This window comes from Peribacillus sp. CSMR9 (genome assembly GCF_033141925.1).
Classification (GTDB): Bacteria; Bacillota; Bacilli; order Bacillales; family DSM-1321; genus Peribacillus; species Peribacillus simplex_A.
In genome coordinates this window covers 1-57,671 of record NZ_JAOPHO010000014.1, presented here as the reverse complement: position 1 = coordinate 57,671, position 57,671 = coordinate 1, and the positions used below count along the sequence as shown (strand labels likewise).

At 40.3% G+C, this 57,671-nt stretch carries 57 protein-coding genes, 2 pseudogenes and 3 riboswitches; of the genes and pseudogenes, 15 read left to right on the top strand and 44 right to left on the bottom strand.

The features are described from left to right. Positions 1–130: 130 nt before the first annotated feature. The 14 genes and pseudogenes from lpdA to N9I19_RS09535 form a co-directional block, all read right to left on the bottom strand. Entirely contained in the window at positions 131–1,543 is a 1,413-nt protein-coding gene (gene lpdA, locus N9I19_RS09600) for a dihydrolipoyl dehydrogenase (RefSeq protein WP_317777643.1), read from the bottom strand. 42 nt (positions 1,544–1,585) lie between these two features. Next, positions 1,586–1,829 (bottom strand): annotated as a pseudogene (locus tag N9I19_RS09595) (2-oxo acid dehydrogenase subunit E2); the annotation flags it as partial. A 1,195-nt stretch (positions 1,830–3,024) separates the two neighbouring features. Further along, positions 3,025–4,386 carry an MFS transporter gene (locus N9I19_RS09590; RefSeq protein ID WP_317777642.1) on the bottom strand — a complete coding sequence of 454 codons (1,362 nt, stop codon included), beginning with the start codon at positions 4,384–4,386 and terminating at the stop codon, positions 3,025–3,027. A gap of 19 nt (positions 4,387–4,405) precedes the next feature. Continuing rightward, positions 4,406–5,179 carry a 2-keto-4-pentenoate hydratase gene (locus N9I19_RS09585; protein ID WP_089363071.1) on the bottom strand — a complete coding sequence of 258 codons (774 nt, stop codon included), beginning with the start codon at positions 5,177–5,179 and terminating at the stop codon, positions 4,406–4,408. Beyond that, positions 5,176–6,195, bottom strand: a complete 1,020-nt coding sequence (gene dmpG / locus N9I19_RS09580) for a 4-hydroxy-2-oxovalerate aldolase (RefSeq protein WP_411730423.1) — start codon at positions 6,193–6,195, stop codon at positions 5,176–5,178. The genes N9I19_RS09585 and dmpG overlap by 4 nt, the downstream gene beginning before the upstream one ends. Before the next feature lie 34 nt (positions 6,196–6,229). Continuing rightward, on the bottom strand, positions 6,230–7,111 hold the full coding sequence (locus N9I19_RS09575) for an acetaldehyde dehydrogenase (acetylating) (RefSeq protein ID WP_317777640.1): 882 nt from the start codon (positions 7,109–7,111) through the stop codon (positions 6,230–6,232). Positions 7,112–7,127: 16 nt separating this feature from the next. Then, positions 7,128–7,910, bottom strand: a complete 783-nt coding sequence (locus N9I19_RS09570; protein ID WP_317777639.1) for a 2-keto-4-pentenoate hydratase — start codon at positions 7,908–7,910, stop codon at positions 7,128–7,130. A 17-nt stretch (positions 7,911–7,927) separates the two neighbouring features. After that, a complete protein-coding gene (locus N9I19_RS09565) occupies positions 7,928–9,403 on the bottom strand; it encodes an aldehyde dehydrogenase (protein WP_125163039.1) in 1,476 nt (491 codons plus the stop codon). A gap of 41 nt (positions 9,404–9,444) precedes the next feature. Further along, positions 9,445–9,906, bottom strand: a complete 462-nt coding sequence (locus N9I19_RS09560) for a RidA family protein (protein ID WP_089363075.1) — start codon at positions 9,904–9,906, stop codon at positions 9,445–9,447. A 10-nt stretch (positions 9,907–9,916) separates the two neighbouring features. Then, positions 9,917–10,915 (bottom strand): amidohydrolase family protein, encoded by a 999-nt coding sequence (locus tag N9I19_RS09555; protein ID WP_317777637.1) that lies wholly within the window; start codon positions 10,913–10,915, stop codon positions 9,917–9,919. Continuing rightward, positions 10,900–11,460 carry a 3-hydroxyanthranilate 3,4-dioxygenase gene (locus N9I19_RS09550; protein WP_061462956.1) on the bottom strand — a complete coding sequence of 187 codons (561 nt, stop codon included), beginning with the start codon at positions 11,458–11,460 and terminating at the stop codon, positions 10,900–10,902. The genes N9I19_RS09555 and N9I19_RS09550 overlap by 16 nt, the downstream gene beginning before the upstream one ends. A gap of 45 nt (positions 11,461–11,505) precedes the next feature. Beyond that, entirely contained in the window at positions 11,506–12,255 is a 750-nt protein-coding gene (locus N9I19_RS09545; RefSeq protein ID WP_317777636.1) for an IclR family transcriptional regulator, read from the bottom strand. A gap of 31 nt (positions 12,256–12,286) precedes the next feature. Further along, entirely contained in the window at positions 12,287–13,768 is a 1,482-nt protein-coding gene (locus N9I19_RS09540) for a 4-hydroxyphenylacetate 3-hydroxylase family protein (protein ID WP_061462954.1), read from the bottom strand. Positions 13,769–13,779: 11 nt separating this feature from the next. Beyond that, on the bottom strand, positions 13,780–14,247 hold the full coding sequence (locus tag N9I19_RS09535; RefSeq protein WP_317777635.1) for a flavin reductase family protein: 468 nt from the start codon (positions 14,245–14,247) through the stop codon (positions 13,780–13,782). Between the two features lie 342 nt (positions 14,248–14,589). On the opposite strand from N9I19_RS09535, the gene N9I19_RS09530 reads away from it, so the two are divergent. Next, the gene (locus N9I19_RS09530) at positions 14,590–15,378 is read left to right on the top strand and encodes a protein kinase domain-containing protein (protein ID WP_317777634.1); all 789 of its coding nucleotides are present in this window, start codon (positions 14,590–14,592) and stop codon (positions 15,376–15,378) included. Here the strand turns inward: N9I19_RS09530 and N9I19_RS09525 are convergent. The 17 genes from N9I19_RS09525 to N9I19_RS09445 all read right to left on the bottom strand — a co-directional run bounded on the left by N9I19_RS09525 (position 15,375) and on the right by N9I19_RS09445 (position 30,563). Next, entirely contained in the window at positions 15,375–15,542 is a 168-nt protein-coding gene (locus N9I19_RS09525) for a hypothetical protein (protein WP_176431933.1), read from the bottom strand. The two genes, N9I19_RS09530 and N9I19_RS09525, sit on opposite strands and share 4 nt — an antisense overlap. Positions 15,543–15,917: 375 nt before the next feature. Continuing rightward, a complete protein-coding gene (locus N9I19_RS09520) occupies positions 15,918–16,190 on the bottom strand; it encodes an HU family DNA-binding protein (RefSeq protein WP_061462953.1) in 273 nt (90 codons plus the stop codon). A 190-nt stretch (positions 16,191–16,380) separates the two neighbouring features. Further along, positions 16,381–17,901, bottom strand: coding sequence for a cobyric acid synthase (locus N9I19_RS09515; protein ID WP_061462952.1), 1,521 nt, complete (start codon positions 17,899–17,901; stop codon positions 16,381–16,383). 12 nt (positions 17,902–17,913) lie between these two features. Continuing rightward, entirely contained in the window at positions 17,914–18,450 is a 537-nt protein-coding gene (locus tag N9I19_RS09510; RefSeq protein ID WP_125162129.1) for a cob(I)yrinic acid a,c-diamide adenosyltransferase, read from the bottom strand. A gap of 14 nt (positions 18,451–18,464) precedes the next feature. After that, the gene (locus N9I19_RS09505) at positions 18,465–19,028 is read right to left on the bottom strand and encodes a nitroreductase family protein (protein ID WP_061462950.1); all 564 of its coding nucleotides are present in this window, start codon (positions 19,026–19,028) and stop codon (positions 18,465–18,467) included. Beyond that, positions 19,007–19,816 (bottom strand): uroporphyrinogen-III C-methyltransferase, encoded by an 810-nt coding sequence (cobA, locus tag N9I19_RS09500; RefSeq protein ID WP_284470938.1) that lies wholly within the window; start codon positions 19,814–19,816, stop codon positions 19,007–19,009. The genes N9I19_RS09505 and cobA overlap by 22 nt, the downstream gene beginning before the upstream one ends. A 35-nt stretch (positions 19,817–19,851) precedes the next feature. After that, positions 19,852–21,246 carry a cobyrinic acid a,c-diamide synthase CobB gene (locus N9I19_RS09495; RefSeq protein ID WP_317777633.1) on the bottom strand — a complete coding sequence of 465 codons (1,395 nt, stop codon included), beginning with the start codon at positions 21,244–21,246 and terminating at the stop codon, positions 19,852–19,854. 13 nt (positions 21,247–21,259) lie between these two features. Continuing rightward, the gene (locus N9I19_RS09490; RefSeq protein ID WP_317777632.1) at positions 21,260–22,384 is read right to left on the bottom strand and encodes a cobalt-precorrin 5A hydrolase; all 1,125 of its coding nucleotides are present in this window, start codon (positions 22,382–22,384) and stop codon (positions 21,260–21,262) included. Further along, positions 22,381–23,157 carry a precorrin-4 C(11)-methyltransferase gene (cobM, locus tag N9I19_RS09485; protein ID WP_089363086.1) on the bottom strand — a complete coding sequence of 259 codons (777 nt, stop codon included), beginning with the start codon at positions 23,155–23,157 and terminating at the stop codon, positions 22,381–22,383. The genes N9I19_RS09490 and cobM overlap by 4 nt, the downstream gene beginning before the upstream one ends. Continuing rightward, positions 23,154–23,861, bottom strand: coding sequence for a precorrin-2 C(20)-methyltransferase (gene cobI / locus N9I19_RS09480; protein ID WP_284470942.1), 708 nt, complete (start codon positions 23,859–23,861; stop codon positions 23,154–23,156). Before cobI ends, cobM begins: the two co-directional genes overlap by 4 nt. After that, complete coding sequence (cbiE, locus tag N9I19_RS09475; protein ID WP_375166299.1) at positions 23,854–25,056, bottom strand: precorrin-6y C5,15-methyltransferase (decarboxylating) subunit CbiE; 1,203 nt, start codon at positions 25,054–25,056, stop codon at positions 23,854–23,856. Before cbiE ends, cobI begins: the two co-directional genes overlap by 8 nt. Continuing rightward, positions 25,031–26,164, bottom strand: a complete 1,134-nt coding sequence (locus tag N9I19_RS09470; protein WP_284470943.1) for a cobalt-precorrin-5B (C(1))-methyltransferase — start codon at positions 26,162–26,164, stop codon at positions 25,031–25,033. Before N9I19_RS09470 ends, cbiE begins: the two co-directional genes overlap by 26 nt. Before the next feature lie 3 nt (positions 26,165–26,167). Further along, on the bottom strand, positions 26,168–26,815 hold the full coding sequence (locus N9I19_RS09465; protein WP_317777631.1) for a precorrin-8X methylmutase: 648 nt from the start codon (positions 26,813–26,815) through the stop codon (positions 26,168–26,170). 12 nt (positions 26,816–26,827) lie between these two features. Next, positions 26,828–27,598 carry a precorrin-6A reductase gene (gene cobK / locus N9I19_RS09460; protein ID WP_317777630.1) on the bottom strand — a complete coding sequence of 257 codons (771 nt, stop codon included), beginning with the start codon at positions 27,596–27,598 and terminating at the stop codon, positions 26,828–26,830. Then, positions 27,595–28,506: a sirohydrochlorin chelatase gene (locus N9I19_RS09455; protein ID WP_317777629.1), complete on the bottom strand. Its 912-nt coding sequence runs from the start codon at positions 28,504–28,506 to the stop codon at positions 27,595–27,597. Before N9I19_RS09455 ends, cobK begins: the two co-directional genes overlap by 4 nt. Positions 28,507–28,524: 18 nt before the next feature. Continuing rightward, positions 28,525–30,180 (bottom strand): precorrin-3B C(17)-methyltransferase, encoded by a 1,656-nt coding sequence (cobJ, locus tag N9I19_RS09450; protein WP_317777628.1) that lies wholly within the window; start codon positions 30,178–30,180, stop codon positions 28,525–28,527. Positions 30,181–30,194: 14 nt separating this feature from the next. Then, positions 30,195–30,563: a (2Fe-2S) ferredoxin domain-containing protein gene (locus tag N9I19_RS09445; protein ID WP_317777627.1), complete on the bottom strand. Its 369-nt coding sequence runs from the start codon at positions 30,561–30,563 to the stop codon at positions 30,195–30,197. 151 nt (positions 30,564–30,714) lie between these two features. Then, positions 30,715–30,904, bottom strand: a riboswitch (cobalamin riboswitch). 202 nt (positions 30,905–31,106) lie between these two features. Continuing rightward, positions 31,107–31,304, top strand: a riboswitch (cobalamin riboswitch). A 179-nt stretch (positions 31,305–31,483) separates the two neighbouring features. Between N9I19_RS09445 and N9I19_RS09440 the strand changes: the two genes are divergently transcribed. Genes N9I19_RS09440 through N9I19_RS09425 form a run of 4 tightly spaced genes read left to right on the top strand, consistent with a single transcriptional unit; the run spans position 31,484 to position 34,167 of the window. Continuing rightward, complete coding sequence (locus N9I19_RS09440; RefSeq protein ID WP_061462939.1) at positions 31,484–32,227, top strand: energy-coupling factor ABC transporter permease; 744 nt, start codon at positions 31,484–31,486, stop codon at positions 32,225–32,227. Between the two features lies 1 nt (position 32,228). Next, entirely contained in the window at positions 32,229–32,540 is a 312-nt protein-coding gene (locus N9I19_RS09435) for an energy-coupling factor ABC transporter substrate-binding protein (RefSeq protein ID WP_317777626.1), read from the top strand. Positions 32,541–32,580: 40 nt separating this feature from the next. Further along, entirely contained in the window at positions 32,581–33,303 is a 723-nt protein-coding gene (gene cbiQ / locus N9I19_RS09430) for a cobalt ECF transporter T component CbiQ (RefSeq protein ID WP_317777625.1), read from the top strand. 18 nt (positions 33,304–33,321) lie between these two features. Beyond that, complete coding sequence (locus N9I19_RS09425) at positions 33,322–34,167, top strand: energy-coupling factor ABC transporter ATP-binding protein (protein WP_317777624.1); 846 nt, start codon at positions 33,322–33,324, stop codon at positions 34,165–34,167. A 96-nt stretch (positions 34,168–34,263) separates the two neighbouring features. On the opposite strand, the gene N9I19_RS09420 is transcribed toward N9I19_RS09425, so the two are convergent. The 3 genes from N9I19_RS09420 to N9I19_RS09410 form a co-directional block, all read right to left on the bottom strand. After that, a complete protein-coding gene (locus tag N9I19_RS09420; protein ID WP_284470951.1) occupies positions 34,264–34,485 on the bottom strand; it encodes a YozQ family protein in 222 nt (73 codons plus the stop codon). Between the two features lie 206 nt (positions 34,486–34,691). Beyond that, positions 34,692–36,125, bottom strand: coding sequence for an alanine/glycine:cation symporter family protein (locus N9I19_RS09415; RefSeq protein ID WP_089363098.1), 1,434 nt, complete (start codon positions 36,123–36,125; stop codon positions 34,692–34,694). A gap of 1,089 nt (positions 36,126–37,214) precedes the next feature. Further along, complete coding sequence (locus tag N9I19_RS09410) at positions 37,215–38,093, bottom strand: LysR family transcriptional regulator (RefSeq protein ID WP_317777623.1); 879 nt, start codon at positions 38,091–38,093, stop codon at positions 37,215–37,217. Positions 38,094–38,334: 241 nt separating this feature from the next. Between N9I19_RS09410 and N9I19_RS09405 the strand changes: the two genes are divergently transcribed. The 3 genes from N9I19_RS09405 to N9I19_RS25215 all read left to right on the top strand — a co-directional run bounded on the left by N9I19_RS09405 (position 38,335) and on the right by N9I19_RS25215 (position 39,843). After that, complete coding sequence (locus N9I19_RS09405; RefSeq protein WP_317777622.1) at positions 38,335–38,964, top strand: chromate transporter; 630 nt, start codon at positions 38,335–38,337, stop codon at positions 38,962–38,964. Between the two features lie 71 nt (positions 38,965–39,035). Further along, positions 39,036–39,581, top strand: a complete 546-nt coding sequence (locus N9I19_RS09400; protein ID WP_317777621.1) for a chromate transporter — start codon at positions 39,036–39,038, stop codon at positions 39,579–39,581. 139 nt (positions 39,582–39,720) lie between these two features. Next, positions 39,721–39,843, top strand: coding sequence for a hypothetical protein (locus N9I19_RS25215; protein ID WP_411730422.1), 123 nt, complete (start codon positions 39,721–39,723; stop codon positions 39,841–39,843). A gap of 208 nt (positions 39,844–40,051) precedes the next feature. Here N9I19_RS25215 and N9I19_RS09390 read toward each other — a convergent pair whose 3' ends face one another. The 5 genes and pseudogenes from N9I19_RS09390 to hutG all read right to left on the bottom strand — a co-directional run bounded on the left by N9I19_RS09390 (position 40,052) and on the right by hutG (position 45,348). Further along, positions 40,052–41,368 carry a Na+/H+ antiporter NhaC family protein gene (locus N9I19_RS09390; RefSeq protein WP_089363101.1) on the bottom strand — a complete coding sequence of 439 codons (1,317 nt, stop codon included), beginning with the start codon at positions 41,366–41,368 and terminating at the stop codon, positions 40,052–40,054. A 192-nt stretch (positions 41,369–41,560) separates the two neighbouring features. Then, positions 41,561–41,668, bottom strand: a riboswitch (SAM riboswitch). Between the two features lie 323 nt (positions 41,669–41,991). Continuing rightward, the gene (locus N9I19_RS09385; protein WP_089363102.1) at positions 41,992–42,663 is read right to left on the bottom strand and encodes an SOS response-associated peptidase; all 672 of its coding nucleotides are present in this window, start codon (positions 42,661–42,663) and stop codon (positions 41,992–41,994) included. A 60-nt stretch (positions 42,664–42,723) separates the two neighbouring features. Beyond that, positions 42,724–42,879, bottom strand: a complete 156-nt coding sequence (locus N9I19_RS09380; protein WP_155727292.1) for a hypothetical protein — start codon at positions 42,877–42,879, stop codon at positions 42,724–42,726. 277 nt (positions 42,880–43,156) lie between these two features. Continuing rightward, positions 43,157–44,362 (bottom strand): annotated as a pseudogene (gene gltS, locus N9I19_RS09375) (sodium/glutamate symporter). A 29-nt stretch (positions 44,363–44,391) separates the two neighbouring features. Beyond that, entirely contained in the window at positions 44,392–45,348 is a 957-nt protein-coding gene (gene hutG, locus N9I19_RS09370) for a formimidoylglutamase (RefSeq protein ID WP_317777620.1), read from the bottom strand. Between the two features lie 123 nt (positions 45,349–45,471). On the opposite strand from hutG, the gene N9I19_RS09365 reads away from it, so the two are divergent. Continuing rightward, entirely contained in the window at positions 45,472–46,371 is a 900-nt protein-coding gene (locus N9I19_RS09365) for a LysR family transcriptional regulator (RefSeq protein WP_317777619.1), read from the top strand. Positions 46,372–46,536: 165 nt separating this feature from the next. On the opposite strand, the gene ggt is transcribed toward N9I19_RS09365, so the two are convergent. Together ggt and N9I19_RS09355 are read right to left on the bottom strand one after the other, a co-directional pair. Beyond that, positions 46,537–48,612 (bottom strand): gamma-glutamyltransferase, encoded by a 2,076-nt coding sequence (ggt, locus tag N9I19_RS09360; protein WP_317777618.1) that lies wholly within the window; start codon positions 48,610–48,612, stop codon positions 46,537–46,539. 208 nt (positions 48,613–48,820) lie between these two features. Further along, positions 48,821–48,958, bottom strand: a complete 138-nt coding sequence (locus N9I19_RS09355; protein ID WP_317777654.1) for a hypothetical protein — start codon at positions 48,956–48,958, stop codon at positions 48,821–48,823. Between the two features lie 711 nt (positions 48,959–49,669). On the opposite strand from N9I19_RS09355, the gene N9I19_RS09350 reads away from it, so the two are divergent. Next, positions 49,670–50,584, top strand: coding sequence for a LysR family transcriptional regulator (locus N9I19_RS09350; RefSeq protein WP_317777617.1), 915 nt, complete (start codon positions 49,670–49,672; stop codon positions 50,582–50,584). Between the two features lie 373 nt (positions 50,585–50,957). Here N9I19_RS09350 and N9I19_RS09345 read toward each other — a convergent pair whose 3' ends face one another. Further along, complete coding sequence (locus N9I19_RS09345; RefSeq protein WP_317777616.1) at positions 50,958–51,296, bottom strand: YmaF family protein; 339 nt, start codon at positions 51,294–51,296, stop codon at positions 50,958–50,960. A 280-nt stretch (positions 51,297–51,576) separates the two neighbouring features. Here N9I19_RS09345 and N9I19_RS09340 point away from each other — a divergent pair, with 280 nt between their 5' ends. The 3 genes from N9I19_RS09340 to N9I19_RS09330 are packed head-to-tail and all read left to right on the top strand — an operon-like array spanning position 51,577 to position 54,563. Continuing rightward, positions 51,577–52,611 carry a FecCD family ABC transporter permease gene (locus tag N9I19_RS09340; protein ID WP_061462876.1) on the top strand — a complete coding sequence of 345 codons (1,035 nt, stop codon included), beginning with the start codon at positions 51,577–51,579 and terminating at the stop codon, positions 52,609–52,611. Positions 52,612–52,623: 12 nt separating this feature from the next. Beyond that, complete coding sequence (locus N9I19_RS09335; RefSeq protein WP_411730424.1) at positions 52,624–53,628, top strand: FecCD family ABC transporter permease; 1,005 nt, start codon at positions 52,624–52,626, stop codon at positions 53,626–53,628. Between the two features lie 20 nt (positions 53,629–53,648). Beyond that, the gene (locus N9I19_RS09330; protein ID WP_317777615.1) at positions 53,649–54,563 is read left to right on the top strand and encodes an ABC transporter substrate-binding protein; all 915 of its coding nucleotides are present in this window, start codon (positions 53,649–53,651) and stop codon (positions 54,561–54,563) included. A 205-nt stretch (positions 54,564–54,768) separates the two neighbouring features. Here N9I19_RS09330 and N9I19_RS09325 read toward each other — a convergent pair whose 3' ends face one another. Then, positions 54,769–54,948 (bottom strand): hypothetical protein, encoded by a 180-nt coding sequence (locus N9I19_RS09325; protein ID WP_317777614.1) that lies wholly within the window; start codon positions 54,946–54,948, stop codon positions 54,769–54,771. 186 nt (positions 54,949–55,134) lie between these two features. Further along, a complete protein-coding gene (locus N9I19_RS09320; RefSeq protein ID WP_061462872.1) occupies positions 55,135–55,962 on the bottom strand; it encodes a TrmB family transcriptional regulator in 828 nt (275 codons plus the stop codon). A 139-nt stretch (positions 55,963–56,101) separates the two neighbouring features. Here N9I19_RS09320 and N9I19_RS09315 point away from each other — a divergent pair, with 139 nt between their 5' ends. Both N9I19_RS09315 and N9I19_RS09310 read left to right on the top strand, forming a co-directional pair. Beyond that, positions 56,102–56,731 carry a homoserine/threonine efflux transporter gene (locus N9I19_RS09315; protein WP_061462871.1) on the top strand — a complete coding sequence of 210 codons (630 nt, stop codon included), beginning with the start codon at positions 56,102–56,104 and terminating at the stop codon, positions 56,729–56,731. Positions 56,732–57,003: 272 nt separating this feature from the next. Next, the coding region (locus N9I19_RS09310; protein WP_317777613.1) for an IS110 family transposase at positions 57,004–57,671 on the top strand (668 nt) is incomplete at its 3' end.

The following is a 57,671-nucleotide window of genomic DNA, read 5'->3' as shown; positions in this document are numbered from 1 at the left end:
CCCTTCAATTCAAAAGTGATTTTACGACTGAGACCATATTTTAGTTATTCAAGAAAATGGCGCTTTTCTGGAGTACAGATTGCAAGTTTACTTTTGCTTATATTGATTAGTTCGGCACATAATCCATAAATTATTTAATGATATGAATTGGGGTTCCAAGTGCAACTTCGGCAGCTTCCATTGTCATTTCTCCAAGTGTGGGATGGGCATGGATTGTCAAAGCGATGTCTTCTGCTGTCAATCCTGTTTCAACAGCCAAAGCTAACTCCGAAATGAGATCTGAAGCATTTGCTCCGGCAACTTGCGCTCCGATAATAAGTCCATCTTCTTTACGAGTTACAAGCTTAACGAACCCTTCTGTGCTGTCAAGTGACAACGCACGTCCATTTCCCGCATATGGGAATTTTGCAGCTACTACTTCAATACCTTCATCTGTTGCTTGTTGTTCAGTATAACCTACAGTTGCAAGCTCAGGGTCTGAAAATACGACTGCTGGAATGCCTATATAATCAATTTCAGATGGATGTCCGGCAATCGCTTCAGCAGCAATTTTTGCTTCATAGAATGCCTTATGTGCTAATTGCGGACCTGGAACAACATCCCCGATTGCATAAATATTAGGAACATTCGTGCGGCATTGCTTATCGATTTCAATAAGTCCACGGCCAATCACTTTTACGCCTGTTTGTTCAAGACCTATTCCATCCGTATTCGGGCGGCGTCCAACCATTACAAACACATAATCAGCGTCTATTTTCTGTTCTTCGCCTTTTACCTCAAAGGTTACAGTGACGCCATTTTCTGTTTCTTCTACACCTTTTGCCATTGCTTTGGTATAAAATTCTACACCTTTTTTCTTCATACTCTTCGTAACAACGGCTGACATTTGTTTTTCAAAACCTACGCCTAAAATTTCATCTGCACCCTCTAAAATCGTTACTTGGGTACCAAAGTTTGCATAGGCACCGCCAAGTTCAATTCCGATAACACCGCCGCCAATAACAACGATTTTTTCAGGAATTTCATTTAAGCTGAGGGCACCAGTCGAATTTAGAACGCGTTTTGAATATTTAAATGTAGGCAACTCGATTGAACGCGATCCTGTTGCAATAATTGCATTTTTAAAGGTGTATGTTTGAGCATTTTTTTCGCCCATTACGCGTAATGAATTATTGCCTACAAAGAATGCTTCACCACGTACAATCTCAACTTTATTTCCTTTTAATAGTCCTTCGACACCGCCAGTTAACTTTTTCACTACACTAGCTTTCCACTCTTGTACTTTTGAAAAATCAACCTTTACATTCTCTGCTGTAATCCCAAATGCATCCGAATGCTTAGCTGTTTCATAGCGGTGACCAGCGGCAATTAATGCCTTTGAAGGTATACAGCCGACATTACAACATACACCGCCCAAATATTCCTTTTCAACAATTGTTACTTTTTGTCCCAGCTGGGCAGCACGAATTGCTGCTACATAACCCCCAGGACCTGCACCGATGACTATAGTATCTGTTTCAATTGGGAAATCTCCGACAACCATTACTTACGCCTCCATTAACAATAGTTTTGGGTCGTTTAATAATCACTTAATATGATTCATTGCATTCAGCGCTGTAGCTCCGTCGATCCTTCTGTGGTCAAACCTTAATGAAAGAGTAAGTACAGGCGCTATTAGTATCTAGAACAATTGGTTGCTAAGCAATACGGCCAACCCACGAATAGCTATTTCAGGATGGTGGTAATAACAGTTGTAAACCATTGTCAGTCAGCTGAACCAATGTCTGAAATCTTACTGATGCACCCCTCATTTCATTCGGTGCAAGTTTGCAAAAGCATATTCCATCGCAGCAGCTTTATCACATTAACCCACAAGTAGCATGCCCCCCCGATTTCGATATCTTCCAGAAAATCCCATTCCAATAACAACTCTGCCTTCTTCACACATCTACAACCTTAAAACCAAGCACTTTTGCAACTGGAGATTCAGGTATTTCACCCGTCATCATTTTCTTATAGAATATAACTCACTAAAAAAACCAAACGGTCTTTTTTTATCCAAAAAAAAGAATCAATAACTGAATTAGAAAAATCGCTTTTAATATGCCTTCTTTTTTTATTCCTGTCGCCTTCATTATTTCAGAGATAGAAGTGGATTATAGCCATTTGTGTTGAATAAAGACGATGATTGCTCAATAATAAATTTTTTCGTTCGTTCACCTTTATTCATCTTTTCTAAACTCCTTTTCTAAAAAAGAACAATCGGTCTTTTTTATTATTTAACATCATTAATACCGTTTATGTCAAGTATTGAACATGATAATAATTTAATGCACTTTTTGTTCTACGCTTAAATCAATTAGCGAGCCGCGTTCACCTTTTTTCATAATCTGGATAATCCGTCATTCCTTAAGGGATTCTATGTACCGAATCAAGTTGTTCTCGGCCAGAACGAATATAAGAGGTTAATCCAATTGGAGTGCTTTAATGAGAACTTCTGACTCCCACCAACCCTTTACATTCTTATCTCTTTAGTGATCTTTACGTCTAGAAAAGATAATCCTAAGGTTAAGCCTAAAGTTGTACCAAAATCATGAACGTCAATTTCTGATGTTCGAAAAATATAATTTAAAATATATGTCGCAGCACTAAAGAAAATAAGCAAAGTAATTATTTAAACGTCAAGTAGCTCCAAATACACGATAAAAACTGTGTTTTCGGGACTACTTTTTGTTGCTTCCCTTTTATCACATAATCACATAAAATAACCTCCACATATTTGTAAGGAGATTACCACATTTATTGCCCAGCAAATACTATAACAAAAGGGGTATTCATTTCGGAAAGTTTACTCATGAATTCAGTCGGTTTACTCGTGAATTTGACGATTTTACTCGTGAATTTGACGATTTTACTCGTGAATTCTTTTATTTTCTAAAAAATGGCCTATATGTCAGGGAACAGTCTGCATGACTGTCACCTGACATATAGGCAATCTACTACCAGAAGAAAGTATAATATTATTTATACATTCGATGTTGCTTTTAGTTTTATATTTTCCTCCATCTGTGGTTTATCATAGCTACCATAAATCTCTTTTACAACCAGTAACGCCAAGGCCGCCATTATGCTCGGAACTGTGAAGGCCATAAATGCATTTTGTGACGAATAGTTTGCAGCCAGCAATAAACCTATTAATGTAGGGGCAACAATCGCTCCAATTCTGCCAAACGCCAAGGCCCAACCTATCCCGGTGGTCCTTATCTCCTGTGGATAATACTCGGAAATATACGTATTGGCCAAATTCATCGTACCCACTGTACAGGCACCTCCAAAAGCGATTAAAATATATAATGCTACTACATTTGAGGTTAATCCTAATATTACAAAGCAGACCGTCCCAATGGCACAGAGGGATACAAGCACTCTTCTATGGCCCATTTTCCCAACTAAGTACCCTCCAATTATCGATCCGCCAATTTGCCCTATCCCCGATATAAGATTGAAAGATAAACTGGATGTAAGGCCGTATCCGGACTGCTGCATGATTTTTGGTAACCATGTATTGAGTCCGTATACCATAAGTAAACAATTAAAGGCAGCTACCCAAAACGCAAATGTACTAAGAGTACGCTTATCTTCAAAGAGTTTCTTGACTGGAAAGCCCTTTGCCCTTTCTTGGACTTTGGCAAACTCATAATCGTCCAAATCTTTATAGTCGCCCTCTGGATCAATGCGGTTCAGAATTCCGGCAAGCTTTACCCCTTCTTTTCGAATAGCATAATAGGAAAGGGATTCAGGAAATTGCTTCATGAAAAAAGGAAGTGCCAATAAGGGAAGCGCCCCAATCCAATACGAAACCCTCCAGCCCATTTGTTCCATCACATACATTCCAATTAGAGAGGCCAGTATGCTTCCTATGGAATATCCACAGTACATAGAGGTTACAATGAGCACCTTGTTCTTTTTGGGTGAGTATTCCGCCATTAAGGAGATAACGTTTGGCATTAATCCTCCCATTCCCAAGGCTGCTATAAATCGCATAATCGAGAAAAAGGCAGGATTTGGGGCAAAACTTGAAAGTAATGTAAAAACACTGAATATACAGATGCAAATGGCAAGCACTCTTTTTCTCCCCATTTTATCCGCCAGGGGTGCAAAAATAAGGGCTCCTACCATCATTCCGAACAATGAATAACTTGCTATTCCGCCAGCTTCCACTGGCGTCAAGTTCCATTCCTCCATCATCAAAGGCAAACCTACTCCATACATGGCTATATCAAATCCATCGAAGGTAATTGCGAACAAACACCACATAAAGACCATTAAATGAAAACGGCCAAATTTACTATTACCCACCACTTCTGAAGCATTTACTTCGCGCAATTAATTCCCTCCTCTTAGTTCACGTTATAACATGTAAAGTCAGTTTCCCTAATTCACCATAATCAGCTATAACTTCATCGTTTGCCTGTATGGGAATGGCATCTGTAATCCCGCCCACTAAAACAATCATTCCAGCCTGAATGGATAGTCCTTCACGGCTAATCATTTTTACAAGTTCCACAATCGAATGAATCGGATGATCCAGTACAGCTTCTCCAAGACCCTTCTTTTGTATTTCACCATTTTGATAAAGCCTAACTTCTGCTTGAGCCCAGTCCGTGTGATACGGTGAAAAAGCTTGATTGCTAAGCAAAATTTTAGCTGAGGATGCATTATCCGCTACTACATCTGTAAGTGTAAAGGAAAAATTTTTATAACGGCTGTCAATAACCTCTAAAGCTAGAAATACGCATTCTACAGCCGGCCAGACATCTTTCGCCGTTATATTTGCACCTTTCAGTTCTTCTTTGAATAAAAAAGCAAATTCGGGTTCCACTCTTGGATGAATGAATTCCCCTACTTTTAATACTGGTTTGGTTAGTTCCATGGCAGATGTCAACCTGCCATAGATCGCTTCTTCTACCCCTACTTGCTGTTGTTTGGCTTTGCTGGTCAAGCCCATCTTCCACCCTATGAATCTGTTATCACCAGTGATCGTCTCATTTATGCTCAACTTCTGAATTTCATATGCTTGATTTACTGTTAGTTCAGGATTGGATAATGTAAGCTTATCCATTTCACGGCCATTTTTTTGCGATTCGGCTACCCGTTTTGCTAGTTGAACTAGTTTCATTTTAAAGTCCCTTCCTTCTGCAGCGCCATTTGCTCAGCTACTTCAATTATCGTATCTTCCTGACCACCAACCACTTTTTGTCGACCCAGCTCCATCAAAATATCCCGGGCGTCCACTCCATACTTTTTCGCCGCTTTGTTTGCATGCAATAAAAAACTGGAGTAAACGCCACTATAACCCATGATTAAACTCGAGTCTGTTATTTCCTGGGGCTTTGGCATGATCGTATTTCCAACTTCCTCCGAAAGATCAAGCATTTTATATAAGTCAATATCAGTACGGATACCCAGCCTATCCAGCACGGCAACAAGCACTTCGGTCTGGGTATTACCAGCACCTGCACCGAGACAGCGAATGCTGCCATCGATCCTATTTGCCCCCTCTTCAATTGCCACAAGGGAATTTGCCACAGCAAGAGATAAATTATTGTGAGCATGAAACCCGATATCGATATTCAGTTTTGATTTTAATAACCTGATCCGCGTCTTGACTTCATTTGGCAAAAAAGATCCAGCGGAATCAACAACATACACAGCATCTGCTCCATAGGATTCCATTAAACTGGCTTGCTCAAGAAGTTTTTCCGGTGATGCCATGTGAGACATCATTAAAAACCCGATTGCTTCCATACCGAGATGTTTCGCAGCTTCCAGATGTTGCTTTGAGACATCCGCTTCCGTTACGTGCGTTGCAATCCGCGCCATTTTCGCCCCAACGTGAGCAGCTTCCCTTAATTGATCAATTGTCCCGATACCAGGAATTAAAAGCACTGAAATAACCGATTTTCCGGCAGCTTCAACAGCGGCTTCCACCAATTCAATATCATTTACTTTTGAAAATCCATATTGCAAGGATGATCCGCCTAGGCCATCTCCATGCGACACTTCAATATAAGGGACACCTGCAGCACTAAGTTTCCCAGTCATGTTCTTTACTTGATCGATTGTATATTGATGTGCCACTACATGGCTCCCATCCCGCAATGCAACTTCAGTCACCAATACATCTTTACGCAAATGAACCCCACCCTTACAGTTCCGATTTACTATTTCAAACATAATTTTCGAGTTTGCTTTTAGCGATTTCTTCCCCTACTTTTACAGCCGAGGCCGTCATTATATCCAAATTACCTGCATAAACGGGAAGAAAATCTCCTAAACCTTTCACTTCCAGGAGGACTGTTATTTGTTTTCCATCAATTATCGGCTCTGTTTTCAGACGGTAACCTGGAACATATCCAGAAACTTTTTCCGCCATCTTATTGATGGACGTTGTTATCTCTTCCACATCAAAGGAATCCGATTTAAGCAGACAATGAATGGTATCCCTCATAATGAGCGGCGGTTCGGCCGGATTCAGCAGAATGATAGCTTTTCCTTTTTTTGCTCCACCTACCTGTTCCAGGGCCCTTGCCGTCGTTTGGGTAAACTCATCAATATTAGCCCGAGTTCCGGGACCGGCACTCTTGCTGGAAATTGTCGCAATTATTTCGGCATATTCGACTTGGGCCACTTGACTGATTGCATGAACGATAGGGATTGTCGCCTGACCGCCGCATGTAATCATGTTAACAACCGCTTCATTCAAATTTTCTTTTAAATTCACGGAAGGAACGATAAACGGTCCGATCGCGGCAGGTGTCAAGTCTATCAGCTTCTTGTTCATCTTTTTCAAGGCTTCGCAGTGAAAAACATGCGCCTTCGCAGATGTGGCATCGAATAAAATGTCTGCAAGTTCAGTTTTTTCCAAAAATCCATCCATACCATTTTCAATGACATGATGTCCGTGCATCCTAGCCTTCTTCAAACCCTCTGATTCCTTGTCGATGCCAATCATTACCGACATTTCGAGAACATCCGACCGATGAATTTTCATCATTAAGTCCGTGCCGATATTCCCTGATCCAATAATGCCTACTTTTAGTTTTTTCAAGGCCGCTGGGCTCCTTTCACTCAAAATTAACCGAGACCTTTCCAAGTTTATCTCCAAAGTCAGCAGAAAAACGGTCACCTGGTTTCGCTTCGATTGCTGCGGATAATGCACCGGATAAAATGACTTCGCCCGCATTCAATGAACCTTTAAACCCATTTAGTTTATTTGCGAGCCAGGCTACGCACGTTGCTGGATTTCCAAGTACTGCATCACCTGTCCCTTGGTTCATGAATTCGCCATTTTTATATAGGCTCATTTGAATGGAAGGGAGGTCGATTTCACTCAAGTGAATTTTGCGATCTCCCAGAATATATAAGCCCGATGATGCATTATCCGCCACAGTGTCCTGGAGTTTAATCTTCCAGTCCATCACACGGCTATCAACGACTTCGATCGAAGCAACCACATAATCAGTGGCTTCGATTACATCATCAACCGTAATATTTGGACCGTGAAGATCCTTCTTTAAAATAAAAGCCACTTCTGCCTCCACTTTCGGTTGAATTAACCGGCATCTGGGAATATATCCGTTATTTTGCACTTTCATCCCATTAAGTAAATGTCCGTAATCTGGTTCATTTACTCCAAGAACCTGTTGCATAGCCTTTGAAGTCAAGCCTATTTTCTTACCTGATACTTCCAGACCGGACTGAATTTTGCTTCGAATGGTTTCAAGCTGAATTTGGTAGGCATCCTCCACATTCAAATCCGGAATTTCATTGGTGGGGGCCGAAATTCCTATTCCTGTTTTTTCCGCTTTCAAAAACCTGGCAGACCATTCTGTTAAACTAACGATCATGATGCTTCCCTCCTTCTTTATAATTTAATCGTGACGTTAGACAATTCACTGTAAAATTCGAAACTATGAGACCCACCTTCACGGCCGATGCCACTGTGCTTCATGCCCCCAAAAGGTGTGCGCAAATCACGTAAATACCAAGTATTCACCCAAATAATACCCGCTTCTATTTTAGAAGCGACACGATGCGCCCTCCTTAAATCATTGGTCCAAATCGTTGCCCCCAGTCCGTAATGAGTATCATTAGCGTGCTCTAGTACCTCTTCTTCCGTTTCGAAAGGCATGACCGTTACCACAGGACCAAAAATTTCTTCCCGTACGCAACGGGATTCACGCGTAACCCCGGCAATGATTGTCGGTTCAATGAAAAAACCTTTTTCAAACTGACCGGCTCTTCTTCCTCCAGTTAATATTTTCGCTCCTTCTTCTTTCGCCAGATCAATGTAACTCATCACTTTTTTATAATGTTCCTTTCCTATTACAGCTCCTACTTCCGTTTCGGAATCAAACGGATCCCCGACTTTCAATTTTTCTGTACGCACAACCATCTTTTTAAGGAATTCTTCATATAAACCTTGCTGAACGTAGATACGTGATCCACATAAACAAACTTCACCTTGGTTCATGAAGCTTGATTTCAATGTCGTTTCGATCACTTCATCGAGATTCGAGTCTGCAAACACAATATTCGGATTTTTCCCGCCCAGTTCAAAAGAGATTTTTTTCAACGTGGGCGCGGCAGCTTTCATGATCGCTGTTCCCGTTTTTGTTTCCCCAGTGAATGTTATCGCATCAACGTCAGGATGTTCGCTTAGAGCTGCTCCAGCTGAATTTACACCATATCCATGCACAAGGTTGACTACCCCGTCCGGAACTCCAGCTTCCTTACAAATTTCCATCAATTTTGTCGCTGTCATCGGGGTCAGTTCAGCTGGTTTCATAACCGCAGTATTGCCGGCTGCCAGACATGGTGCCAACTTCCATGTCAACAATAACAATGGTAAGTTCCAAGGATTAATCATACCTACCACCCCTACGGGTCGTCTAATCGAATAATGAAGGGCAATGTTGTTCTGATTGTAGGATTCATTACCAAGTGTGGTGATATAATCAGCAAAAAAGTGGAAATTGTGAGCTGCACGCTTGATGTCCATTTCTAGTGCAAGGCTATACGGTTTCCCTGTATCGAGGGTTTCCAACATGGTCAGTTCTTCTTTCTTTTCTAAAATGAGATCGCCGATTCGCCTTAGAACCGCAGAGCGTTCATTATCGGTAAAAGATTTCCAAGGACCTTTAAGCGCATGCCTTGCTGCAGAAACAGCTTGATTCACCTCCTCTTTTCCTCCTTCAGCAACCCATCCAAGTTTTTCTTCCGTTGCGGGATTGATATTGTCAAAAGTTTTAGATTGATTTGGATTCAGGAATTCCCCGTTAATAAAGTGCCGGCAATCTATTGATTTAACAGTATTTATACTATCTTTTGCTGCTTGCATGAAACATCCCTCTCTCTTTATTGAGATAATTGCAAAAGGTCTCAATCTTGTATTTCCACAATCATTTCAATTTCAATTGCAGTATTATTTGGAAGCTGGGCCATTCCCACCGCTGACCGAGCATGTCTTCCCCTCTCTCCAAACACGTTAACAAGCAGGTCTGATGCGCCATTCAAAACTTTAGGCTGTCCTGTGAAATTTTCAGCTGAATTAACCATGCCGAGAATTTTGACTATCTTCTTCACTCTGGATAGTTCGCCAAGCTCAGCCTTCAGCACCCGCAGAAGATTAATCATTGACTGCCTCGCTGCCTGATACCCTTCTTCTTCCGTCAGCTCTTTGCCAAGCTTGCCGTGAAAATCATCAACACCTTGTCCGGATGTGAAAATCAAATTTCCCACCCGTACGTGGCTGACGTAGTTGCCGACCGCTTCCCTTGGCATATCAAGCATGATTCCAAGTTCCTCAAGAACTTGTTCCGGTGCTTTAATCTGTTTTTCCATGCTTCTCCCCTCACGATTCCAAATTTAAAAACCTCAATGCATTTTTCCCAAGAAGATTCGCTTTCACTTCATCTGAAAGATTTAGAGCGTCATCAATTACTTTACCTGGAGGCTTTTCTCTTAATAAAAATGGATAGTCGGAACCCATCAGCACTTTCTTATAACCAAAACGTTCAACCAGATACTGAATATTCCGGATATCATAGTTCAGGGAATCGAAATAAAACTTTTGTGCATAATGGCTTGGCGGCATTGAGGTTTTTCTTAAATCAGGCCATACTTCCCATCCCTGATCAATCCGCGGTAAAATATATGGGAATGAGCCCCCGCCATGAGCAAAACATAGTTTCAGAGCCGGGAACTTTTCCATGACGCCACTCCATAAAATGCTTGCTGCCGCCAGTGCGGTTTCACTCGGCATCGCGATTGTATACATAAGGTTATGCCGTTCCGTTCGGTCTTTTGCCATTGTCTCCCAAGGGTGTATAAACAGTGGGACATTCCATTTTTCAGCCATTTGGAAGAATTCTAATAAAACAGGTGAATCTAGATTCTCTCCGTTTACGTTTGTACCAATCTCAATCCCCGCCAAACCAAGTTCAAATTTACAGCGTTCCATTTCGCCAATTGCCACTTTCAAATCCTGAAGCGGAACAGTCCCGAGACCGATGAACCTGTCAGGATGCCTGTTCACAGTCTCAGCAATAAAATCATTCTGGAATTGGGACATGTATAGCGCCTGGTCTATTGGCGCCCAGTATGAAAATGTCACTGGCACCGGTGACAGCACCTGCATATCGACTCCTTCGGCATCCATATCCTGAATGCGTTTTTCCGGGTCCCATACCTGGTCAGTCACTTTCCTGAACAGCTTCCCGCTTACCATAATATCCGCCCCGCATGAACATTTCTGCTCTAACACCGGCCAGCGTCCCTGACCAAATTTTCCGGTTAAGTCCGGCAGATCCAACGGCAGAATATGAGTATGAAAGTCTATTCGCATTTCCAAGCCTCAACGTTTTCTGACATAACATGACCACATTCATGACAAGTTCGAAGTTCCTTACTTCCGTTGAAAGCCTCAATGGCTTCTTTCACCTGAACCTCAATATTCGTCAATTGGATCGTAACTTTGTGCATCTCATGATTACATTTCCCACAGAACCAAACGAAATCTTCAAGCTCATCTATTGCACGCTTGCGCTCTATAACAATGCCGTAAGTATCCGATACCCTGTGAGGGGAATGGGGTACATCAGCTGGCAGCATGAACATTTCCCCCTCTTTCACCTCCACTACTTCACGCTCGCCGTTTTGGGTGATGCATTCTACATAGCAGGAGCCTTTTATCTGATAAAATAACTCGTCTGAAGGGTCAACATGAAAATCACGCCTGTAATTCGGGCCACCCAGAAGCATGACAATGAATTCGGAATCTTCCCAAAGTACTTTGTTATTAACCGGCGGCTTCAATAAATTTTTATTGTCTTCAATAACTTTCATTACATTTAATGATCTAGCCTGTAATTTTAAAGATTGAGCATATCCCTTCATAAATAAACTACCTCCCGTTTTCATTTTCATAATAATTGCGAGAATTCACACTAACGACATATAACCAACCTGTTTTGAAATCATTTGTGCCGATCGAATTACAGACTGAATAATATTCGTCTTCTCTCTCCCATTCATATAATTTCGATCTCCGACAAGGTTAAGTGCTGCAATAACTTGACCATTGTAGGATTTAATGGGGGCAGCAACCCCATATAACCCAAAATCATTTTCATCATCACTGATCGCAAATCCCTGTTTGCGGATGGCCTTTAATTCTTCATTCAATTGGTTAATGCAAGTAATCGTATTTGTTGAGTGCTTCAAAAGCCCTTTTGCAAGCGTAGGCTGAATAAAGGATGGGTTAAAAGCAAGTAATATTTTCCCGCTGCTCGTACAATACGCTGGTTTTCTTGCTCCTATATATGTGGTCATATGCTCAGCATGAGGGGACGACATTTTCATCACAAACCTGACTTCGCCTTCGTGAAACATTCCAATATGAGAATTCCCTCTAAATTGCAGGACAAGATTACTTAAAATAGGTCCTGCTTCATAATGAATATCCTGCTGATACATGACTTTACTGCTCCACTCAAGTAACTTCCACCCAAGCCGGTATTTTCGATCTTTGCCCTGGATCAGCATCCCTTCCTTACACATCGTTTTCACGAGATGATGTGATGAGCTTGGACTCATATTCAATTTTTCAGCAATTTCCTTATTTCCAAGTGAGGGTTCTTCATTAGTGAATAAATCAAGTATCTTTATTACCTTCTCAACGGACGAAATCATGACGCCCCCCCTCCCTATTCAACTATTAAAATTACTGGTTGATCGCATCGATGGCTACTTGTATCGGTTTGTTAAGCACTTCATCTACCATGGTGAAGTTTTTGTTTTTCTTATATTTATTATAAAAAATGGCTCTTTTCCGAACTGGATCACCCGTGTAATAGCGCTCGTATTGAAGGAGGCGCTGCCCGAATGCTTCCCCGCATAAATCCCAGGCAAGTTTAAACACCCTTACGCGTTCTTCCGCTGAAACTCCGCTTCGTCCTCCATAATATTTATCGATATCACAGCGCAATTCCGGATTATCAAAGTCCGCCCCTGTCGGTGACATCAACAGCCCGCCAGCTCCAATTGTCTGGATAACCTCTATGGCACGGGGATACATCTCTGGAAGGAAACCGCGAATCGATTCCAAGGCATCTGGATTTGGCCGGGCCTCACCGTAGTCATTAATCGTGTACTCATATTCCGCTACCCGAAGCAGTGAACGGATGACTTCGACGGATTGAACAAGTTCACCCAAATCACGTTGGACATGCAGGAATCCATCAACTCCGATAGAGTCTGCCACTTTACAAGCAACTTCAACGGCAAATGCCAGTTTAATATATCCACGGACACCTGATTGGTGTGCAGGCTGTTCAGCGATTCCTGTCATTGGATACAAGCGGTTTGCCGCCTCTACATTGTTGTATAAGAAGACGCGATTCCAAGGAACCAATACATCATTAAATACAAGCAGGGCATCCATTTCCTCATAGCGTGAGGCCAGTGGATGGTCAAACATCGAGCGTGTTCCGTCCTGCATTGGTTCCCGGCAAATTATGCGCAGTCCCGGCGTATCGATCGGCAGCGCAAATGCTACCGCATGACGCTCATCTCCTGGTGTGAATCCCGGGAAAGAATAGATAATTACTTCATCAGTAATGGGAGCCAGGGTTGCTAACATTTTTGCACCGCGGACAAGTATTCCTTCTTCTTTTTCCTCAACGGTCCCCAAGTGTGTATATGTTTCTTTTTGCTCATGAGATTCCTTACTTCGATCATTTTGAGGATTAATGATTGCATGCGTAAGGAATAAATCATTGTCACGAATATAGGTATAATAATCCTTGATGTTCTTAGACCAGTCTTTGTTGTATTTATCAAGAAACCAGGAATTATGCGCCATGGAAGTGACTACAACATTTAAAAAGTCAGGCGTTCTCCCCATAAGTCCATATGTCATCCTGGCATACACTTCAAATAACTTACTTCTTTTTTGCAGGTCATCCGAAGTCTTCGGGAATAAAAAAGCATTATTAACACGTTCTCCGGTTTCTTTACAAATGTGGGTGATTTCATCTTGATATTCCGGGTCATGTTGAATGTCATACAACTTCGCAATTTCTTGTATCGGCTGTTTAAAAATTGGTTCATTATAAATATCCTCAACCACTCTTCCACCAAGCCAGACTTCTGGCTTTCTGGATTTAATTCTATTAATATATTCTTCGCCGGTTTTAATGCCCATAAGAATCCCCCTTATTTTACGAGTTGTTTAGCAGACCCCATTTTCCCTTGATAAAAAGTAAGCGCTTCCAAATCTTCGAAATGTAATTCCTGGATTTCACCTATGAACAAAACATGATCACCCGCATCATATTCTTTCCATGGTTTGCATTCCATCCAGGCGACACTTCCTTTTATTTTTGGTGAAATCCCCTTGTTATCCCAGTCAATTTCAAGTGCTTCCCGTTTATTGCCCGCAAATTGCCATGCAATGGATTCTTGTTCATCCGACAAAATATTAATGGTAAATGCTCTATCTTTCATGCTATTGCAGGCTTTTGCTTCTTTATGAATTGACACTAAAGCAAGCGGGGGATCCAAGGAAACCGAAGTGAATGAATTCACAGTAATGCCATTTTGAACTTTCCCATCAAACCAGCTCACTATCGTAACTCCGGTTGGGAATTTACCAAAGCAATTTCTTAACTCGCGCCCATCCATCTTTTCACCTCCTACTCTTTGATTATGAATTCATTATATTAAACTTAAAAATTTAAAAAATCCAATAATTTCATAATATGAAATTACGAAAATTTTTTATTCTCAATAGTCATCTTTAATTTGTTCTTTTTTCATTGATAAGGAATTTATTTCCACAGATATATTGATCAACATTTTATTGAATATCGTGTAAAAGGACACTACCGAAGAAAAGACTTTCATTACCGCAATATCAAAAATCAATGGTACACTATCCATGATCATTCATATTCCCAGTTTAGTTATCATAATGGTCTTTTGAGTTTTCCACTCAAATATATGAAAGTGGTGAGGGAAGTTTCAATGTTGCGTACCATTCGAAAGATCTATCAATTTTTTGTGGATATACCTTTAAAAAAAGGCGTGGTTTTGAAAAACCGCTACGAAGTAACGGCTGTAATAGGAACAGGTAGCTACGGTATTATCTATCTTTGCATTGATTTAAAAACGAATGTGAATACCGTAATCAAACAGCTCCGGACAAGTAAACGCCGCAGCAAAAAAGAGCTTGAACAGTTTGAGAATGAAATTTCCATATTACGAATGTTAAACCATAAAGAAATGCCTAAATTTCACGAGAAATTTTCACAAGACGGAAATTATTATTTTGTGATGGATTTCATTGAAGGGGATAATTTGGAAGACCATATTTTTTTGAATCATATAACGTTCAATGAGAAAGAGTCTCTACTATTTCTTGGTGAGTTGGTCGAATTAGTATCTTATCTGCACAGCCATTATATTTTCCATCAAGATTTACGTATACCAAATATCTTACTTAAAGACAATCAGCCCATTTTGATAGACTTTGGTTTGTCTAAACGTGCCGTTTCGGCCGATCTCGCAAAAGAAGCCATTTTGCAGCTGAAAAGGCAGGATTTTTACGACTTGGGAGAAATACTCTTATATGTACTTTATACGACATACACTTCCAAAAATAAAATGGCTCTCCCTTGGACAGAAGAGCTTTCGTTGGAAAAAGATACCGTGCACATACTCAAAAGGTTATTAAGCATCCAAGAACCTTATTCTGATATCCAAGAAATCTCAATGGACCTGCATGCAGCATTAGAGACAAAGGAATTGAATTAGCTGCTACTGCCCCGCCCTTTTCTCTTGTAGCGGTCACTTCCACTCATGGGAGATCGTTTATACCCTCTGCTGCTGCTACTGCTGCCTCGGCGATAATGACCATGCCTTCGCTCACTGCTGCCTTGGGAAAGTTGTTTGATTTTTTTCATTATCTTCTTCAACATATTTATCACCTCTTTTATTTTGGTTTTAAAGCTTGTTATTCATTTAGCCTAACATAGCCTCAGTTTAAACCTTATTAATAAGTACTATAAATTCTTTTCATTTGTGTTACATTCCATGACTGTCTTCCTTTTTTTCATGGAGTGAGCTTATTTTCTTTCTTTGGTCAAATGATAAAGAAAGATTAAATAGCCATCATCATCCAAAATCACCACATTTTCAACACGATGGATTTATGCCAACTAATACGTTAAATCAAGCGCTTTTATACATCCTATAATCCATAACTTGTCACCAACCCTATTTGGAATGAAAATCAGGCAGTAAACAAAAAACCTGGCGAACATTGATCGCCAGGTTTTTCTTTGTTCATTTTTTTATTTTACAGCTTCTTTTAATTCCTTACCTGCTTTAAAAGCGGGTACTTTGCTAGCTGCAATTTGTATTTCTTCACCTGTTTGTGGGTTTCTTCCTGTACGAGCTGCACGGTCGCGCACTTCAAATGTACCAAAACCAACTAGTTGGATCTTTTCTTCTTTAGCAAGTGTAGTCGTGATTGTTTCAAACAATGCATCCACTACTTTTTTTGCGTCGTCTTTTGTTAGTTCAGCTTGTGCTGCCACACTACTCACTAATTCTGTTTTATTCATATGAACACCTCATCCTTTTATATTCTTAAAGTATGTAGAGAAGACAACATAACATATCTTATATACGTCTGTCACTTAATATGGCTAATTAAAAGGAAGTTTACCCTTATACCAATGTGTTTCCAGTCCATTTCATATAGGTTAAAAGGCTTTGATCAACAGGATAAAATGATTTTGCCGAGACCATTTTTCAGCTTTCCGTGGTTTCAAGCTGCAGCCATTGATAGATGGTTTCCATATCAATGTTTTCTTCTAAATGGGAAGCCAAAAGATTATATGCTTCTTCCCTTCGCTCTGAGTCGCTTCGAACGTTTTCCTTCACTTCCTCCAACCCCTTGTTCCGTCGAATTTGGTTAACTAGTAATCTAGTGAACAAGCGATTATGGAAAATCCCATGAAGATATGTTCCCATTACCTTATTGTCAGTGGAAATGGCTCCATCTTCTCTTCCATCCTTCAATAAAAGAAAAGGTCTTACTTGTGGCTTCAATGTCGTTCTGCCTAAATGTATTTCGAAACCGTTAAGATTCATTTCACCTTCCATTATCATCCCATCAGAAAGGACACCTTCCATTTGTACCGTTTTCTTTTCTGCTTGAAATACGGTTTCCACTGGAAGAAGCGAAAGCCCTTCTGCATTCTCACCGTTACCTTCTACTGCATCAGGATCGAAAAGTTTAGTCCCTAGCATTTGAAAACCGCCGCATATACCAAAGATCACCGTTCCTTGTTCGCGCAGTTCATTGATGGCCCCATCCAAGCCTACACTTTTCATCCACTCTAAATCTTCCATCGTGTTTTTCGTACCCGGCAAAATAAGAAGGTCGGGATTTCCTAACTCATGGACACTTCCTACTAGCCGGACACCCACTCCGGGTTCATCAAAAAAAGGATCCACATCTGTAAAATTGGAGATCCGCGGAAATCTCAAGACGGCAACATCGATCGGAAACTCAGCCTTTTTAGGCTTTTTAAAACGTAAAGAAGAGAGTGCCAGTGAATCTTCCGCTTCGATATTTACGTCTAAATAGGGAAGCACTCCGAGAACCGGAATCCCGGTTTCCTTTTCCACCCAATCAATGCCATCGTCCAACAGTTCACGCATGCCACGAAATTTATTGATGATGATCCCCTTTACACAATCGCGTTCATCTTTGTCCAATAAGGCAAGTGTCCCGATGATGGAAGCAAATACGCCACCACGGTCAATATCTGCCACTAAAATGACAGCCGCATCCGCGAGTTTGGCCATTCGCATATTCGCAATATCCCGGTCCTTAAGGTTAATTTCAGCTGGACTTCCTGCGCCTTCCAGTACGATGATGTCATATTCATCTTGAAGTTTTTCTACCGATTTACGGATGATGGGCATGGCTTCTTGGACAAAATGATTCCGATAGCTTTTTGCATTCATATCAAGAAAATGCTTTCCGTGCACGATGACTTCCGAAACCATATCCTTCTTCGGCTTCAGTAATATCGGATTCATATCAGTTGTTGCCGTGATTCGTGCTGCCTCCGCCTGTACTCCCTGGGCCCGTCCGATTTCACCGCCATCCAAGGTTACATAAGAATTCAATGCCATGTTTTGTGATTTGAATGGGACGACACGTAATCCTTTATTGGAAAATACCCTGCAAAATGCCGTGCAAATCAAACTTTTCCCTACATCAGATGACGTCCCTTGTATCATGATGGACCGTGCCTTCATTCCGCTCACCCCCTAAAACTCTAATCCTTTGACAGCTCCGATACCCTCGTCATAATAATGCTTGGTCGCCTCAATGGATGAAACCAAATCCGCCATTTCCATAAGCTCTGGCTTGGCATCCCTACCGGTAATGACAATATGCATATGAGCGGGACGATTACGAATCGCCTCGATGATTTCAGCCAATGGCAAGACATCTTCAATAGGGAATTTGGATATGGCTAACGCATTGTTCAACTCATCCAAAACGAGTAAATCAATGTCAGGATCACTAAGGGCCTGTTTCGCCTTTTCCCAAGCTAACGATAATGCGCTTCGATGCTCATCTGGTGTTTTGGTCCAGGTAAAACCAATACCAAGCTGTTCCATTTCAACGCCTAATTTTTTTAAAGCCAACGCTTCTCCATATGTACGCTCTGGAGATTTTATGAACTGAAGGAATTTGACATTCATTCCTCTGCCGATTGCCCGTAAAGTCACCCCTAATGAGGCAGTCGTCTTCCCTTTCCCATTTCCCGTATAAATAAGCATTAATCCTCTGCGTGCCACTCGCTCACCTACCTTCATAACCAAACTGTTTTTTCTATGTATGAAGTCCTTTGAGTAGCAGGAATTGGTTGATCACCTTTTGGATATCCGACAAAAATGGTGCCGATCACTTTTTTGTTTTCCGGTGAACCGATAAACCCGTGAAGTCGTTCATCCCTGACAAGACCCACTCCTCTAGTACGCCAAACGAATCCAAGACCCAGTTCTTTTGCGGCAAGCCACATCGAATGGACGGCACAACAAGAGGCAAATACATTATCTTCGGATGAATCTGGATCATCAGGCAAAATATCAGAAGTCACGACGATGATAAGCGGTGTCGTCTTAACAACTTCCAGTGAACTGTCAATCAATTTTGGTTTGGTCGGGAAGCGTTCATGTAAATACTTTTCTGCCAATCTTTCATAACGGTGCTTCGCTTCACCCTTGATTACATAAAAGCCCCAAGGTTCACGTAATCGGTCGTTAGGGGCATAGGTAGCCGCTTCCAATAACATCCTGATTTTTTCATCTTCCACTTCTTTATCTTCGTAGTTCCTTATTGCCCTGCGTTCCTTCAATTCCTGAATGATGGACATTCCGACTCATTCCCTTCTATAATGGATTCTGATTCAATCACTCTTTCAAACCATTGGATTTTTTCTCTTAATTGGACGACATCGCCTACTAGGAAGATTGACGGATTTTGAATTTTTTCTTTTATAGCAAGCAAAGGAATCGAACTCAACGTACCGGTGATCGTCCTTTGTTTATCTGTCGTGCCCCATTCAATGACAGCCACTGGCGTTTTACCGTCCCTGCCATGCTCCATCAATTTTTCACATATAAACGGCATATTACCTATCCCCATATAAAAAGCGATGGTATCGATGCCTTGAGCCAATGCCTGCCAATTCAGGTTATCCTGTCCCTTGTAATCACGGCCATGTCCTGTCACAATCGCATAACTTGATGCATGTTCACGGTGGGTAACCGGGATGCCCGCATAAGCCGGAGCCGCGATACCCGCTGTGATTCCCGGGACGATATCATATTCAATTCCGTTAGCAGCCAGTATCTCAGCTTCCTCACCGCCCCGACCGAAGACAAATGGATCTCCGCCCTTTAGTCGGGTGACATTTTTCCCCTGTAAGGCTTTTTCCACAAGAAGTTCATGAATTTCATTTTGAATGAGATGATGTTTCCCTGGTGATTTCCCGCAATACACCAGTTCTGCATTTTCTTTTGCATAGGTTAATAGTTCTGGATTGACAAGCCTGTCATACGCGATGACATCCGCCTTTTGGATACATTCCAGTCCATATACCGTAATCAGTTTCGGATCTCCGGGACCCGCACCGACCAGATGTACTTTTCCCGGTTTCATGCTCGTGCCTCCTCTTAATCTTCAAAAAATACCTTTTACTTGATGATAGTTTCCTGGGTAGATCTGTTTTTTTGTTTTAAGCAAGCATCGATCCAGTTCTTTGCAAGTTTTGGATTGGAAGCAAAATGAAAGTGGGTATACCCGGCAACAAGGTTACCTAATACACACCCTTCTTGTTTCGAACCGAATCTGCCTTTGGCTTCATAAGCATGTGTAAGATCACCATCTGCTTCAAATGTCGAATAGTGGAACTCATGACCTTTTGCCTGCTCAATTTCATTGATCAAAAAATTGCTTTGTGTTCCTGTAATTTCACGATATCCAAGTGCTGCAAGTTTTTTCTGCATCTTAATCCTGCCTGGTATTATCCCTGCCATCTGGTGCGTTTCTCCGGAAGTTGTTTCAATTGATTTGCTCAAAAACATGAAACCACCACATTCCGCTAAAGTCGGCAACCCCTTTTCAATAGAGCTTCGGATGGATTTAATAGTACCCAAATGACCAGAAAGTTCGGCTGCAAATTCCTCTGGAAAACCGCCTCCAAGGTATAAACCATCAGCATCCAATGGAACTTCTTCCCCTTTTAATGGAGAAAAATACTTGATGTTTGCCCCATTCGCTTCAAGCAACTCAAGGTTTTCCTGATAATAAAAATTAAAGGCCGCATCTTTTGCGACGGCAATGCACACGCCTTTTTTATTTTGGTGCTGAAATATATTTGAATTCCCACTGGAAACGGCGCTAGTCATGGACAAACGGTACAACTGATCGATATCAATCGTTTCCATGACTAAGTGTGCAAGCTTATCGAAAAACGGGTCAAGTTCCCCGCGCTCAATAGCAGGAATTAAGCCCAAATGACGGCTAGGAATATCAATATCCAATTCCCGCTTCATATATCCCAGCACCGGAACATCGCATTCTTGCTCGATGGCCGCTTTGACAATTTGGTAATGCCCTACACTTCCCACTTGATTGGCAATTACTCCAATGATGTTCGGACCGGTTGAAAAGTCCTGAAACCCTTTTACAATGGCTGCGGCACTTCGCGCCATGCTGGCACAGTTGACTACCAACAAGACAGGGCTTTGGGTGATCATGCTGATTTCAGCCGTCGATCCTGTATTGGCTAAAGGACTTTTGCCATCGAAAAAGCCCATGACTCCTTCGATGATCGAGATATCAGCTCCGTTACTTGCTTTGTTAAGAATTTCTCGGACGGTATCGTGTTCAAACATCCAACTGTCAAGATTGCGTGAAATTCGTCCTGTAACTGCGGTATGATAGGTTGGATCAATATAGTCAGGACCACATTTGAACCCTTGAACGGTATAGCCTTTCTTCTGGAGGGCTGCCATGATTCCGATGGTCAATGTCGTTTTCCCGACACCGCTTCCAGTACCTGCAATCACCAATCTTCTATCGTTCATTTATATTCCCTCCTTAAAAAGGAATGATCCCAACTGATATGGTTACATTCCCCGATTTTTTCTTAACCAGCTCCAATTGTTCAGCTTTAGTATAAATCCTGACAGCCGGTTCACTCACACCGTATGCACCTGTATATTTAAAAACTGTATCGGATGGTGCTTCGATTTGAGCTTGATTAAGCTCTTCCGGTTCATAATATACAAATTCCCAGCCATATTTCTTAACTACTTCAATCAAGCCAATTTCGTCTTTCTTTAAGGAAATTGTACAGATCGCTTTAACGCTTTTTAAGGAAAACGATAATTCCTCTAGCGTTTCTGTAATCACTTGCTCAATTTCAGCAGCCGATGTTCCCCTATTGCACCCGATACCAAGAACAATTACTTGAGGACGATAAACGATCCCATTTTCCAGGATCCTCTTTTCCGACTGGCTAAGCATGCGGTGAGTGACGACCAGAGCTGCTTGTGGCTTTGCTTGAAGCGCTTCTTCAATTGAAGGGTATATGATTATGCGTTCAGGTAATGGCGTTTCATACGACCACCAGTTCCGTTCACCTGACTCCTGTACAACGGCAACATGCTCTTCATTTACAACGGACGCACTTACTGGCGTCAATTTTTCTGCTGAATCCCAAATCCAGCCAAAGCGCTGGCCAAATAAGTCGACAGGAATCGTTTTCTGTACATCCGAAGCCGTAGTGATTATAGCTCTCGCGTCAAGGGCAGCAGCAACTTCCTTAGTCAGTTCATTTGCTCCGCCAAGATGCCCTGACAATACACTTATAACATTTTCCCCTTTGTCATCAATGACAACCACACCTGGATCCGTTTTCTTATCCTTTAAAATGGGAGCAATCATCCGGACGACTGCCCCGAGTGAAATAATTAATATGATTCCTTTATATTCCTTGAATAAAGCTGGTAAAAGCATACGGACGCTTCCCGAAAAAAGCTGAATCTGTTTATGCTCTTCGTCCCCTTTTTCAAACTTGCTCATGTAATATAGATCGGAATTCGAAAAAACGGTATGTAATTTTCGTGCCAGCTCGACACCATGCTTTGTAATTGCCACGATCGCATAAGTATGAGACTGTTTAATGGGAGCAAGTTCCTCTTCCTTCAATTCAATGATCATGGCTTAACACCTTTTCTGAAACCGTGGGTAAAACTCGCATCATATAGTTTTGAACGGTATTCATCTTTATCATGGATAGTAGGGTCTAACGCCCATCCAGCCAAAATCATTGCATGCTTGCGGATACCATTTTTACGCATATCATCATCTAAATTAACTAACGTGGTACGGACTATTTTTTGGTCCGGCCATGTTGCCCGTTGAATAACAGCGACCGGCGTATCATCCTTCCAACCGGCTTCCTTGAGTTCTTTAACGATTTTTTTAGTCAAGGTCGCACTCAAGAAGAGGGCAATCGTACAGTGATGACTTGCCAAATCACGTAACTTCTCAAATTCAGGAACAGGAGTACGTCCTTCAGCCCTCGTCAAAATGAGTGTCTGGGTTAAATCCGGGATAGTCAGCTCTGCTCCTATTGCCGCTGCCGAGGCGAATACTGAACTTACGCCAGGAATCACCTCATAACCAATATCCTCTTTCTTCAATAGGACAATTTGTTCCATGATCGCCCCATACATAGCAGGATCCCCTGTATGGATTCTGGCAACCATCTTTCCTTCTTTAACACGATCAACCATAATGCCAACAATTTCTTCCAAATGCATTCCAGCGGTTTTTAGCACTTCAGCATCCGGTTTTGCCTTAGCAATTAATTCCTCATTCACTAAGGAATCCGTATATAAAATCACATCAGCAGTTTGGAGAATGTTCAATCCTTTTACAGTAATCAAATCCGGATCTCCTGGGCCAGCACCTACAATATATATCTTCATTTTCTCACCACCATCAATGTTAAGTATTCTAGTTCAAGTCCTTCCAATTCACTCACTTTCCAAATCACTTCTTCATCGGATGTGACTTTTGTTACGACCGAGGCCTTTTCAAGTAAGTTTAAATCTTTTAAAACAGTAATCATTAAATCGATGACTTTTGCCACTTTGATGAACACCACAGCATCATGATCTTCAATCGCCTTCCTCATCGCTTCATAATCATCCCTTGCCGGAACAATCGCCACATGATCATCACCATCCGCCAAAGCGATACCTAACCTTGACGCTGATCCATTAAACGAAGAAATGCCCGGGACTGTCTTAATTTCGACTTCAGGATGTAACTCCTGCATCAATTTCATCATATGTATGAACGTACTATATAAAAGGGGATCACCTTCCGTAACGAAAGCAACATCTTTTCCCTCGTATAATTTTTGCCAAACCTTTTCAACCGTTCCGTTCCATTCCCGATCCAAAATTGCTTGATCTTTCGTCATCGGAAAAACTAGGCCCAGCATTTCCTTCTCTTCAGGACGAATGTAAACTTCAACGATGCGATGGGCGTAGCTTTTACTCCCTTTTCTTTTTTTGGGATATGCAATGACAGGAGACTCCTGAATCACGCGAAATGCCTTTACTGTAATAAGCTCTGGATCGCCCGGGCCCACGCCTAGGCCATATAATGTACCAAGATTACTCATTCATGTCTTCCTTTCGTTGTGCAGTAATGATATAAACCGGATTAAGCGGTACGAATCTGTTCATTCCCAATATTGGCTTACTTCGGGAAATTTGCGCATGCATGATGGAAGTGTGAAAACCAGCTTCCCCAAATGCCTCATTAGCCCGGTAAAGATTCTCGATCGTTGCAGCATTTAGAACGATCCTGCCGCCTTCTTTCAGCCGTTTGCAGCAAGTATTGATTAGATCTACCATTTCGCCGCCGGTCCCGCCAATAAAAATCGCATCAGGGTCTGGAAAAGTTTCCAGGCCTTGCGGAGCTTTTCCATGAATAGCTGTTATATCGGTACGGAATTTTCGTTGGTTTTGATAACAGTTTTCTAAATCAGGCTCATTTTTTTCAATTGCGAAGATTTGACCTTCTGATGCAAGCTTAGCCGCTTCAATTGCCATTGATCCCGTACACGTCCCGACATCCCAAACTATGCTATTTTTTTCGAGTTTCAACGCATGCAGGCTCAATACTCGAATTTCCTTTTTGGTTATGAGTCCTTTATCCGGCTTCCGTTGCAAAAATTCTTCATCATCTATCCCTAAAGACCAGCTTGGACCTTCTGATTTTCTTTTTAAAATGACAACATTCAACGGGGAGAATTCCCGCTCCATCATTTCATCAAGTTCATACCAGCCAGAGTCTTCAGTTTCTCCTTGAAGATTTTCAGCAACGAATGCCCGATATTCTGTCATTCCGTATGAAAGGAGATATTTAGCCAGTTGGTTTGGACTATTTTCGATGTCAGTAAGCAAGGCAACTTTTGCTTTCCCATCAATCCTTTGGGCCAGCCCTTTCATACTGCGGCCATGAATACTAACTAGGAAAGCATCTTGCCAGCTTTCACCCATTTTTGCAAAAGCAAGCTGAATGGAACTGAAATATGGGTAAACTTCCATGTTGATCTTGCTGGAAAGATAGCCTCCCATTCCGTAAAACAATGGGTCACCGGAAGCTAAGACAACAGTTGGACGAGTTTCATCCTGCAGTTGTTCCACCACTTTCTTCAAATCGCCCTTTATGACAATCTTTTGGCCAGAATAATTCGGAAAGAAGGATAAAACCCGCTCTCCTCCGACCAGCACTTCACTTTCTTCAATCCATTGGGCATATTGCGGCAGTAAGCTTTCCTGACCGTTATCCCCTATCCCGATTAATTTCATCGATTGACTCAATTCCAACAGCCCTTCCCAGTAATTGTCCTTTCAACGAATAAATCGCCGTTTCCATTTCAATGCCACCCTTCACTTGCTTTATGGCAGAGTGACAGCAGGATTCACATAGTTTATTAAAAAAATCAAAATTATTGATCGCCGACATCATGTCCCCAACTTGTGATGCTGTGTTTGCATTCTTGATTTCAAGAACAAGATCATCTCCTGCTCCAACGCTTTGGGCTATTTCCGATAGAAAACCGAAGTCGACCGGGGCACTCTTTGAATGCACCATCATCACACCTTGGGCAACTTTAGAAAATTTCCCCATCATGCCGACCAGTGATACCTTTTTTATTCCCTGCCTCTTACATTGCTTAAGTGAGAAGCCCACAAAGTCACCCATTTCAATAAAGGCTTCCTCCGGTAAATCCTGAAGAAGGCCCATTGCATACTTTTCACTTCGCCCGCCAGTCGTTAAGACAAGATGCTCACAACCACTCGCTTTGGCGACACTTATAGCCTGGACGATACTTGCCATGTAGGCCGAACTGGAAAAAGGGACGACGGTGCCCCTTGTTCCCAAAATGGAAATGCCTCCCACAATCCCCAAGCGGCCATTTAATGTTTTTTTCGCTATTTCTTCACCTGCGGGCACGGAGATGACGACTTTCACTCCTCTATTGATCTTAAATTCTTCCAATGTTTGTTGCACAGTGGTTAAAATCATTTTGCGCGGTACAGGATTAATGGCCGCTTCTCCTACAGGAACCGGAAGCCCGGGTTTGGTCACACGACCCACACCAATCCCTCCATCCAAGATAATCCCAGGGACATCCGACCAGCTGACAGTAGAAATGATATGTGCCAGATGGGTGGCATCGGGATCATCTCCGGCATCTTTTATCGTTTCTGCACTAACCGCATTTTCCGATATATCATATTTCTCAATAGTGAAAGTCGCATCTCGGCCGATAGGCAAGGAAATCGTTGCTTCCTCCAGCGCATCCCCCGTGATCAAGGCGGTCAATGCCGCTTTAGTCACGGCTGTAGAACATGCCCCCGTCGTGTACCCGTGACGCATCTGCGAGGGGTCCTTTTTTACTTTATTTTCCATTTTTTAACTATCAGCTAAAAGGGAAATCGCGTTCAATGCTGCAACTGTGACAGTACTTCCACCTTTTCGGCCAATATTCGTAATGAATGGCACTTCTGTGATCTTAGCGAGTTCCTCTTTAGATTCCGCTGCAGAAACAAACCCAACAGGCATTCCAATGATTAAGTCCGGTTTTGCAATCCCTTCTTTAATAAGGCGGATGAGCTCAAGTAATGCTGTAGGTGCATTGCCAATGGCATAAATGCCCCCTTCATTTTCCTTTACGGCTTTTTGCATCGAAATGATCGCTCTAGTCGTATTCAAACGTTTTGCTTCGACCATCACATCTGGATCTGAAATATAGCAATGCACGTCCCCGCCATGTTTTTGAAATCTTTTTTTGCCTGTTCCGCTCTCGATCATTTGCACATCCGCAATGACATGCCTGCCTTTGCGAATGGCTTCCACACCAGCTTGAATGGCATTTGGATGGATGATGACACTTCTTCCCAATTCAAAATCCGCTGAAGCATGAATGACCCTGCGGACAATCTTCCATTCATCTTCGGAAAAATCATGATGGCCCATTTCTTCAGCTATCATTGCAAAGCTATAATCATATATTTTGTCCGGGTCTACCGTTAGTGGTTTAAAATCCGTTTTAAAGTCCATCTTGCATTCCTCCTATTTTTGAGTTAGCTGTTTATTCAATTCGGCAATGACATGATCAAAACTGGAATGGACATTTTGATAGTCCACATCCGGTCGCGATATCATAATCGTCTCTATTCCACATTCCAACGCGGCTTCCAATTTCTCATCAACCGCACCGACCTTGCCACTTTCTTTCGTTATCATCAACGTGACACCATACTGTTCATATAGAGCTTTATTTAATTCTTTGGAAAATGGCCCTTGAATCGCAACAATATTCTTTTGTTCAATGCCCAGCTGTGCACATTTTTCCATATTGTCCATGCGTGGCAGCATTCTTGCTATGACTCTGGTATTCTCGAGACCGAGCAATTCTTTTGCGAATACAGCTAGGGTTTTACTTCCGGTCGTGAGCATGATGACTCCCCTTTTGGCAGCGGCAAGCTTGGCAGCTTCCTCATAATCACGGACAACTATCAATTTATCATTCTGAAACCGTTGACTTTCACGCTCATAACGAATATATGGAACATTTGCTGCCTTTGCTCCGTTAAGGGCGTTTTTGGATGCTTCTTCGGCAAATGGGTGACTTGCATCAACTACAGCCTGAAAACCTTTTTCAGAGATTAAAGATGTCATATCCTCTGCAGTTAATCGGCCAATACGGGTGGATATCCCTTCATCTTGCAAACTCTTCGCCGCCGATTCGGTTACAACAGTTGCCAAAACCTTGAACCCCACCTGCTGCATCTCAATCGCTAATTCCCTTGCATCACTTGTACCCGCCAAGAACAGAATCATTTTGATGTCCCCACTACTTGCTCATCGTGATCGTGGTCGTGATCGTGATCGTGGTCGTGGTCGTGGTCGTGGTCGTGGTCGTGATGATGATGGTGGGCATGTCCATGTTCTTCGACATGTTTACGATAGTTTTCCAAATCTCGGACCCCACTTGATCTGCCTTCGCTAGCTTCAATTACACGTTCTTGCAAAATGTTCTGTAAGGTTGGATGATACCCAAAATACTTCGCCAAAATAAATTCTCGATCACGATATTGCTCTTGATAGCCTTTCAGCATATCTTCCATTCTTTCCATTAACACACCCGTGAAAAGGAAATATGGCAGCATCACTATTTTTTTCGCGCCTAAGCGGATGCATCGATCAATGCCTTCGTCAACATGCGGGTCCGTTACACCCATGAAGGCACTTTCGACCCATTTCACGTTTAATTTTTCCCATAATAATCGTGAAATTTTATATATATCACTATTTGCATCAGCGTCACTGCCACCTCGGCCGATTAGCAAAATTGCTGTCTCAGGCTGTTTTGAGGATGTATCGAAACCAACTTCCTCAAGACGATCTGTCAGGATCGTCAATACATCATGGTGGACCCCGATCGTTTGACCATATGTGAATTTCACTTCTGGATACTTGGTTTTCCCATCCTCTATTTCAGCCGGGATATGTAATTTCGAATGTCCTGCATGCAACAGAATGATTGGTATGACGATAACTTCCGTAGCCCCTCGTTTTACACAATTATCAATGCCTTTAGATATATTCGGTGCCGCAAACTCCAAGAAGCACGTTTCTACCAAAAAGCCGTCATCCATTGCCGGAATCATATTTTTAATAAAATGAAGGACTTCTTCGTTTCCTGAAGCCAAGCGGCTTCCATGTCCTACGAACAAAACTGCTTTCATTTACTTTCCCCCTCTTGATTAGTCTTCACAAGGCGCAGGCTCTATGTTTATTTTGGGAGCAATGTCCTGATAAGAAAAATTCTGTATCTTTTTTGCACGTTTGAAGTATTTAAAAAGCCGCTCGTTTGGATGGGCATTTTGCGTATACTCCCCGACAATGTCCGTAATCAGTTCAACAAGCTGTTCCGGTTCAATGCCTTCAGCAACCAGCTGACCTGGATGGGCTGTTCTTCCAACCGGTTTAGCACCAAGAAATAAGTCGAACTTCCCTTTCCGAAAGACAATCCCAATATCATCCATCACAGCACTATAACAAGCCATTCCACACCCATTAAAACCGATGTTCAGTTCCTTGGGCATTTTCATTCCGCCGAGCACCCGGTGTATTTCATCCGCAAAAGGAATGGATTCCGCTTTTTCCCCATCACAGAAATCACAGGCTTTTAATGTCAGTACATCTCCAATCGGCGATAACAGAAAGTTTGCTGATTGCAATTTCCCCGTAATGACTTCCGGATCCGTTGTCGGAATCTTTAATACGATCTTATGGTTTGGCGTGTATTCCATCGATCCCTTTTCCCCGACAACTTCCGCAAGTGTCATCATTTGTTTGGGAGTGAATTGTTTATTCGCCACACCTGGACTGACCGCAAGTTCGAATACCGACTCCACTTTTTGCTGAACAAACGGCTTAATGGGTTGCTGAACGGTTTGGCCCTTAACTATAGACAGGGCTTCCATTGCCATTTCAAAAGATGTCGCCTTCTTTTCTGGTGCTTTTGTAAGTAATCCAACCCCTCCATCAGGCTCAGCGTAGGCTTCTTGCATGGAATCGGCTTCTTGATCTAATGCCCATGGTTCTGCTTCTTTTTGCAGACGCTGATGCGGCTTCAATGTTTGCTTTTCCGAATTCAATGTATATTTCCTCTGATAACCTCTTGGTGTGATGATTTTGTCATCATATAAAAAGGTAGATGAATTACCAATAATGACGGTGGTCAACATTCCAATATCGTGATTCAACATATCTTTCAAATTGGTTATGACAATATCCTGCCGATCGCGATAAGCACTTTTCACCAACCCGACAGGTGTATCCGGTGAACGGTAGCGAAGGAGAATTTTTTGTGTTTCTACAATTTGCCTAGTCCGCCTTCCGCTACGCGGGTTATAAAGTGCAATGACAAAGTCAGCCATTGCAGCAGCTTCCACCCTTTTAGCGATAAGTTCCCAAGGCGTTAAATGATCACTGAGGCTGATGGTACACGAATCGTGCATGACAGGTGCCCCAAGTAAAGACGCACAAGAGTTGATTGCAGAAATACCAGGGATGACTTCAATGCCCACTCCAGTATCTTCTTTCCACCCTTTTTCAATCAATACTTCATAAACCAGCCCTGCCATCCCGTACACTCCGGCATCACCACTGGAAATTACAGCCACTTTCTTTCCCAGCTCCGCTTGTTTCACTGCTTCCTGAGCACGTGATACTTCCTCAGTCATTCCCGTACTAATAATCGTTTGATCTGTAAGCAATCCCTGAATGAGTTCAACATAAGTTTTATAACCAATGATGTAGTCACTTTCTTGAAGGGCTTCGACAGCACGTTTGGTAATGTGTTCAAAATTCCCTGGCCCAAAGCCCACGACGAATAATTTACCGTTAGTACTCATTAAGACATCTCCTTTTACGATTTGTTCTTTGAAATACCCGTATGAGCAGGAAAATCTGGATTAGGGGTCATTTCCCCATCACTGAATCGGTAGATCAGCTGTGGCACAAACTCCCCATCATCGATATTACTTACAATCTTCCGACCGTAATCTGGGGTTTCCACCCGATACCATCTCCCTTGGGGATACTCAATTACAACGCAGGCGTCCTTACATCTTCCGTTACAGCGTGTCCTGGTTGTATGGATTTTCATATCCAGTCCCTTTAAAGTAATTTCATCGCGAATCGCTTGGGTTACTTCTTCCCCGCCTTTTTTCATGCAACTGCTTCCATTGCAAATCAACAGATGCGTATTAGTACCCTGCAAGTTCCAAGTAGTCATCTTCTTCCTCCTGAGTTCAGGGAAAAGGCAAAATAAAAAACCTTAACATAAGAGTTAAGGTTTTAAAAAAACTATATGAATGAGGAGCCTTCGGCAAATATGCTGAATCTCCCAAAATCGTCATAGTCCTTCTACCTTTCCCTCCGAAAAGTATCATACAATTTCAAAAGCAGGTTTCCTGGCTTACGCTTCATTTTACTTTGTCCCTTCCCGGCATTAAGCCAGTGGTCATCGACAATTTCATCAGCGTTTACAGTAGCGGGGGCTGCATCGGATTTTCACCGATTTCCCTATTATCCCTTGATAATTCACACAAGAGCACTTTTAAAATGAAATATTTGGTTTTATTATACATTTCTAGCTAACTTTATCTATCATATAACAACTTTAGCAAAATTCAAAGTTTATTCCGACTGTTTAGAAAAGTTTAATAGGGTAAATCCAGCTCCATGCCTCGCTTCTCTGCGTTATTAGTCTAAAAAAAAAAAAGAGAGTGTAGCTGGAATTATTTCTTTATGATAAACTATACGAGATTTTTCAAAATAATTACATAAGTTTTATGGTGTTGAATTTTCTCGGAAATTCAGCTTAAAAGGGAAGCCGGTGAAAATCCGGAGCGGTCCCGCCACTGTAAAGGGAAGTCCTATTGCCTTAAGGTTAATCCACTGTCAAATGAGATGGGAAGGATGTAATGGGATGATGAACCAAAGCCAGGAGACCTGCCATGAAGCGTGAAACTGTTTCAGCCTACGAGGATGGGTGTGCGGATCAGGCAGAATAGCCCGTGGTTGGTTTATGCTGAGGAATTCCTGTTCATTACGCACTTCTTTCTTTTTTAGAGAAGTGCTTTTTATGTTGGGCGCCGCTTTTCTTCTAAAAGCCTTGATCAGAAAAAATTAAAAGTGTTGAAAGGAGAAAGAATGAAAAAAGACAATTGGAAAATTCTTTATTTTGTCATTTTATTGCTTCTTGTACCAAAACGTGCTATGGCCATGCATATTATGGAGGGATTTTTACCGATTGAATGGGCCATATTCTGGTGGGCCATTATCCTTCCATTTTTAATCTTGGGTTACCGGTCGATTAGGTCCAAAGTAAAGGAAAACCCAGAAACAAAAATGATACTCGGCCTATCGGGAGCATTTGTATTCATATTATCGGCCCTGAAGATTCCTTCCGTTACGGGAAGTTCTTCACACCCTACAGGAGTTGGCTTGGGTTCCATATTATTCGGACCATTGGCCATGAGTGTCGTGGGTTCCATCGTCCTGTTATTTCAAGCTGTATTACTGGCTCACGGAGGGTTGACGACATTAGGGGCCAATGCATTTTCCATGGCAGTATGCGGACCTTTCATTTCTTACTTTGTCTTCAAGGGCGCAACTAAATTGGGGTGGTCTTTTTCTCTTGCGGTTTTCTTGGCAGCTGCTTTTGGAGATTTAGGAACCTATGTGGTAACTTCCGTTCAACTTGCTCTTGCTTTTCCATCCGAGGTAGGGGGATTCATGGCCTCATTCACTAAGTTTGCAGGGATTTTCGCCCTGACCCAAATTCCCTTGGCAATCAGCGAGGGATTATTGACAGTCGTTGTGATGAATTTCTTAAAAAAATACAATCTAGGCGAATTGAAATTGCTGCGAGTTTTATCTAAGGAGGCCCGTTAATATGAAAAAAAGTTTACTGTTGCTTTTCCTGGTCGTCATTCTTGCAACCATACCGTTAATCACCCAACAAGGAACGCAATTTGGCGGTGCAGATGGCGAAGCTGAAGAAGCCATCACTAAAATCCATCCGGAATATAAGCCATGGTTCAACAGTATTTGGGAGCCACCAGGTGCAGAAACAGAAAGCTTATTATTTGCGCTGCAGGCTGCAATCGGAGCTGGTTTCATTGGATATTTCATTGGGGTAATGAGACAAAGGAATAAGCAAGCCAAACAAGCCATGCCCGAAGAATCCAAGCATGTTACTCATTGATAAATATGCCTATTTCAATGGGCTAAAGGATGAACATCCGTTGGAAAAAATGATTTTTGCACTCTCCCTTTTGCTTTTTTCCTTAACTGTAAGGGATATGGCCGTTTCGCTCATCACTTTTACGGTGATGAGTGCTTTAATCATTTTTGCGGCAAGAATCCCACTTTCTTATTATCTGAAATTACTCTTACTACCGGGGTTCTTTATATTATCAGGTACAATTACCATCCTTTTTTCTTTTACAAGCAAACCCATTTCAATATCCAATATATGGTGGTCCTGGAAAGTCGGAAACTGGCAAATATTCATCAGCGATGACAGCATTGGTACAGTAATCAATTTGATCACTGTCGTATTTGGCAGTATAAGCTGTTTATATTTCTTAACCTTAACAACACCCATTACCGTCATTCTATCCGTGCTGCGAAAACTTAAAGTGCCATCTTTATTGATCGATTTAATAGAATTGACCTATCGCTTCATCTTTATTTTTTTAGATACAGCTGTGGCCATTCACCTATCACAAGCTTCACGACTTGGATATGGCTCGATAAGGCAAGGCATTCGATCTCTCGGGTTACTAATCTCATCATTATTTTTGGGAGTATTCCAGCGCTCTGGGCAATTGACGATGGCCATGAATGCAAGAGGATATCAGGAGAACCTATCATATATCGATGATACTTACACCTATTCCTCCCGCAATTGGCTGATCGCCATTATCATACTAGGAAGCTTAATCTTTATTTATGGATATATGTAAATTGGAGGCAATTCAGAAATGGAAGAGCATATTTTTAATATAGAGGGCCTCACCCATCAATTCGCAGATGGAACGTTCGCTATCAAAGATCTTTCACTAACCGTTCAACAAGGTAAAAAGATTGCATTATTAGGCAATAATGGAGCCGGCAAATCGACTCTGTTCCTCCATTTAAATGGTCTTTTACAACCAACATCAGGAACTATCAGATATAAGGGCAAGAAAATTAAATATGACCGTAAAGCATTATTATCATTAAGAAAACAAGTTGGGATCGTTTTTCAAGATCCCGATTCTCAGCTTTTTTCCGCTAATGTGCAACAGGATATTTCGTTTGGACCGATGAATTTAGGATGGGAAAGAAACGTAGTCCGCGAGAAAGTACAATGGGCGATGGCTCAAACGGAAGTAACGGAATTAAAGGACAGACCCACCCATTTTTTAAGCTTAGGGCAAAAAAAACGTGTCGCCATTGCAGGGGTACTAGCCATGGAACCAGATGTCTGGCTCTTGGACGAGCCTACCGCTGGATTGGATCCTTATTTCTCCCGACAGATCATGGCTCTGCTGGACAGTATTCACCACCCTGACAAAACGATAATTCTATCAACTCATGATGTTAATTTGGCCTATCAATGGGCTGATGAAGTCGTTGTCATGAACGATGGTAAGGTCATATACCAAGGGGACCCTGTATCCGTTTTTCATGATGAAGCCGTTCTGATGAGGGCACACCTGGAGAAGCCGTGGGTTTTTGAAATGTTTCAAGCCCTTCTTCAATCAAGGATACCCGCAGAAAAGGACCTTGTCCCAAGAACGAAGGAAGAGTTACTTCGAAAAATGGAGAGAGAAAGAATTTATTAATTAGATATCCCCTAGCTTAAAAAGCTAGGGGGTTAAATCGAAATTCACTTAAAATATCAGTCGATAATTCTTTTTCCTAAAAAAATAAAAATCACTTCATTTCCTTTCTTCCTCGGATCCTTCTTTTTTAATCTCAATATCCTTTCCATTTACATCATCAATGACTGCTTTTATCTCGCCTTCCGCATAAGTATCCGAGACTTGTTCGTGGGTTGTAGCCAATCCCGAAGATACAGCATCTTCCCGTTTATAATCACTGACGTCATATATTCTTCCAGCAATTTCTGAAGATTCATTTTTTGATTGCTTGCTATCCATAGTTTTCACTCCTAGTTTTCAAATTGTCCAACCATCGATTGACAGCAGTACTAAAGACAAAGGTATTTTGTGTAAAAAACAAAACAATATTCAACCATGATAGAAAAAAGAGGAAAAAGCCTTATTTTCAATCAATTGATCATACAAAAAAACTTACAAGTAAAATCCCTTCTCAAGGACTCTACATGTAAGCTTTTAATTAAAGCTTAGCTCTCCTTATACACATTCACATCCACATCATCGGATGGGTCTCCCCAACATTCCACATTCTTCAAACCTTTAATATTGTTCACATGGAAAACAGGATTTTTTCCACTTTTCTTTTGCTTTTGATAATCCGCCAGTGCAGCAAAAGCGATCTTCCCAAGTAATGCTATGGCGATCAGGTTGATAATGGCCATGAGTGCCATCAGCAAGTCAGCTAGCCCCCAAACAAATTTCAGTGAGGCAAGCGAACCGAATATCACCATCCCTACTACTGCGATACGATAGATGTTTAACCAAGCCTTATTTTCATTGATGAAGCCGATGTTCGACTCTCCATAATAATAGTTGCCGACAATGGAACTGAAGGCGAATAACAGGACGATAATGGCAAGGAAAATACCAGCCCAAGACCCCAATGCCGTCCCAAGTGCATTTTGGGTAAGGACGATTCCATCCGTTTCTTTCGATGTATAAAGACCTGAGAACAAAATGATGAAGGCAGTCGAACTGCAAATGATGAGCGTATCGACAAAAACACCCAGTGACTGAATGAGTCCTTGTTTGACGGGATGACTTACATCTGCCGTCGCTCCAGCATTAGGTGCACTACCCATCCCAGCTTCATTTGAAAATAGGCCACGCTTGATTCCCTGCATCATGGCAGCTCCCAGTACTCCGCCAGCCACTTCTTTTATTCCATTAAATGCACTTTCAAAAATCAGAACAAAAACACCCGGTAACTCGGTAATATTCATGATGATGATAATCAACGCCACTATCACATAGGCTCCTGCCATAATCGGGACGATGACTTCAGATACCTTTGCAATCATTTTGATACCGCCAAAAATGATGACAGCTGTGACGACAGCCAGAATGAGACCCGTAACCCACTTTTCGATTCCAAACGATTCATTGAATGCACTTGAAATCGTATTGGCTTGAACCGAGTTGAAAGCAAGTCCAAATGTAAGCGAAATCAATACAGCGAACGTGATGCCCATCCATCGGGCGTTCAAAGCTTTTTCCATATAATACGCAGGCCCTCCGCGGAATGCATCCCCATCCTTGACCTTATAGATTTGAGCAAGTGTACTTTCAATGAAAGCTGAAGCAGACCCGATCAATGCTATTAACCACATCCAGAAAACGGCTCCTGGGCCGCCCATCGTGATTGCGATGGCAACACCTGCAAGGTTACCAGTTCCTACCCTGGAAGCCGTGCTTATGCAAAATGCCTGAAAGGATGTCACACCCTTTTTTTCCGCCGTGGCTCCTTCCCCCAAAAGTCTGAACATTTCCCCAACCATCCTGAATTGGACAAACTTCGTGCGTACGGAAAAATAAAGGCCCAATCCAATCAACATGATGATCAAAATGGATGACCATAACACATCATTTGTCTCACTAATAAATTTTTCTAACATCCCCATTAAAACAATCCCCTCTACTTCACTTTAATTATTATTACAAAAACATATACAGCTATAATTTATTTCCCGGTTCTTCAGGGAGATAAACTAATAAAGCCCATAAAAAAAAGGAAATTCCCGAATGAATCTCCAATACAATAATTATATTATATCCTAACTCACATTTTTTTTCATTCATGAATTGGTGGAGTCAATAGAAAAATATAATATTTCAGTATTCTTCTTTATGATATTAATCTTTCTTCCCCCACTTTATTTTAGTTCATTCCAGACGTCAGCAGAATCCCTTTTTCGTCCAAATCATCCAAAAAACTTTAATATAGCACCAAAAAGCCTCTCACCTTCTGTTCAGGGCTAACGTGCAAGGCTTTTTTGCAAACATCGGCTTCATATCATTTTTCTTAAACCACTCCCAATATAAGAAAAATTCCGTGCTGAAATTTAGTTATCTTCTACATCGCAGAAGAGGTTTCAATGTATGAAATTCAAAAAAAAGTGTAATCGTAAACAATCTAGGTATAATTCTCTTTGTAGGGATTATGTCAAGCCAAGGGATTTAACGAATGATTATCAAATTAGGGAATTAGTTTGCAGTATAATTTGAACATCAACTTTGATTTTCATAGGGAAAAATATGTAATGCCCAATTTTGTATTCATTTCTTAAAAGGATGCGGAAGCTGAATATCCAAATACAAATAATGCCCTTCTCGAATGAGAAAAGCTTTTATTTAAAATATAATACCTCTAAAAATTTTATATTGTAGAAGTTTTTTTACTATTGCACTAATAGTCCACCTGAATAAGAGAACCCCTTTAACTGGTTTAACGAAGATTAAGAACACGATTCCTTAAATTAGAAGTAAGCCAGCTGCAAATAGGATCGAATTCACAAAACCAATTTATATGTTTGCTCCTTCTGACTGATATGAACAGCAGTGATAACAGTTCCAATCACTTCCGCTTTATTCATAAACGATATGCTAAGGCTCGTCATTAATCCTGATTGACTAACCAAGAACCTAAAAAACGCTGCACATCATGTGAATAGGAACGCATGCGACCGTAAAATGACTGATGCTTCAGTTATCTATTGAAGAAAATTCACAAAATTAGACACACCTATTTTATTAAAACGCTTGTTTTTTCTGACTAGCCATAGATCTCTTGTTATATTTATACCGGAAATACCGACTTCCCGCAAAAAACCTTGATCCAATTCCCTGGCCAATGACAACCTTGGCAGAATACTGATTCCAAGTCCAGCTTCGACTGCACTTTTTATCGCTTGTGTACTTCCAATCTCCATGTAGTTTTCTATTTTTTCTAAAACCCCACGCTCCCTTAACATGTTTTCTACGATAAGTCGTGTCCCTGAAATGGATTCACGCCAGATCATCCTTTCATTTCCCAATTCCTCTACCTGGATTTCTTTTCTGTCTCTCCATGTGTGGTCGGGTGGACAAACCAATATCAATTTGTCATCTGCGAACTTTTCTACAATAAAATCGGTGTTTTCCACGAGTCCTTCCACCAAGGCCAAATCAATGACATCGTTTGATAAATCCTCCAGAACTCGAGGTGTATTTTTTATCGTTAATGTCACTTTTATTTCAGGCTGCTGTTTTTTAAATCTCCCCAGCAAGCTTGGCAATAAATACTCGCCGATAGTCAGGGATGCACCTACTATGAGGTTTAAATTGTACTCGCCCACTGATTGCTGAATCACTTCTTTTGAATGGTTGAAGTCATTCACCATAGCTTTTGCAAAAGGGTATAACAACTCTCCTGCTTCTGTCACCCTTAGCCTCCCTTCCTCACGGTCAAATAACAAAGTGTTATAAAAATTTTCCAATTGGTGAATCTGTCTTGTTACCGCCGGTTGAGATAAGAAACTTAACCTCGCTGCCTGGCTTATGCTTCCTTCATCCACCACTAAACAAAACACTTTTAGATTTTCTAATTTCAAGACGCCGACCTCCATGTCTATAAATAGTTTAATAAAATGATAGCATCATATAGGTAAATGGTGAAATGGAAAAACAACGCTATTTTCCCTGAACAGGTGATTCTATTCAATTCTATAAAACGGATAAATCTTCTGGGTATAACGTTTTGTTATACCCGATGATTTTGTTGCAATTTACCCATTCCTTTTTCTTTGATATGTTAATAATAAGATTTATATAGAGAAGCATAGGAAGGGACTGATGACAATGAAAGGACAATGGAAAACACTGCTCCAATTATTTTGGACCTTTTTTAAAATAGCACCTGTCACATTCGGAGGCGGGTTTGCGATGATCCCTTTAATCGAAAAAGAAGTAGTGGAGAAGAGAAAATGGCTGAAAAGCGAAGAAGTTACGGATGTTTTTGCATTATCTCAGTCTGTACCGGGAGCTGTCGCCGTTAACTCCGCCACCTTTATCGGCCATCGAATTGCGGGAATGAAGGGCGCAATGGCAGCTATGATCGGTGTTACACTTCCTACCTTTTTAATTGTAGTGCTCCTCGGCATTTTGTATTTTTTCATTCAGGATAATCCAAAGGTAGAATCCGCATTCATATCGATTAGAGCTTCCATAGTTGCCATCATCGCCTATGCGGCTATCAAGATAGGAAAAACGGCTATTGTTGACAAATCAACATTAGGTATATTAATAGTGGGGATTCCAATCCTTTTTTTCATTCACCCTGTTTTAGCTATATTAGCAGGCGCGATAGCAGGTGTTGTGACCATCTCTATTAAGAGGAAATTAGGTTACAAAATAAACATGGACCGAAAAGAAAAGAAAGAAGAAGAGAATGATTTCGAATATTTCATGGGTGCAGGCATATAGGTCCATGAAAGGTGGGCGATATTTCCCTGTTATCGGTTTAAACTAATTTTCAAGAAAGCGTGGGATAAATTATGATGGAATTGTGGGAGTTGTTTAGCACCTTCTTTATTATCGGATTTGTATCGTTTGGCGGGGGATACGCCATGATTCCCGTAATAGGATCGGAAGTCTCACAGCATGGTTGGATGACGACACAACAATTTACCGATGTAATCGCCATTTCCGGCATGTCCCCAGGTCCTATCACCACCAATAGTGCCATTCTCGTTGGCTATTCGACTGCTGGATTAGCAGGAGCCATATCATCTGCTCTCGGAATCCTGCTTCCTGCAATTATAGTCATAATCGTTATAGCCACCTTCTTCAGCAAATTGAATCATTATCCAATTATTCAATCGATGTTTTATGGACTAAGACCCATTGTCACTAGTTTAATCCTTTTTGCAGCGATAAGTTTTGCCATTTCCAATCATATGATAGCTATGAACTTTTCATGGCATACGATAAGCTTATTACTTGTTTTTGGATTATCATTATTTGCCTTATTGAAATTACGATGGCATCCAGCTTATGTCCTTATTCTTTCTGGATTAGTTGGTGTTGTCTTCTATTCATAACGACTCATTTTTCCGTTCAACACACTTCCATGTAATCTCTAAATCTTGGACATACTGAAAATATGACTGATCGGTATGGAAACGAAATATTTGTTCAAGTGAAACATTATCAAACAGACATATTTTTTAAAATGGTGCGATGGTACAACCTGAGTTTCGTGATTTTGTGGAAATGAAGGAGGAACGTGGATTTTCCGTCGTTCATCAATATGGACCTGAATTAGGCAGTTATTTTGATGATGGGCAAAAGTTGGTTCCATAAATTAAAGAAATATCAAGCAGGAGAATTCGAATTTATAGTTCAGATGAGGAGCGACTTTGTTACTTTCTAAACATTGATTAGCATTTATCATGCATAAGAGCGAGGATGACTTCGCGTTTTTTATTGTTTTTTTCCTATAGTATTTTAACCATACAAACAACACCCTGAATCCAATGATTCAGGGTGTTGTTTCAAAATTATTCTCATTTTAAGAAGTACGTTTCTTCGCTTCATCATTTCCCGGCTGAAACCGTGGAAAACCAATCAAGATGGCAACGATTCCACAAAGTCCAATAAGTATTGGGTAATATGAATATGGCAAGATGCTTATAGGGGAAATCTTTGCTACCCCTGCTGCAACAAGCAGCTGTGCCCCATATGGAATCAACCCTTGGATGCTACACGCAAAAACGTCAAGTAAGCTCGCCGATTTACGTGGATCAATCCCATATTTCTCGGCAATATTTTTGGCTAGCGGCCCAGCAATGATAATCGAAATCGTATTATTTGCCGTTGAAAGGTTCGTCAAACCAACAAGCCCGGCAATGCTGAATTCCGCTCCTTTTTTTGATTTGCTATTTCGGGTCACAAGGTGGAGTAAATAATCGATGCCACCATTATGTTTGATGACAGCTACCATACCTGCTATTAAAATGGCAAGAAAGGAGATTTCATACATTCCCGCCATTCCTTCCCCAACTTTTTGAATGACACCCAACGGTTGATAACTTCCATCAGCCAAGCCGATAATTCCGGCAAATACGATCCCGATGGAAAGGACCAGAAACACATTCACTCCTGCCAATGCGGTGATCAATACGCAAAGATATGGAACGATCTTCACCCAATTATAAGCATGTTGGGAAATGTCGGCTTGTTCACCCATTGTTAAAATTCCAAGGATGGCACATGTGATGATGGCGGCAGGTAAAACGATGAAAAAATTCACTTTAAACTTATCCTTCATTTTTGTTCCCTGTGTCCGCACTGCAGCGATTGTTGTATCCGAAATGAAGGATAGATTATCCCCAAACATCGCACCACCAATAACGGCCGCCATTGAAAGGGCAAGCGAAATATCTGTTTGCTCACTAATTCCAACCCCAATAGGTGCTAGGGCAACAATCGTTCCCATGCTTGTCCCCATAGATAAAGAAATAAAACAAGCAATAATGAAAATCCCTACCATCAATAGATTTTGCGGAAAAACAGCCAAGGCAAGATTCACTGTTGATTCAACTGCCCCCATGCCATTTGCAACCTTGGAAAAAGCGCCAGCCAAAAGGAAAATGATAACCATTAACATGATATTGGAGTCCCCGGCACCTTTACAGAAGATTTCAACCTTTTCATTGAAAGTCTCTTTCCGATTCATTGCCAATGCAGCTGCTGATGCGATAGAAATCGCAACAATCACCGGAAATGAATAAAAATCTTTAGTGATGATTCCGGAGCCAATAAATAAAATTAAAAAAACGACAAATGGGATCAATGCCCAGGGATTCCCTTTATTGTTTGCACTCATGATGAACACCTCTTTTTATTTTTCGCATGACATATGTCACAGCCTTTATTCTTTTAACAGTTTTTGCAAATAACGCTAATAATAACCTGATATGCCCAATAATGGAATCAACAGCTTTAAAACTGTCGGCATAAAAAAAGACCTCTTCCTTTAAACAACAAGAAGAGGTCTTTTAATTTATAAAAAACGCCCCCCTTATCTTTCAGGCAAAAATTAGCCTGCTGGATTTGGCACAGCACTCCTATTAAGTCTGCTGCCGAGACATCTTCGGGCCAGTCCCTCCGTCTCTCTTGATAAGAAGATCTAAATTATATAATTTATCAAATATTACGATATCCACCAGAAAAGTACCAGACTGGAAACTCGCCGAAACCATCTGAGTTTGTGAAAGTGACATCGAAAGCCATATTGAAAAGCAAATATAAGAGTACAGCATTTTATGTATTTTCGCAAGGTTTAGTTTTAAAGTATTTCACATGTGGACCTTAATATTATAAAGGGCCTTTTACAGGTGCAGTAAATAAGGTTTTTTCAATAATGATTTACTTGTTATACTATGATCCAAATCCTGTCTTTTATCAGGAAGGAACTAAAAATAAAAAGAGGTCTAAAGAAAGGACCTCTCAGCAAATTTGTTGTATTAGGTTAGGTGAATTATTTTTAGTTGAGTTCACATCAGTCGATACCTCAAATGCTTCCATCTGTTCAGGATCGAATGATTTTAAATACTGCTGCAGATATGCAGGATCATTAATGGATGGATTCAACCAATCTTTTTCATCTTCAGGTTTTAGGATGACAGGCATACGATCATGAATGCTGGTCATTAGCTCATTAGGAACGGTCGTTATAACTGAGCACGAATAAATGTTGATGCCCTCTCGAGATTTCCAGGATTCCCAGAGACCGGCCATACCAAATGGAGCATGATTCTTAAGCTTTATTCGCATGGGTATTTTTCGCTCGGGTTCCTTCTTCCACTCATAAAAGGAATCAGCGATTATCAAGCATCGTTTCTTCTTATACGCATTCTTGAAGCTTGCCTTCTCAGCAATGGATTCCGCTCTGGCATTGATCATTTTGTAGCCCACTTTTTCATCTTTTGCCCAAAAAGGAATGAGTCCCCACCGAAGATATCCAAGTCGATTCCTAGCCCCGTCATTAATGACGGATAGCACGGAGTGGGAAGGTGCAATATTGTAACTGAATTGGTATTCTTCATCAAATGATCCTTGAATATCGAACCGGTCTTTTATTTCTTCAATGTCAGTGAAAAGGGTGAAACGTCCGCACATAATATCGCCTACCGTTTTAAGATTTATTACAGTGTAACAAATGGAACGGGCTGGTACAAATCAGCGTTCTAAAATCCTGATGTCGGTAAATGGTTGATTGAATAATTCGCTGGAAATCAAAAGTGTTCCAAGGACCTCTCTTTCATCTTCAGCTTTAATGATTTCCGACAAAATTAAGGTACTGCCATTCCTGACCGTTACATTATATTCATTCATAGGATCCCCCCTCTAATGTTAGATGGTTGTTATTATAAACCAAAAACCTCCAAGTATCATTATTGACCTTTAGCAGAGTCGTGGTTAATCCACTAATGAGGAGCCTAGAGTGGTTCCATTAAACTTGATTACGTTTAAGCTTTATCACCCGAACCAATCCGAGATCCTCATTTCATAGTAAAGGAAGCTTCTAATCTTCCATTTGCATTCAACATAACATATAGATAAAAAAGACTGTCCCTGAATAAAATCAAAGACAGCCTGGTCAGAAGGTTTTTCACTTCAACAAATTTATACTGGTAATGATAATAGGGATAGCAAAAAGGTCGATGAGGAATGCCCCTACGATCGGTACGATAAGAAATGCCCTTCTCGAAGGACCAAATTGACCTGTAATGGCAGACATATTTGCCATTGCGTTGGGAGTTGCCCCTAATCCATGTCCGATAAAGCCACCAACCATGACAGCTGCATCATAATTCTTACCTAGTAATCTGAATAATACCAATGTACCAAGTAGTACTATGAAAAATACCTGGACGAAAACAATTAGAAGCATCGGCAATGCCAAATTGGCCACTTCCCATAGTTTTATGCTCATTAAGGCCATAGATAGAAAGATTCCCAATGTTATGTCTCCGATAAGATCGATGCTTTTCATATCCACAGCTTCTCTTTTAAAACCATCAAGAATATTTCTAACGATAACTGCTACAAACATTGCTCCTACATAGCTCGGCAAAACAAAACCGGTTGAACTCGAGAAAAGCTCTCCTAAGTAAGAACCTGCTGCCATACAGAATGTTATGATCAGAATCTGGATCATGAAGTTTTGGGCGTTGATCCCTTTGGATGAATCTCCGTTCGTTTCCACGGCTGCTGCCACTTCATCATTAATATCCGCTTCGGATGGCTGTAATTTATACTTAGTGATTAAATATTTAACGGATGGACCACCAGCTAACCCGCCTGCAACCAAGCCAAAGGTTGCTGCTGCAAGTCCAATGGATAAAGCGGAACTAACCCCAAGATCTTCAATTGTCCCGCCAAATGCAGTAGCTGCCCCATGGCCTCCTTCCATCGAGATGGGGCCCATTACTACTCCTAATAAAGGCTCTAAATCAAGTATAGTTGCAAGTGAAACTCCTATCATACTCTGAAAAAGAGCCAGGGCGCCACAAGCCAGCCAGTAAATGACGAGCAGTTTCCCACCTAGCTTAACAAGTTTAAAGCTTGCCCCTAACCCTACAGTTGTAAAGAAAGTAAGCATAAAAAGGCTTTGTAAAGTAGTATCCAATGTTAAATTGATCAATCCAGCCTGTCTGAAGATTGTCACAAGTATCGCGAACAATCATCCTCCCACTACTGGAGCCGGTATGCAAAACCTTTTAAGGATGGGGATCTTCCTAATTAACAGTCCACCCGCCAAAAGCAGTGATACGGCGAGAAATAAAGTCGTGATTTGATTTAATTCCAGATTCATCGTATGTCTGCCCCCAGATGTATAATTTATTATTTAAAATGCAGCAATACCTCATTTATTAAATGTGCTGCCAATGTAACGGTTTTATTATTTTCGTCCAACGAAGGATTCACTTCCGCGATATCAAAGGAGAGGATCTTTTCGTTTGATACGACATGCCTAATAATCGCACGGACCAATTTCGGATTCAGTCCAAATGGAGAGGGTGCACTTACCCCTGGTGCGTAGGCTGAATCAATAACGTCAGTACATAATGTAAGAATGATGAAGTCATTTTTTTTAACGAATTCATTTATCCGCTGCTTGGTTTCATTCATTTCGTTCAATGACAGCTCTTCTTCCAATATGTAGTCGACCTTACTCCTCTCAGCAGTTTTAAACAGGGCCTTCGTATTTCCCTGTTTCTGAATTCCGACACATAAATATCCACAACTTTGATCTTCGTCCAAAATCTGTTTAAACATCGTTCCTGATGAACTTTCTTTTTCATAAGGCCTCATATCAAAGTGAGCATCAATATTAATAATCCCCAATCTAGCCTTTGGTCCAACGTATTTCCTTATCCCAAGATAATGACCATAAAGGGTTTCATGTCCTCCGCCAAGTATGATAGGAATCGCTTTACTCTCCAATATCTGGGCAACAGCTGATCCCAGTTGAGCTTGGGCATCCTCCATCTCTGAACCTTCACAGATTACATTTCCAGCATCCACCAGCTCGGTTTGGGGGGATAAATGACATGGTAATTTCGCCAAGGACTGCCTTATATGATCAGGACCCTCTGCAGCACCAATCCTGCCTTTATTTCTTTTGACGCCTTCATCACATTTGAAGCCAATCATTCCAAAGGTTCTGGATGCTTTGGGAGAGGTGTTTAATTCCGAAATCGGTGACAAACGCACTCTTTGGTGGTACCTGAAGCTGTCCATTTCAGAATGGGAATCAACCCTTCCATTCCAATAATCTAAAATCGGTTTATTATACATAATTTCTCCTTTATTAAAAAAATTCTGAAATATCTTTTTTTAAAATTATAATTGAGATAATATATAATTACCAATACAAAATTTTAATATATCTATAGTTTTAAACTATAGAAAGGAGAATATATGGATCTTCGCCAACTACGTTATTTCACTACCGTTGTCCAGGAAAAGAATTACTCTAAAGCTGCTAAAATACTGCATATATCTCAACCTTCCTTAAGTAATGCCATAATGAAATTAGAAAAAGAAGTTGGTTTTCAGCTTTTGGAACGTAATACAAGGGGACTTGAGCTTACGGAAGCAGGGGGGATTTTTTATACGAGATCTGCGGATTTGTTAAGAAGATTCAATAATTTTCAAGTGGAACTTGAGGAGATGAAGCATGTTGGAAGTGGAACAATATCTATAGGTTCCATTGAATCATTCAAAATCTGGTTCCCGAAGATAATCAGGAATTTTAAAATCAATTATCCTAATATTCATTTCAAAGTCAGGGAAATATTGGGGGAAGAAAAGGTTATCGAATCGTTAAATCGGTTTAATGTTCATTTCACCATCACGAACCAGCCAATTAACCATGAGAAAATCATATCTGCACCCCTATACAATGAAAAATTCGTGCTTTTGGTCCATAAAGATGACGAATTAAACGAAAAAGAGTCTATCACTTTCCAAGACCTTGCAAAGAAAGAATTGATCATCAGTACAACTGGATTTCAAACAAGAGATGATATCTTAAAAGCATTCAATAATGAAAAGGAACTTCCCAATATTATTTACGAAATAGAAAGACTTGAAACAGCTTGCAGTTTGGTGGAAGAAGGACTTGGTGTTACAATTTTACCGGAAAGCTATGTAAAATCCGTTACAACAACCGATACTGCAATCCGTGCAATAGAATCTAATTTTTTGGAAAGGACTGTATACCTGGCCTACTTGAAAGATCGATATCTGTCACCTGCGGTATGTAAATTAGTTGAGGAGATACATCGCTTTTTTAATGAGAGTGATAGAAGCGACTAACTAAAAAAGCAAAACTTCACTGAAAAATGCACAAAAAAATATTCCCCTTCTGCACAATGCACAAGGGGAATATCATTAGTCTGGACCGTTTCACTTCCCAATTTCCTTCTTTACATCTTTTTAAAGGAATCCCTGTCTGGACTGGTTATATTAGTCAGGAGGAAATCAATTCGTGACGCTACCATCATCGTCGGGATCTTCAAAATCCGCAGGATCTTTTTCCAATAGTGCCTCTTTGTCTGTTTCGTTCCATTTTGTTTTATATCCTAAAGATTTCGCTACTTTTAACACCGGTAAATACGATTTTTTATCTGGTTCATATGTTTCTAAGTCACCTGCTCCAATTACACCCAATCCAAGTAGCAATTTGTCTGATTGAATATAGGGTTTTTCATCTATCAGTTTCATTTGTTCAGCTGTATAAGGATAAACGGCTCCATTAACCTTTAAGGTAAACGGTCCTTTCTTTTCTTCTTTTATTTCTTTTGGCTTTTTAGCTTTATAGGAAACATCATACACTCCTTGAACAGTTCCTTCTCTCGTATTGTCGGCTCCTCCATACATTTTCCCTGTTTCATAATCAAAAATAACAGCTTGCACATTACCGATATGTTGGGGTTTTTCTTCATAAACATGGCCTTTTGCCATTAACTCCAGCCTTGTATTTTGTTCAATTCCCGGTTCCCATCTAACTGTAGGATAACCAGCAGAATAAATACGTGGAGCTAGTATGGCATCTTGAATTAGCATATGATGATCAAGCACATTCATAATCGTTTCAGATACCGATGCTATTATCGTCGCTCCCCCTGGTGAACCAATGGCCATGAAGGGATTGCCATCTTTTAATACGAAGGTCGGGGACATACTGCTTCTTGGTCTTTTTCTTGGTTCCACCTGGTTAACGCCCCCCGGTGTGGCATCAAAATCCGTCATTTCATTATTAAGCATGAATCCATAATCAGGTACCATGATACCCGATCCGAATACTTGCTCGATTGTAGTCGTATAAGCAACCATATTTCCCCACTTATCCATTACAGAAAAGTGAGTCGTTTGTCCGATCGGGGTCTGCTCTTCCTTAACGTTCTTCATTGAAGTCGGTTCTTTGCCCTCATACTTCCATGGATCGCCTGCTTTGACATCAACTGTTGATCTATTTGGATTAATGAGTTTTCTTCTTTCTTTTATATAATCTTCATCCAATAGTCCTTTAGTAGGTACATCATAAAAATCTTCATCTGCCATATAGGCAGCTCGATCGGCATATGCGAGATGCATGGCTTCCGTTAGATAATGAAGATACTCAGGGGAGTTAGCCCCCATCTTTTGTACATCGTATCCTTCCATGAGCTTCAGGATTTGTTGGATCGTCAAACTGCCTGAACTTGGTGAAGCTGCACCCACCAATTCAAAGCCCCTATATTCCGATCTAATTGGTTCTCTCTCTTTCACCACATAGTTTTCCAAATCCTCTTTTGTCATCGTTCCTTCACGTTTTTGAACTTCTTTAGTAAGGGCTTCTCCGATTTCACCTTTATAAAAAACGTTAGAACCTTGTTCTTTTATTAACTTAAGAGTCTTTGCCAGATCTGGCTGAACGAGGGTATCTCCCTCTACCAATGGTTTTCCATTTGGTACAAAAACTTTTGCAGCCGCTGGGTTATTTTCAAGTTTTTTTACATTTTCATCGATATATTGAGCTGTCGCCCAATTGACTTTTACCCCTTTTTCAGCTTGTAAAATAGACTGGTCGATAACTTGTGATAATTTCAATGTTCCATATTTCTCAAGAGCAGTTTCTACCCCCAAAAGTGTTCCGGGAACTGCAACCGCTTTCCCAGATATGTGCCGTTTACTAAAAGGAATAGGTTTTCCCTTTGAATCTAAAAAAAGTTCAGGCGTAACATTTTGCGGTGCCATTTCGCGACTATCGATCATCGTTATTTTATTTTCCTTTTTATTGTAGATCATCATAAAACCACCGCCGCCGATTCCAGACATCATTGGCTCAACTACATTTAACGATAATTGAATGGCAGCTGCTGCATCGACTGCATTTCCACCTTGTTTTAGTATCTTTATACCCGCTTCAGCTGCTAACGGATGAGAAACTGATACGATTCCTTTTGTTGCACCCCTTCCCATTGACTTATCCACTCCGGGGACACTTGCAAAAGCTGGTGTGATCATACAAAAGAAACTGAAAGTAACTAAAATAAAACTTTTTAAAAATTTCATGAATTAGTCTCCTTTCAAAAACAAAATTGGGATTTCACCATACGGCAAGTGGATATACGGATGATCCTCGATTTGCAAGTCTGGAATATGCTGGTTGATCTCTAAATTGAAACAGTATTCACATTCCCTTTGGCTGTTGGATAAGTTCTCTTAATGATGATTCAATTCAAAAAATCACCCCCCACGAATTTCCAGCATGACTCTACAACTAACCTTTACATCCGGGTGATAATCGAAGCCTGGCACTGTCCAAACCATAGAAAACAAATAATATAGCCATGACCATAATAGAAAGCCTGCTGCCTACTGTACCTCTAGTTGCCTCTAAAACTAGCAGAATGGCCATTACACGAACCACAAATCCAAAGCGCCGGTTTGCACTATCCTTGATTTTTTTTAGTTTTCCTTCAAACCGGAAGAAGCGTCAAAAGGGAAAATTTCAAGTTGCCTGGTACGATATCTTTTTAGCAATCCTCAGTATAGGCGTAGGTGCATATTGGCCATTATTTTTCGGGAATATAGTCCTTTTCCTTACTGAAGGCCGTGATAATACCGGTCACTGTTAGACTCATAACCAATAAAAAGTACTTATTACCCTTTTCATACAACCCCCCATCATTTTTTTCATCATCTACAAAAGATGATACTATTATTATTCTACCGACCACCTTACTTTTCCTTTTTTTGCAAAATCAGACACGAAAACCAAAAGTCCTACTGTCGATTAAAAAAGTTTTATTTAAATCAAATAAACAAGCATAAATGTGTAAAAACACCTGCTTAAATACGGAAAATTCTGTTATTTAATGGGTTCATTTTCCTCTTTATTACATTTTCACCCTTAATTTAAGGATAATATTGACTCTTCCGTTTTAGAAATATATTATTGTTATAAACTTATAAGTCTTTATTATAAAACTAGAAACTTTTAACATATTTCTAGCCTTTAATCGTTATATACAAATATTATTTGAGAGGGTATATTTGAGGTCCGCCCTTCCTTTTACCAGCTATTTTTTTGTGTGTATTTTCCAATCTAACTGAAGTGGGTGATTGTTTGAATTTCCTATCCCTCCGCTATTTCATAGAGGTTTCTAACCATCTTAGTTTCAGCGAGGCTTCCAAAACCCTGCATATTTCCCAGCCAGGACTTAGCCAACAGATTTTATCCCTCGAAAAACAATTAGGCCTTAAACTATTAAATCGAACGACAAGAAAAATTACATTGACGGAAGAAGGAGAGTACATCTATAAAAAACTTGCCCCTTCCTTTGAAGATATTGAGAAAACAGTGAATTACATAGTTGAAAATAAAACCATCCCCAAGCCTAAAATGAAGATAGCTACTGTCCCCTCTGCAGCGAGCATCTATATCCCGAAGTTATTGAAAAAGTTAGTGGGGGAATACCCGGAAACAGATTTTTACCTGCATGAAACAACATCCTCAAGGGCAGTGAAGCTCGTAAACCAACAAAATTATCACATCGGTTTCATCCGAACGCCCATACACAATAACATCATTGCAAATGAAGGATTAAGCATGATTGAATTCAAAAGGTTCCCTTTACAATTAGTGGTTTCCATTGATCATCCACTGGCCCAAAAGGATGCGATACACTTATACGAGGCACGAGACGAATCTTTTATCCATTATGATGCCGTCCAAGCACACTCCCTTCAATTCCTTTTGGAAAAGGCTTGTCTGACTGCTGGATTTTCACCTAAAGAATTATGTAAAGGATCCGAATTATTAACGATTGCCAACCTTATATCCAATAACTTAGGTGTTGCTCTCATGCCGAAAGATATGGTGAGTTTGTTGGGAAAAAGCAAAGTTAAAGCATTGAACATCGATAACTCTGAATTATCCAGTTCCATATCTGCAGTTTGGAAAAACACGGATGATGCGTCAATGCTGACTAAGCATGTTTTGAAAACGTTAAAGAATGATCAGACTTTTTACGATATATGAGATCCTTGGCTTAAAAAGCTGCGAAACAACTCGGAGTGAGAAAAACCATTTAGTTTGAATAATATTTATTACACTTTACCTTTTAAATGATTCATTTTTTGCATTTTGTGAAATTTTAAAAAAAGAGCCTCTCTCGATTAAAAGGGAGGGGTTCGAAATAAGGGGTTTAGGCATAAAGTGAAAAAAGCCCCATTTCTCGTTTGTGACACTGAGAAATGGAGCTTTTAATATTGGATTAATTTTACTTCTATACTTCGATAAATAATTTATCACTGGTTATTTGAAAAACCACGGTGAATAAATGCACTTTGAATCGGGTGAAACTCCACTAGAATTATCCCCCTGTGGTTTTCTTTTTGTATATCATGTACCGTTATTTATTCCCTGGAGCAGGTTGATCGACCCCTCTAACTCGATGTTTATGCCCATCATCTTCAGTTGTGTAAAAATCATAATAATGAACGTGCATTCCATTGCCAACAGGAATGGCTTGTCCCGAATATGCCTTATAATAATGGTTATGCCCATCCTCAAATACCACATATCCTTCTGTATAGTGAATATGTTCTCCCTCTTGTGATGGAATTGGCGGGGATGTTACATCCAGACATTGATGGACATGGCCGTCCTCTACAGATGTATAATCAACGGACCCATGATTATGATGTGGAACAAACCCAGAAACAAAATCATCTTTTCCTACCTTGTTCAATCCATTCACCCCTTATATATTAATTATCATAAATTCTATAAACTATATGCTTGGAACAATAAGGAGATTCGTAACAATCATAATTAAAAAATCGTAAAAGTATACTTTTACGAACGATTTTCCTGCCTACTGGAGCCTATGTGAACATATACAAACAATTCAATATTTTAACAAATTAACGTGTTAAAAAAATAGATTGATTTCAGCAAAGAGTAAAGATATAATCATCATGATAATGATTATCAATTCCATTAATGAACAGTAAAGGATGAATTAAAAAATGTTACATAATCCCTCTCTAAAGGGACTCAAAAAGCGTTCAAATGGTTTTCTGCTATTGTGTTTATTCATTCTGGTGATTATTGGATTAGTGCTGTGCCTATTTTTGGCTGTAACATTTGGAGCAAAAGAGGTTAGCATCAATACGGTGTGGTCAGCGATTTTTGATTATAATCCCACACTGACACAGCAACAGATTATCCACGAACTACGGCTTCCACGGGTGATTGGCGCTGCATTAGTCGGAGCAGCTTTTGCAGTTGCAGGTGCTTTGATGCAAGGAGTCACCCACAACCCCTTAGCTGACTCAGGAATACTTGGTATTAACGCAGGGTCAATGTTTGTGGTAGCCCTTAGTTTCGCTTTCTTTCCAAATATACCATATGCTGTCTTGATGGTTTTTTCATTTATAGGAGCTGTGTTGAGTACATTATTCATTTATATAATAGGCTCATCTGTGCCGGGAGGATTAACACCTATAAGGCTAACAATCTCAGGTGCAGTGATAGCAGCGCTCCTGCATTCACTTAGTTCAGGAGTGGCCATTTATTATGATTTGAGTCAGGATTTAGCATTTTGGTATGCGGGAGGTGTAGCAGGGATAAAGTGGAGTCATTTGAAAGTGCTTGCTCCTATTATTCTTATCGCAATTATTTGGGCAATTTCATTAGGTCGATCTGTATCACTCATTTCAATGGGCAATGATATTTCCACCAATCTTGGTGTGAATACGAATCGTATTAGAATACTAGGAATGATAGTAGCCGTTATTCTGGCAGGAGTTTCTGTTTCGGCCGTTGGTTCAATAGGTTTTGTTGGACTTGTAATCCCACATATTTCACGAAAATTGGTTGGAGGATATTATCAGCTCATTATTCCAATGTCAGCATTATTGGGTTCGATTCTGTTAATACTGGCTGATCTGGGTGCCAGAACGTTGAACCCGCCTAGAGAGCTGGCTATTGGTATAATGGTTGCCCTTGTCGGTGTTCCTTTTTTTCTCTATATTGCTCGTAAAGTAGGGAGGGACTTATAGGTGAAATATCATATGAATGCAGACAACAAGAGGGCATATATAGTTACTATGGTATTTATTTTTATTAGTATAGTTGCAGTATTAATAAGCTTAAATACAGGTACACTGCGAATTTCACCTTTAAAAGTAATCCAAACGCTTTTTGGCAACGGTGATTTTAAAAGTTCTACTGTGCTATTTGATTACCGTATGCCACGAATCTTGATTACCATGTTGGCGGGAGTTGGATTAGGAATTTCAGGTGCAATCCTACAAGGTTTATCGCGTAATCCTTTGGCAGATCCAGGAATTTTAGGCTTACATGCAGGTGCGTCCTTTGGTCTCATTATCTTTGTAACATATTTTCATTCATTAGATGAAAAAGCATCAATCCTTATACCGTTATTTACCTTTTTAGGAGGAGTCTTAACTGCTTTTCTTATTGTTTTACTTGCCTATGATCGTTACAAAGGCATACTGCCCATTCGCCTTATTCTCATTGGAATTGCGATTTCTGCTGGTTTTAGTGCTATTACACTTTTTCTGTCTCTTCGTCTTGATGAAGAAACCTACTCATTTGCTTCAAGATGGTTAGTTGGTAATGTATGGGGAAGAGATTGGATCCATGTTATTGCCCTTTTTCCGTGGATCCTTATTTTAGCACCTTATGCTTACTTCAAATCTAACACATTAAATGCCTTATCACTAGGTGATGACGTAGCGGCTGGACTTGGTGTTTCTGTTCAAAAACAACGTTTGCTGATGCTGGTAACTGCTGTTGGTTTGTCATGTGCGAGTGTAGCAATGGCCGGCGGTATTGGATTTATTGGTCTAGTTGCCCCGCATCTTGCCCGTCGGCTTGTTGGCCCGATGTACCAGCATTTCCTTCCTGTTGCAGGACTTATAGGACTCATTATTTTGGTGCTTGCGGATACCATCGGCCGATCCATATTTCATCCAAATGCTATTCCAGCTGGTATAGTAGTCGCTGCTATAGGAGCTCCCTATTTTCTTTACTTGCTCACAAAAACAAAATAACTTTTCAATTAGGAGAAAAAATGAAAAAGAAAATTACTATTTTATTTAGCATTATGTTAATTCTTATTTTGTCGGCTTGCGGACAGACATCTTCAAATGATAGTAAATCAGCACAAAAAAATAAACCAGAGAGTGAAGAACCTAGAATCGCTTCACTTTCCATCCACCTAACAAATGATTTACTTGCATTAGATATAACTCCAGTTGGTTCTGTAATTGGTGGAGAATTAAAAGATTTTCTGCCGCATGTGAAGGATCGATTAAAAGATACGCAAAAGCTTGGACCTGTAAAAGATCCAGATATGGAAGCGTTGATAGAACTAAACCCTTCTGTGATTTATCTTGATAAAGAATTTTCAGGACAAGATGTATCAAAATATGAAAAAATCGCACCGACTCATGTATTTAATCTTGATGAAGGAACATGGAGAGATCATTTAAAGTCCGTTGCTAAACTTGTCGACCGTCAACAGCAAGCAGAAAAGTTCATATCAGATTATGAAAAACAAACGAAAGAAGTCAAAAATTTAATTGAAAATAAACTTGGTGAAGGCAGTAAAGTAATGGCAATCCGTGTTACTGCAAAGGAGTTACGAGTATTTAGTACTGAAAAGCCAATGGGACCTATCTTATTTCAGGATTTAGGTTTTAAACCTGCCAATGGTGTTGAAAAGATTGATAAAAATCTACCTTACGAAGTCATATCTCAAGAAGTTCTTCCAGATTTCGATGCAGATGCTATATTTGTCATTGTCAACAGTGATGATGAGTCTCAGACTGCTTTTAAACAGTTGGAAGATACACCCATTTGGAAAGGGTTGAAAGCAGTTAAAGGAAAACATGTATACGTAGTTCCGGATCAGCCATGGCTTGACTATTCAGCACTAGGAAATAAAATGGCCATGGAAAACGCAAAAGAAATCTTTTCAAAATAAATAGTGTTATTTTGCGGTTAAGATGAACGGGAAATTTTTACGCTAAGCGAAATTTCAAACTAAAAAAGTCGATTCCTGTACGTTAAGGATTCGGCTTTTTTTAGTTTGCTTCTTCAAGTAAAGCACTGTGAGATTGAGAAGATTTATACTTCAAATACCTTATTTTTTGCATTCGGGCTTAACACTTCTTCCGGCTTTAACACTGCTAATAGCTCTCCATTATTGACTTTATTGACCCAATCACATCGGCTTCACCTTTTTCAATGAAATTTTCTGGAACTTCTAATTGTCCATTGACTATTGCAGGAACTCTCCCGTATTTTTTCGCTATAGGTGAAAATGATGCTTCCGCTAATGCGAGCTTCCATGCTTCAAATCCATTCATATTCATCAATCATTGTTAGTAATTCCCATCTAGCAATATTCGCCACTTGGGATTGCCCATAGACGCTGGATGCTGGTGTTAAAGCTTGAATTTTTACTGTGCCCCATACTACTTCCTCAAAACGTTGATTAATAAAAAAGTAATGCTTTTCTTTTTGTTGTTAAAACAGGAAAAAATAGTACAAATTTAGTCAATGTAATGTTTCTTAAAATCTGGATGGATAGAAAATTTTTTACGTAAATTGGCAAGGTTTTCACCAAAACTTTCTTCTAAAAGCTCTCTATGTTTCTCCATAATTTCCATGAGATACAAATCATGAATCATGACTTCTGTAATTGGCATTACCAAACCTACATGCATTGTCCATGCCGCACGACTATCTTTACCCAGCGAGACAATACCTGCTACTACTTCTGAGTCATCTCCACTAATAACAAGCCATCGTCCACCATACTCTTCTGTAATTTCATGACCCATATAATGGAGGTAAACATTAGCAAAATCACATACGATTTCCCCATAAGCAATAATTGTTACATTGACCCCTCTAGTTGCTGCCTGTCTTAGTTCAGACTCCAATTCTTCGAATTCCTCTTCCCAAATCTCTAAGAGGATTCTTTTTTCAGCAGATAATATACAAGCTTTAACCTTTTCGAGTATTTCATTGCGTCCAGTGATATTCCAGATATTTTCACGGTCATTTGCAGAACTTTCAAACTCCGCTAATGATTTTTCTGCCAGTTCAAAATTCTCTTCTGCTTTCATTCGACGGTTTTTTATTAGCTCCTTTGCAGGTACAGGAGTATACTGTGGTGTGTTTCCAGGACTAACCAGAATATCCCCTCTTATTGCGAGACCGTCCAGAATTTCATATATTCTTGAACGTGGTACACCGGAGTTTTTTGCTACTGCATAGCCAGTCAATGGCGATTCTTCTAATAAGGTAAGATATGCTTTCGCTTCATATTCGGTAAAATTTAGATTTTTTAATGTTTCTAAAATGTTTTCTTTCATAAATCCTCCAACACAACCTTAGTTGCTACCTTAGTAACTAATATCTTAGCAAAATCTGTTGACCTTTTCCATAAGCATCCAATATACTTAATAAGTAGTTACTTGAGTAGCCACTAACAAACGAGAAGGGAGAAATAGTATGGATAGCTTACTAACTTACATATCAATAGTTGCAATGATGGTTATTATACCCGGAGCAGATACTATGCTCCTAGTGAAAAACACGCTTCGCTATGGTCCAAAAGCTGGACATTATACCGTTCTCGGAATGGCAACGGGACTTTCTTTTTGGACGCTTATTGCTATTCTTGGGTTATCTGTCGTCATTGCAAAGTCTGTGATTCTTTTCAGTACAATCAAATATTTGGGAGCCGCCTACTTAATTTATTTAGGGATTAAAAGTTTTTTTACTAAAAGCGCTTTTTCTTTAAAAGAAATACAAGCACAAGCAAATACACCCACGAAGTATTTAAATCGGCATAATAAGGATTCCTTTATGCAAGCATTACTTAATAATATTCTTAATCCAAAGACTATTTTAGTTTATATAACAATCATGCCGCAATTTGTCAATTTGAATGGAAATGTAAACCAGCAATTGATTATATTAGCCTTCATCTTAACCTTACTCGCTGTATTATGGTTTCTATTTCTTGTTTATCTAATTGATTACGCAAAAAAATGGTTGAACAACTCCAAATTCCAGAAAGCGTTCCAAAAATCAACTGGCTTAATTTTAATAGGTTTTGGCATTAAAACAGGAATATAAATTGTATAAAATAACTAATTTGATTCAATCCGTTCAAAAAATTGAACGGTTTTTCTATTCACTCCATATGTTTCTAACAAACTTGTTAACTACCTGCCCATTTAGTTCCATAAGAAAAGAGCTGCCCTTATAAACAGCTCTGATTTCAGCTAACGCACCCGTTAGCATTCCTGTAGATCGTTAAATATCAGGTTTGAAAAAAATAGAGCCCCTCAGTAAGATATGAGTATAGAGTCCAATCTAACTCAAAGTCTTAAGGAGGAAGCCCTACTATGAATTTTAAAATGCAAGACAAACAAAATCAACTAATAGAAAGAATTTCCGATACACATCTAATTGTAGGTGTGGATATAGCCCAACAATTACACGTTGCTCGAGCTGTTAACTTCCGTGGAATTGTAGTTGGAGATCCTCTTACATTTGAAAATAATGAAGAGGGGTTCGTAAAACTATTAAGTTGGATTCAAAACTTACAAAAACTAAAAAACTTAGATTCCACAATAGTGGGTATGGAACCTACAGGACATTACTGGATTAACCTATCAAAATGGCTGGATAAACAAAACATTGAGGTAGTTACTGTGAATCCCCACTTAGTAAAAAGGAATAAAGAGAATCGTGACAATACTCAATCGAAAAGTGATAAAAAAGATGCCCTCGTTATTGCGGATATGGTCAAAAACGGCTATTATTCCTTTGTTCGTCCCACATCCGAATCATTTGAGAAACTTAGAGTTCTAATTTCTAACCGTGATGTAATTGTTAAACGTCTCGTGATGTCTATTAATCAAGTAAATCGATGGGTGGATGTGGTCTTTCCTGAACTCAGACAAGTGTTTAAAGATGTAACCTGCAAAGGGGCGATCGCAACCCTTCGTTTATTTCCTACACCGGATGAAATATCTTCACTAGAAACACTAGATGTCATGAGGGGTTGGAA

Bases quoted from the DNA above. Each gene is read 5' to 3' on its own strand.
- cobK (WP_317777630.1), bottom strand. From the start codon at position 27,598: ATGATTCTGTTCTTGGCGGGTACAAGTGATGCAAGGGAATTAGCGATT.
- cobM (WP_089363086.1), bottom strand. From the start codon at position 23,157: ATGAAGATATATATTGTAGGTGCTGGCCCAGGAGATCCGGATTTGATT.
- N9I19_RS09330 (WP_317777615.1), top strand. From the start codon at position 53,649: ATGAAAAAGAAAATTACTATTTTATTTAGCATTATGTTAATTCTTATT.
- N9I19_RS09440 (WP_061462939.1), top strand. From the start codon at position 31,484: ATGAAAAAAGACAATTGGAAAATTCTTTATTTTGTCATTTTATTGCTT.
- N9I19_RS09560 (WP_089363075.1), bottom strand. From the start codon at position 9,906: ATGGAAAAACAGATTAAAGCACCGGAACAAGTTCTTGAGGAACTTGGA.
- N9I19_RS09335 (WP_411730424.1), top strand. From the start codon at position 52,624: ATGAATGCAGACAACAAGAGGGCATATATAGTTACTATGGTATTTATT.
- N9I19_RS09385 (WP_089363102.1), bottom strand. From the start codon at position 42,663: ATGTGCGGACGTTTCACCCTTTTCACTGACATTGAAGAAATAAAAGAC.
- N9I19_RS09435 (WP_317777626.1), top strand. From the start codon at position 32,229: ATGAAAAAAAGTTTACTGTTGCTTTTCCTGGTCGTCATTCTTGCAACC.
- N9I19_RS09525 (WP_176431933.1), bottom strand. From the start codon at position 15,542: ATGTTGAAGAAGATAATGAAAAAAATCAAACAACTTTCCCAAGGCAGC.
- N9I19_RS09420 (WP_284470951.1), bottom strand. From the start codon at position 34,485: ATGGATAGCAAGCAATCAAAAAATGAATCTTCAGAAATTGCTGGAAGA.
- N9I19_RS09340 (WP_061462876.1), top strand. From the start codon at position 51,577: ATGTTACATAATCCCTCTCTAAAGGGACTCAAAAAGCGTTCAAATGGT.
- N9I19_RS09380 (WP_155727292.1), bottom strand. From the start codon at position 42,879: ATGAATGAATATAATGTAACGGTCAGGAATGGCAGTACCTTAATTTTG.
- N9I19_RS09545 (WP_317777636.1), bottom strand. From the start codon at position 12,255: ATGATTTCGTCCGTTGAGAAGGTAATAAAGATACTTGATTTATTCACT.
- N9I19_RS25215 (WP_411730422.1), top strand. From the start codon at position 39,721: ATGGTACAACCTGAGTTTCGTGATTTTGTGGAAATGAAGGAGGAACGT.
- cbiE (WP_375166299.1), bottom strand. From the start codon at position 25,056: ATGAAATTAATCGGGATAGGGGATAACGGTCAGGAAAGCTTACTGCCG.
- N9I19_RS09425 (WP_317777624.1), top strand. From the start codon at position 33,322: ATGGAAGAGCATATTTTTAATATAGAGGGCCTCACCCATCAATTCGCA.
- N9I19_RS09515 (WP_061462952.1), bottom strand. From the start codon at position 17,901: ATGAAGGCACGGTCCATCATGATACAAGGGACGTCATCTGATGTAGGG.
- N9I19_RS09365 (WP_317777619.1), top strand. From the start codon at position 45,472: ATGGATCTTCGCCAACTACGTTATTTCACTACCGTTGTCCAGGAAAAG.
- N9I19_RS09405 (WP_317777622.1), top strand. From the start codon at position 38,335: ATGACAATGAAAGGACAATGGAAAACACTGCTCCAATTATTTTGGACC.
- cobA (WP_284470938.1), bottom strand. From the start codon at position 19,816: ATGAAACCGGGAAAAGTACATCTGGTCGGTGCGGGTCCCGGAGATCCG.
- N9I19_RS09320 (WP_061462872.1), bottom strand. From the start codon at position 55,962: ATGAAAGAAAACATTTTAGAAACATTAAAAAATCTAAATTTTACCGAA.
- N9I19_RS09400 (WP_317777621.1), top strand. From the start codon at position 39,036: ATGATGGAATTGTGGGAGTTGTTTAGCACCTTCTTTATTATCGGATTT.
- N9I19_RS09415 (WP_089363098.1), bottom strand. From the start codon at position 36,125: ATGGGGATGTTAGAAAAATTTATTAGTGAGACAAATGATGTGTTATGG.
- N9I19_RS09570 (WP_317777639.1), bottom strand. From the start codon at position 7,910: ATGATCGTTAGTTTAACAGAATGGTCTGCCAGGTTTTTGAAAGCGGAA.
- N9I19_RS09520 (WP_061462953.1), bottom strand. From the start codon at position 16,190: ATGAATAAAACAGAATTAGTGAGTAGTGTGGCAGCACAAGCTGAACTA.
- N9I19_RS09535 (WP_317777635.1), bottom strand. From the start codon at position 14,247: ATGGATGGGCGCGAGTTAAGAAATTGCTTTGGTAAATTCCCAACCGGA.
- N9I19_RS09565 (WP_125163039.1), bottom strand. From the start codon at position 9,403: ATGCAAGCAGCAAAAGATAGTATAAATACTGTTAAATCAATAGATTGC.
- N9I19_RS09505 (WP_061462950.1), bottom strand. From the start codon at position 19,028: ATGTCCATCATTCAGGAATTGAAGGAACGCAGGGCAATAAGGAACTAC.
- ggt (WP_317777618.1), bottom strand. From the start codon at position 48,612: ATGAAATTTTTAAAAAGTTTTATTTTAGTTACTTTCAGTTTCTTTTGT.
- N9I19_RS09470 (WP_284470943.1), bottom strand. From the start codon at position 26,164: ATGGAAAATAAAGTAAAAAAGGACCCCTCGCAGATGCGTCACGGGTAC.
- N9I19_RS09530 (WP_317777634.1), top strand. From the start codon at position 14,590: ATGTTGCGTACCATTCGAAAGATCTATCAATTTTTTGTGGATATACCT.
- cobI (WP_284470942.1), bottom strand. From the start codon at position 23,861: ATGAGTAATCTTGGTACATTATATGGCCTAGGCGTGGGCCCGGGCGAT.
- N9I19_RS09315 (WP_061462871.1), top strand. From the start codon at position 56,102: ATGGATAGCTTACTAACTTACATATCAATAGTTGCAATGATGGTTATT.
- N9I19_RS09355 (WP_317777654.1), bottom strand. From the start codon at position 48,958: ATGGCCATTCTGCTAGTTTTAGAGGCAACTAGAGGTACAGTAGGCAGC.
- N9I19_RS09390 (WP_089363101.1), bottom strand. From the start codon at position 41,368: ATGAGTGCAAACAATAAAGGGAATCCCTGGGCATTGATCCCATTTGTC.
- N9I19_RS09490 (WP_317777632.1), bottom strand. From the start codon at position 22,384: ATGATCATTGAATTGAAGGAAGAGGAACTTGCTCCCATTAAACAGTCT.
- N9I19_RS09585 (WP_089363071.1), bottom strand. From the start codon at position 5,179: ATGAAACTAGTTCAACTAGCAAAACGGGTAGCCGAATCGCAAAAAAAT.
- N9I19_RS09325 (WP_317777614.1), bottom strand. From the start codon at position 54,948: ATGAATGGATTTGAAGCATGGAAGCTCGCATTAGCGGAAGCATCATTT.
- cobJ (WP_317777628.1), bottom strand. From the start codon at position 30,180: ATGAGTACTAACGGTAAATTATTCGTCGTGGGCTTTGGGCCAGGGAAT.
- N9I19_RS09465 (WP_317777631.1), bottom strand. From the start codon at position 26,815: ATGGACTTTAAAACGGATTTTAAACCACTAACGGTAGACCCGGACAAA.
- N9I19_RS09455 (WP_317777629.1), bottom strand. From the start codon at position 28,506: ATGAAAGCAGTTTTGTTCGTAGGACATGGAAGCCGCTTGGCTTCAGGA.
- N9I19_RS09495 (WP_317777633.1), bottom strand. From the start codon at position 21,246: ATGAACGATAGAAGATTGGTGATTGCAGGTACTGGAAGCGGTGTCGGG.
- lpdA (WP_317777643.1), bottom strand. From the start codon at position 1,543: ATGGTTGTCGGAGATTTCCCAATTGAAACAGATACTATAGTCATCGGT.
- N9I19_RS09540 (WP_061462954.1), bottom strand. From the start codon at position 13,768: ATGGGCATTAAAACCGGCGAAGAATATATTAATAGAATTAAATCCAGA.
- N9I19_RS09445 (WP_317777627.1), bottom strand. From the start codon at position 30,563: ATGACTACTTGGAACTTGCAGGGTACTAATACGCATCTGTTGATTTGC.
- N9I19_RS09550 (WP_061462956.1), bottom strand. From the start codon at position 11,460: ATGAAGGGATATGCTCAATCTTTAAAATTACAGGCTAGATCATTAAAT.
- hutG (WP_317777620.1), bottom strand. From the start codon at position 45,348: ATGTATAATAAACCGATTTTAGATTATTGGAATGGAAGGGTTGATTCC.